The sequence below is a fragment of the Deltaproteobacteria bacterium genome, from assembly GCA_019308995.1.
Taxonomy (GTDB): domain Bacteria; phylum Desulfobacterota; class Desulfarculia; order Adiutricales; family JAFDHD01; genus JAFDHD01.
In genome coordinates, this window is the sequence record JAFDHD010000001.1 from 57,004 (window position 1) to 114,674 (window position 57,671).

General features: G+C 52.4%; 55 protein-coding genes and 2 tRNA genes (2 of these 57 only partly in view). 42 read left to right on the forward strand and 15 right to left on the reverse strand.

What is annotated here, in order from left to right; all coding sequences use genetic code 11:
* From JRI95_00280 to JRI95_00310, 7 genes are all read right to left on the reverse strand, one after another.
* On the reverse strand, positions 1–205 hold the 5' portion of the coding sequence (locus tag JRI95_00280) for a tetratricopeptide repeat protein (protein ID MBW2059978.1). Its footprint begins 707 nt before the window's first position; 205 of the gene's 912 nt are visible here — the first part of the coding sequence; its start codon is at positions 203–205; its stop codon lies beyond the left edge, outside the window.
* Between the two features lie 53 nt (positions 206–258).
* Positions 259–876 carry a peptidoglycan-associated lipoprotein Pal gene (pal, locus tag JRI95_00285; GenBank protein ID MBW2059979.1) on the reverse strand — a complete coding sequence of 206 codons (618 nt, stop codon included), beginning with the start codon at positions 874–876 and terminating at the stop codon, positions 259–261.
* 155 nt (positions 877–1,031) lie between these two features.
* Positions 1,032–2,357 (reverse strand): PD40 domain-containing protein, encoded by a 1,326-nt coding sequence (locus tag JRI95_00290; GenBank protein MBW2059980.1) that lies wholly within the window; start codon positions 2,355–2,357, stop codon positions 1,032–1,034.
* 28 nt (positions 2,358–2,385) lie between these two features.
* On the reverse strand, positions 2,386–3,240 hold the full coding sequence (locus JRI95_00295) for a TonB C-terminal domain-containing protein (protein MBW2059981.1): 855 nt from the start codon (positions 3,238–3,240) through the stop codon (positions 2,386–2,388).
* A gap of 121 nt (positions 3,241–3,361) precedes the next feature.
* Positions 3,362–3,793: a protein TolR gene (gene tolR, locus JRI95_00300; GenBank protein MBW2059982.1), complete on the reverse strand. Its 432-nt coding sequence runs from the start codon at positions 3,791–3,793 to the stop codon at positions 3,362–3,364.
* A gap of 9 nt (positions 3,794–3,802) precedes the next feature.
* Positions 3,803–4,570, reverse strand: coding sequence for a protein TolQ (gene tolQ / locus JRI95_00305; protein MBW2059983.1), 768 nt, complete (start codon positions 4,568–4,570; stop codon positions 3,803–3,805).
* 310 nt (positions 4,571–4,880) lie between these two features.
* Positions 4,881–5,306: a hypothetical protein gene (locus JRI95_00310; GenBank protein ID MBW2059984.1), complete on the reverse strand. Its 426-nt coding sequence runs from the start codon at positions 5,304–5,306 to the stop codon at positions 4,881–4,883.
* Between the two features lie 330 nt (positions 5,307–5,636).
* Here JRI95_00310 and JRI95_00315 point away from each other — a divergent pair, with 330 nt between their 5' ends.
* Together JRI95_00315 and JRI95_00320 are read left to right on the forward strand one after the other, a co-directional pair.
* Entirely contained in the window at positions 5,637–6,494 is an 858-nt protein-coding gene (locus tag JRI95_00315) for a GGDEF domain-containing protein (protein ID MBW2059985.1), read from the forward strand.
* Between the two features lie 3 nt (positions 6,495–6,497).
* Positions 6,498–7,307 (forward strand): MinD/ParA family protein, encoded by an 810-nt coding sequence (locus JRI95_00320; protein MBW2059986.1) that lies wholly within the window; start codon positions 6,498–6,500, stop codon positions 7,305–7,307.
* Between the two features lie 182 nt (positions 7,308–7,489).
* Here the strand turns inward: JRI95_00320 and JRI95_00325 are convergent.
* Positions 7,490–7,566: transfer RNA gene (locus JRI95_00325), tRNA-Pro, on the reverse strand.
* Positions 7,567–7,785: 219 nt separating this feature from the next.
* On the opposite strand from JRI95_00325, the gene JRI95_00330 reads away from it, so the two are divergent.
* Together JRI95_00330 and fusA are read left to right on the forward strand one after the other, a co-directional pair.
* Positions 7,786–8,322 (forward strand): GerMN domain-containing protein, encoded by a 537-nt coding sequence (locus tag JRI95_00330; protein ID MBW2059987.1) that lies wholly within the window; start codon positions 7,786–7,788, stop codon positions 8,320–8,322.
* A complete protein-coding gene (fusA, locus tag JRI95_00335) occupies positions 8,309–10,357 on the forward strand; it encodes an elongation factor G (GenBank protein ID MBW2059988.1) in 2,049 nt (682 codons plus the stop codon). The genes JRI95_00330 and fusA overlap by 14 nt, the downstream gene beginning before the upstream one ends.
* A gap of 84 nt (positions 10,358–10,441) precedes the next feature.
* On the opposite strand, the gene JRI95_00340 is transcribed toward fusA, so the two are convergent.
* On the reverse strand, positions 10,442–12,334 hold the full coding sequence (locus tag JRI95_00340) for a SurA N-terminal domain-containing protein (GenBank protein ID MBW2059989.1): 1,893 nt from the start codon (positions 12,332–12,334) through the stop codon (positions 10,442–10,444).
* A 476-nt stretch (positions 12,335–12,810) separates the two neighbouring features.
* On the opposite strand from JRI95_00340, the gene ndhC reads away from it, so the two are divergent.
* The 19 genes from ndhC (at position 12,811) to murA (ending at position 33,172) form a co-directional block, all read left to right on the forward strand.
* Entirely contained in the window at positions 12,811–13,182 is a 372-nt protein-coding gene (gene ndhC, locus JRI95_00345) for an NADH-quinone oxidoreductase subunit A (GenBank protein ID MBW2059990.1), read from the forward strand.
* 64 nt (positions 13,183–13,246) lie between these two features.
* Positions 13,247–13,813, forward strand: a complete 567-nt coding sequence (locus JRI95_00350) for an NADH-quinone oxidoreductase subunit B (protein MBW2059991.1) — start codon at positions 13,247–13,249, stop codon at positions 13,811–13,813.
* Positions 13,794–14,258, forward strand: a complete 465-nt coding sequence (locus JRI95_00355; GenBank protein MBW2059992.1) for an NADH-quinone oxidoreductase subunit C — start codon at positions 13,794–13,796, stop codon at positions 14,256–14,258. The genes JRI95_00350 and JRI95_00355 overlap by 20 nt, the downstream gene beginning before the upstream one ends.
* A complete protein-coding gene (locus JRI95_00360) occupies positions 14,251–15,402 on the forward strand; it encodes an NADH-quinone oxidoreductase subunit D (GenBank protein ID MBW2059993.1) in 1,152 nt (383 codons plus the stop codon). Before JRI95_00355 ends, JRI95_00360 begins: the two co-directional genes overlap by 8 nt.
* Entirely contained in the window at positions 15,399–16,448 is a 1,050-nt protein-coding gene (gene nuoH, locus JRI95_00365) for an NADH-quinone oxidoreductase subunit NuoH (protein MBW2059994.1), read from the forward strand. The genes JRI95_00360 and nuoH overlap by 4 nt, the downstream gene beginning before the upstream one ends.
* A gap of 24 nt (positions 16,449–16,472) precedes the next feature.
* Positions 16,473–16,925 (forward strand): NADH-quinone oxidoreductase subunit I, encoded by a 453-nt coding sequence (locus tag JRI95_00370; GenBank protein ID MBW2059995.1) that lies wholly within the window; start codon positions 16,473–16,475, stop codon positions 16,923–16,925.
* Between the two features lie 3 nt (positions 16,926–16,928).
* Positions 16,929–17,492, forward strand: a complete 564-nt coding sequence (locus tag JRI95_00375; GenBank protein ID MBW2059996.1) for an NADH-quinone oxidoreductase subunit J — start codon at positions 16,929–16,931, stop codon at positions 17,490–17,492.
* Complete coding sequence (gene nuoK / locus JRI95_00380) at positions 17,489–17,797, forward strand: NADH-quinone oxidoreductase subunit NuoK (GenBank protein ID MBW2059997.1); 309 nt, start codon at positions 17,489–17,491, stop codon at positions 17,795–17,797. The genes JRI95_00375 and nuoK overlap by 4 nt, the downstream gene beginning before the upstream one ends.
* Before the next feature lie 3 nt (positions 17,798–17,800).
* The gene (locus JRI95_00385; protein ID MBW2059998.1) at positions 17,801–19,708 is read left to right on the forward strand and encodes an NADH-quinone oxidoreductase subunit L; all 1,908 of its coding nucleotides are present in this window, start codon (positions 17,801–17,803) and stop codon (positions 19,706–19,708) included.
* A 3-nt stretch (positions 19,709–19,711) separates the two neighbouring features.
* Positions 19,712–21,199: an NADH-quinone oxidoreductase subunit M gene (locus tag JRI95_00390; protein MBW2059999.1), complete on the forward strand. Its 1,488-nt coding sequence runs from the start codon at positions 19,712–19,714 to the stop codon at positions 21,197–21,199.
* 41 nt (positions 21,200–21,240) lie between these two features.
* Positions 21,241–22,677: an NADH-quinone oxidoreductase subunit N gene (locus JRI95_00395; GenBank protein MBW2060000.1), complete on the forward strand. Its 1,437-nt coding sequence runs from the start codon at positions 21,241–21,243 to the stop codon at positions 22,675–22,677.
* Positions 22,678–22,688: 11 nt separating this feature from the next.
* Positions 22,689–23,462, forward strand: a complete 774-nt coding sequence (locus tag JRI95_00400; protein ID MBW2060001.1) for a hypothetical protein — start codon at positions 22,689–22,691, stop codon at positions 23,460–23,462.
* Between the two features lie 230 nt (positions 23,463–23,692).
* Positions 23,693–26,386, forward strand: a complete 2,694-nt coding sequence (locus JRI95_00405) for a pyruvate, phosphate dikinase (GenBank protein MBW2060002.1) — start codon at positions 23,693–23,695, stop codon at positions 26,384–26,386.
* Between the two features lie 785 nt (positions 26,387–27,171).
* A complete protein-coding gene (gene rho / locus JRI95_00410; GenBank protein ID MBW2060003.1) occupies positions 27,172–28,419 on the forward strand; it encodes a transcription termination factor Rho in 1,248 nt (415 codons plus the stop codon).
* Between the two features lie 247 nt (positions 28,420–28,666).
* Positions 28,667–28,936, forward strand: a complete 270-nt coding sequence (gene rpmE, locus JRI95_00415) for a 50S ribosomal protein L31 (protein ID MBW2060004.1) — start codon at positions 28,667–28,669, stop codon at positions 28,934–28,936.
* A gap of 15 nt (positions 28,937–28,951) precedes the next feature.
* Entirely contained in the window at positions 28,952–29,911 is a 960-nt protein-coding gene (locus JRI95_00420; protein MBW2060005.1) for a DUF1385 domain-containing protein, read from the forward strand.
* Positions 29,912–29,917: 6 nt separating this feature from the next.
* On the forward strand, positions 29,918–30,979 hold the full coding sequence (gene prfA / locus JRI95_00425; GenBank protein MBW2060006.1) for a peptide chain release factor 1: 1,062 nt from the start codon (positions 29,918–29,920) through the stop codon (positions 30,977–30,979).
* Positions 30,976–31,917, forward strand: coding sequence for a peptide chain release factor N(5)-glutamine methyltransferase (gene prmC / locus JRI95_00430; protein MBW2060007.1), 942 nt, complete (start codon positions 30,976–30,978; stop codon positions 31,915–31,917). Before prfA ends, prmC begins: the two co-directional genes overlap by 4 nt.
* Positions 31,910–33,172: a UDP-N-acetylglucosamine 1-carboxyvinyltransferase gene (murA, locus tag JRI95_00435; protein MBW2060008.1), complete on the forward strand. Its 1,263-nt coding sequence runs from the start codon at positions 31,910–31,912 to the stop codon at positions 33,170–33,172. Before prmC ends, murA begins: the two co-directional genes overlap by 8 nt.
* A gap of 768 nt (positions 33,173–33,940) precedes the next feature.
* Here murA and JRI95_00440 read toward each other — a convergent pair.
* Entirely contained in the window at positions 33,941–35,623 is a 1,683-nt protein-coding gene (locus JRI95_00440; GenBank protein ID MBW2060009.1) for a Na/Pi cotransporter family protein, read from the reverse strand.
* 534 nt (positions 35,624–36,157) lie between these two features.
* Between JRI95_00440 and JRI95_00445 the strand changes: the two genes are divergently transcribed.
* Positions 36,158–37,189 carry a ThiF family adenylyltransferase gene (locus JRI95_00445; protein ID MBW2060010.1) on the forward strand — a complete coding sequence of 344 codons (1,032 nt, stop codon included), beginning with the start codon at positions 36,158–36,160 and terminating at the stop codon, positions 37,187–37,189.
* 21 nt (positions 37,190–37,210) lie between these two features.
* On the opposite strand, the gene JRI95_00450 is transcribed toward JRI95_00445, so the two are convergent.
* Genes JRI95_00450 through JRI95_00465 form a run of 4 tightly spaced genes read right to left on the reverse strand, consistent with a single transcriptional unit; the run spans position 37,211 to position 43,084 of the window.
* Positions 37,211–37,936 carry a glycosyltransferase family 2 protein gene (locus tag JRI95_00450; protein ID MBW2060011.1) on the reverse strand — a complete coding sequence of 242 codons (726 nt, stop codon included), beginning with the start codon at positions 37,934–37,936 and terminating at the stop codon, positions 37,211–37,213.
* The gene (locus JRI95_00455; protein ID MBW2060012.1) at positions 37,933–39,264 is read right to left on the reverse strand and encodes a radical SAM protein; all 1,332 of its coding nucleotides are present in this window, start codon (positions 39,262–39,264) and stop codon (positions 37,933–37,935) included. The genes JRI95_00450 and JRI95_00455 overlap by 4 nt, the downstream gene beginning before the upstream one ends.
* Positions 39,261–42,275, reverse strand: coding sequence for a tetratricopeptide repeat protein (locus tag JRI95_00460; protein ID MBW2060013.1), 3,015 nt, complete (start codon positions 42,273–42,275; stop codon positions 39,261–39,263). Before JRI95_00460 ends, JRI95_00455 begins: the two co-directional genes overlap by 4 nt.
* A gap of 5 nt (positions 42,276–42,280) precedes the next feature.
* Positions 42,281–43,084: a hypothetical protein gene (locus JRI95_00465; protein ID MBW2060014.1), complete on the reverse strand. Its 804-nt coding sequence runs from the start codon at positions 43,082–43,084 to the stop codon at positions 42,281–42,283.
* A 339-nt stretch (positions 43,085–43,423) separates the two neighbouring features.
* Between JRI95_00465 and JRI95_00470 the strand changes: the two genes are divergently transcribed.
* From JRI95_00470 to JRI95_00545, 16 genes are all read left to right on the forward strand, one after another.
* The gene (locus JRI95_00470) at positions 43,424–45,085 is read left to right on the forward strand and encodes a CTP synthase (protein ID MBW2060015.1); all 1,662 of its coding nucleotides are present in this window, start codon (positions 43,424–43,426) and stop codon (positions 45,083–45,085) included.
* A gap of 40 nt (positions 45,086–45,125) precedes the next feature.
* Positions 45,126–45,974 (forward strand): 3-deoxy-8-phosphooctulonate synthase, encoded by an 849-nt coding sequence (gene kdsA, locus JRI95_00475; GenBank protein MBW2060016.1) that lies wholly within the window; start codon positions 45,126–45,128, stop codon positions 45,972–45,974.
* A complete protein-coding gene (locus tag JRI95_00480; GenBank protein MBW2060017.1) occupies positions 45,964–46,485 on the forward strand; it encodes an HAD hydrolase family protein in 522 nt (173 codons plus the stop codon). The genes kdsA and JRI95_00480 overlap by 11 nt, the downstream gene beginning before the upstream one ends.
* Before the next feature lie 143 nt (positions 46,486–46,628).
* Positions 46,629–47,192: an LPS export ABC transporter periplasmic protein LptC gene (lptC, locus tag JRI95_00485; GenBank protein ID MBW2060018.1), complete on the forward strand. Its 564-nt coding sequence runs from the start codon at positions 46,629–46,631 to the stop codon at positions 47,190–47,192.
* Between the two features lie 16 nt (positions 47,193–47,208).
* Positions 47,209–47,931 (forward strand): hypothetical protein, encoded by a 723-nt coding sequence (locus tag JRI95_00490; protein ID MBW2060019.1) that lies wholly within the window; start codon positions 47,209–47,211, stop codon positions 47,929–47,931.
* Positions 47,931–48,710, forward strand: coding sequence for an LPS export ABC transporter ATP-binding protein (lptB, locus tag JRI95_00495; protein ID MBW2060020.1), 780 nt, complete (start codon positions 47,931–47,933; stop codon positions 48,708–48,710). The genes JRI95_00490 and lptB overlap by 1 nt, the downstream gene beginning before the upstream one ends.
* 25 nt (positions 48,711–48,735) lie before the next feature.
* A complete protein-coding gene (rpoN, locus tag JRI95_00500; GenBank protein ID MBW2060021.1) occupies positions 48,736–50,178 on the forward strand; it encodes an RNA polymerase factor sigma-54 in 1,443 nt (480 codons plus the stop codon).
* 48 nt (positions 50,179–50,226) lie between these two features.
* On the forward strand, positions 50,227–50,775 hold the full coding sequence (gene raiA / locus JRI95_00505) for a ribosome-associated translation inhibitor RaiA (protein ID MBW2060022.1): 549 nt from the start codon (positions 50,227–50,229) through the stop codon (positions 50,773–50,775).
* Between the two features lie 25 nt (positions 50,776–50,800).
* Positions 50,801–51,259, forward strand: coding sequence for a PTS sugar transporter subunit IIA (locus JRI95_00510; protein MBW2060023.1), 459 nt, complete (start codon positions 50,801–50,803; stop codon positions 51,257–51,259).
* A gap of 75 nt (positions 51,260–51,334) precedes the next feature.
* Positions 51,335–52,210: an RNase adapter RapZ gene (gene rapZ / locus JRI95_00515; protein ID MBW2060024.1), complete on the forward strand. Its 876-nt coding sequence runs from the start codon at positions 51,335–51,337 to the stop codon at positions 52,208–52,210.
* On the forward strand, positions 52,207–52,617 hold the full coding sequence (locus JRI95_00520) for a PTS sugar transporter (protein MBW2060025.1): 411 nt from the start codon (positions 52,207–52,209) through the stop codon (positions 52,615–52,617). The genes rapZ and JRI95_00520 overlap by 4 nt, the downstream gene beginning before the upstream one ends.
* A 311-nt stretch (positions 52,618–52,928) precedes the next feature.
* Positions 52,929–53,402 (forward strand): ribosomal protein S18-alanine N-acetyltransferase, encoded by a 474-nt coding sequence (rimI, locus tag JRI95_00525; protein ID MBW2060026.1) that lies wholly within the window; start codon positions 52,929–52,931, stop codon positions 53,400–53,402.
* A gap of 159 nt (positions 53,403–53,561) precedes the next feature.
* On the forward strand, positions 53,562–54,806 hold the full coding sequence (locus JRI95_00530; protein ID MBW2060027.1) for a phosphoglycerate kinase: 1,245 nt from the start codon (positions 53,562–53,564) through the stop codon (positions 54,804–54,806).
* The gene (locus JRI95_00535) at positions 54,807–55,583 is read left to right on the forward strand and encodes a triose-phosphate isomerase (GenBank protein MBW2060028.1); all 777 of its coding nucleotides are present in this window, start codon (positions 54,807–54,809) and stop codon (positions 55,581–55,583) included. It abuts the gene before it with no gap.
* A 26-nt stretch (positions 55,584–55,609) separates the two neighbouring features.
* Complete coding sequence (gene secG, locus JRI95_00540) at positions 55,610–55,945, forward strand: preprotein translocase subunit SecG (protein ID MBW2060029.1); 336 nt, start codon at positions 55,610–55,612, stop codon at positions 55,943–55,945.
* 32 nt (positions 55,946–55,977) lie between these two features.
* Positions 55,978–56,064, forward strand: a tRNA-Leu gene (locus tag JRI95_00545).
* Here JRI95_00545 and JRI95_00550 read toward each other — a convergent pair.
* Entirely contained in the window at positions 56,043–56,204 is a 162-nt protein-coding gene (locus JRI95_00550) for a hypothetical protein (GenBank protein ID MBW2060030.1), read from the reverse strand. The two genes, JRI95_00545 and JRI95_00550, sit on opposite strands and share 22 nt — an antisense overlap.
* Positions 56,205–56,502: 298 nt before the next feature.
* On the opposite strand from JRI95_00550, the gene hisH reads away from it, so the two are divergent.
* Entirely contained in the window at positions 56,503–57,138 is a 636-nt protein-coding gene (hisH, locus tag JRI95_00555) for an imidazole glycerol phosphate synthase subunit HisH (protein MBW2060031.1), read from the forward strand.
* Positions 57,131–57,671, forward strand: partial view of an imidazole glycerol phosphate synthase subunit HisF gene (hisF, locus tag JRI95_00560; protein ID MBW2060032.1) — the 5' portion only. It continues 239 nt past the right edge of the window; 541 of the gene's 780 nt are visible here — the first part of the coding sequence; the start codon lies at positions 57,131–57,133; its stop codon lies beyond the right edge, outside the window. Before hisH ends, hisF begins: the two co-directional genes overlap by 8 nt.

Below are 57,671 nucleotides of genomic sequence, written 5' to 3' on the forward strand. Positions count from 1 at the left end.
GATCCAGCCGGCGTTCAAGTTCGGAGTCCCTGAGCTTGGCCTGGGCGCGCAGGTCGTTCACCTCGGCCCTGAGGGCGCTCATATCCCGATTGTTGGCAGCGACCTGCGTTGAGAGCCGATTAAAGTCTTGCTCGGTTATCACGCATCCTGACAGGCAGAGTGCGCACCCGATCAAGGCTCCAAATAAAAGATGCCTTTTTTTCATAGAGAAGTACTGCCCAGGGGGACTGACCCTCCCCCTGGGCAGGCAGTGCTGTTCTATTCTCCGCTGATAATGACGAATTGAGCGCGCCGATTTTCAGCCCAGGCCTCTTCGTTGTGACCAGGGTTCAGCGGCCGCTCTTCACCGTAAGATATGGTTTCGATACGGGTCGAACTAATACCTCGTGATATGAGATACCTGGCAGCGGCGTAAGCGCGGCGGTCTCCTAAGGCCAGGTTGTAGTCAAGAGTGCCTCGTTCGTCGCAATGCCCCTGAATCTCCACGATGATTTTGGAATGCTTAGTCATGTACTCAGCCTTGGCTTTCAGAACGATTTCCGCATTCGGCTTGATATTGTACTTGTCAAAATCAAAGTGGACATGCTGATTCAGAAACAGGGCCCTTTGGGCGTATGCAGCCGCCTTCTCGCGCGCCTCTCTCTGCGCCCTGGCCTTTTCTTCAGCCGCTATCTTTTTTCGTGCTTCCACGCCCGCCTTCTCGCGTTCTGCCCTTTGGCGTTTTAGACGATCGGCCTCAATCTTGGCTTTTTCCTCAGCTGAAATTACAGGTTTTTCAGCTTTTACCGCTTTTTTTGCACATGAGGTGAAGTTCAATGCCATGAGAGGCAAGATCAAGAGGGCCACCAAGAACAAAATTAATCCATGCCGTTTCATTCTCTCATCTCCTTTGCCTTTTCTCCCGCTTTTGTTTTTGAACCGGGAAAGAGTGGATGAAATTTGGTTGCCACTACCATTTTCTTACTTGCGCCCTTAGTATATCTCGGATCACTTTTAAGGTCAAATATTAATCTGAGAATCTTTTGCTTTAATTAATCTACTGCAGCCGGGGACCAGGTTGGCGCGGTCTGCTCCCCGGGGAAATCCAAAACCAGGGGGCGCTGTCTTTCTCCATTGGCGGTCATGGTGAATATCACAAAGCGGCCCAGGCGGTTCGAGGCGAAGACGATCATACGGCCGTTCGGGGACCAGCAGGGCTTGGTGTCATCCGCCTCATTGGATGTCAATTGCTGGCGATCAGTACCGTCGGGTTTGATGGTGTAAATATTGAACCGCTTTTCGTGCGAGCCGACATAGATCAAGCGGTCTCCTCGCGGTGACCATTGAGGATCGGTATTATATTTGCCTTCAAAAGTGACCCGGCGAATCTCGCCGCCCGTTATGGAGGAGATATAAATCTGGGGGGTGCCCGCCCGGTCGGAAACAAAGGCAAACTGCTTCCCATCCGGGGAGATGGTCGGCGAGATGTTGATCCCCCACAGTCGGGTAAGCTGGCGTTTAATGTGGCCGAGTCTGTCCACTAGATAAATATTTGAGTGGTTCGCCCGGCTGATTGCGACTAAAATATCTCCAAGAGGTGTAAAGTTCGGCGATATATAGAGTCCCTTTACAACCGAGATCTTCCTTTCTCGGCCGTCAGACAGGCGACGAACATACAGCTCGGGCTTCCTTGACCTGTATGAGATATAGGCAAGTTCGTCCCCCTTGCGCGAAAAAGCCGGGCTCAGGTTGAGGGAACGGTTGTTCGTAACCTTAACGAGGTCTTTTTCGCCAAATCTCGTGATGAATATCTCTTTATTTAAACCCTCCTTGCCAACAAAGGCGATCACGGACCCGAAAACGCCCCGCTCTCCGGTCAAGATCAGCATGACCTCGTTGCTGAAGCGGCTGATCATGGCCTGGCTGTCTTTCATGACGCTCTTGTAGCGTTTGCCTAGAAGCATTCGGTTCTCGAATACATCGAAGAGCTTAAGTTCAAGGGTCAGTTCTTCTCCATGGACCTTGAAAGCGCCCTTGATTAGAAGCTCGCTTCCGATCATGAGCCAATCTTTGAAATTGATATCCTTCTCGGCTAGGCCCGCCCTTTTATCGGCTTCAAAGAAGGTTCGCTTATCCAGGACGATAAAAAGACCGGTTAGGTCCAGGTTCTGGCTGAGCAACCGCGGCAAACTTTGACTGATCTCCACCGGCGCGGACGCGGCTAAATCAAGAGGCACGAAGTCAGGCACGGCCAGCGGAATCTTTCGGGCAAACGGCTGATTAATGTCAATGTAAACCCGTCCCATGGCCGGACAGCTCACGAGAATCAGTCCGACCAGCAGGCAGACCAAAAGGCCGACTTTTCGTGAAAATTTCATGGACGTTCCTTCTTGATCCCCGGTCAATCTATTCTCTTCCCAGCCCTGTAGGAGTGAAGCGGAGCCCGACCTCAAAATAACTGCCTTTGAAGGCATCGGGTAGAGGCGGCAAAGGGCTCGAGCGAACGACAGCCTTTTCTGCTGACTGGTCAAAATATTTGTCCCCGGACTTCCTCTCAAACCAGCCCCTGGTAATAGCGCCCGAGGGGGCGATCTGGATGATATAAACCGCCTCCAGAGGCCCTTTTTTGCGGATAAGCCCGGCAGGCGGCATGTTCCAGTTGGCATTGATGACGTTATGAATGACAACCAGATACTCCCCTATCTTGGTATTGAGCTCACTTCTGGACTCGGTTCCTGGCAGACCAAAGGCGCTGGCAGCATCACCAGGCCCCGTCTTCCTTGTCAGCCTGGTGATGGCCGAATCAATCCGATTATCGGCCTGCTGCTTTTGTTGGACTTTGGTCTTTACACGGGCCAGGGCTTTATCAAGGTCCGGGCTGGTGTCCACCCGGCGCGCTGGCCTGGACGGCGGCGGGGCTTTTTTTATCTTTTTAATCTCCGGTTTTTTCTCAAGCTTCTCTTCCACCGGCCCCAGGGGGATCAATTTGGCTTTCTCCTTTGGCGGCACAAAGGCGGGGGCCGGGGCTGGCTTGCTCACGACCTTTTTGGAGGCTGCGAGCGCGGCGGCCTGCGGCGGCAAGGTCACCAGATTAACCGTGTATATCAGCGGCAAAGCACCCCGTCTGGAGGTCATTCCTGGCAAGACGATCAAACCAAAAATAAGCACTGCGAAATGCAAAGCAATCGAAATGAGGATCGTCCATTTAAATTGCGGACTAAGGCCTTCATCAAGAACGGTGTCGGCATAGGCAACACTCATGTTCATGCCTCATCGGTCGGGCCGCCAGACAGATTACACTGCCTCGACAGTTAAACAATCTCTAACCCTCCCAAGTATATCATATTAATTCGCGCCGGGGTTGATTTTGAATATAAATAATTTACTGCTTTTTCGGCGGCTTGATCCGCTCCGATTCGGTGACCAGTCCCAGATTGGTCACGCCGGCCTCGCGAATCTCCGCCATGATCCGAGCCACCTTTCCGTAAGGAATGGCCCTGTCCGCCCGGAGGAAAACCTCCCTGGTCCCCCGAACTTCCATGATCCGCTGGACCTTTATGCCAAGGTCCTGGAGAGTGACTTTATACTCGTCAAGATAGATGTCACCTTCTGCGGTAAGCGAGATAGTAACCCGCTCGCTTTCAGTGCGAATGGCGGTCGTGTCCACCTGAGGCAGGTTGATGTCAATGCCTTGCATCATCATCGGAACCGTAACCATGAAAATAATCAGCAGCACCAGCATCACGTCCACCATGGGCGTGACGTTGATGTCGGACATCAATCTTCGGCTGCCGCCGTTTATATCAAAAGCCATATCCTGTGCTTAACGCTGCGCGCCTGCCTTTTTCAAGGTATCGCGTTCGAGAATATTCAGGAAATCAGAGGAGAAGTTGGTCATCTCCGTTTCAAGGACTCCGACCTGGCTGTTAAAGTGATTAAATGCCACCACGGCCGGGATGGCGGCGGCCAGGCCCGCGGCTGTGGCCACCAGGGCCTCTGAGATTCCCGGCGCCACCACGGCCAGATTGGCCGCACCCACCATGCCGATCTCATGAAAGGAGCCCATGATTCCCCAGACTGTCCCGAACAGGCCGATGAAAGGTGTTGTATTGCCTGTTGTGGCCAGAAAGGAAAGGCTCCGGGTCAGCCGAGTTGATTCAACGCTCATGGCCCGGCGCAACGCTCGCTGGATGTTATCCAGGCCCTGAAACTGTATCGTGACGGTCTCGCCGCCCTCGTCCTCAGGCGTCCCCTCGCGGGCGCTCTTTCGCAGTCGTGTCAGTTCCTGGTATCCCACCCGGAAGATCTCGGCCACAGGACTGGCCTCAAACCTCCGTGATTCATTATAGATAGAGACCAGACTGCGGCTCTTCCAGAACAGTTCCAGAAAATAATAGGATTCCCGGCGCGCTTTGCGAATCTGGTATGCTTTGTAAAGGATAATCGTCCAGGAAATCACAGAAAAGGCCAGCAGAAGGAGCAAGACAAATTTGACCATGAGACCGGCATGGGTAATCATGGCCCAGATATTACTGGTATAAGAAATTGGCCCCGCTCCGGTTAATATTGAAATGAACAGCTCTGAAGTCATAATCTACCTTAGTCTGAAGATACAGCACCTTCCGCAGGGCTTCGCCCTCGGTTATGTCTTGCTGTTTTCACCGATCCATACGCCGGGTTAACATTATAAAAAAAATCCCGCCATGTTCTATTCGTGAGACAATGTCTTAGGTTACCTGTAGTACAATAGTAAGAGCGGTCAAGCAAGTCAAGACCCTTCCTTGAAGAATTTATGGCCTGGCTTTTTCTTGCACCCATAAAATCAAGGGCCATCCTTTTGTTTGCAAGTTGTAAAAAAGAAGAAGTAGTCCAGACCTGCCATGCGGTTAAAGGCAAGGTTGTCAGGCCGGTGTGGGAGCGGTGCGGCTGTAGGAGATGGTCAGGTTATGGCCTCGCGCCAGGGTTATGTCGGTCTGGCCCCTGATCCAGGCGTAGCGCCAGGCGCCGGTAGCCTTTGGCTCCCCGTACTTATCCATAAGCCACCTTTGCAGCTTGATAAAGTCTTCATCCGAAGGCACGCCGTGAAAGGCCAGGGTGACGCTTTTCAGACGCCGATCGGTGTCGAAGGCAAAATTAATGTCATAGTTGGCCGACAGGTCGGTGCCCAGAATCTTGAGAGAACCAAATCGGGCCGGCTGCGCTTCCGGGTAGATAGTCTGGACGCGTGATCTGGTCATGCCCCAGCTCACTCGTCCCCAGCCCTGAAAGGCAAAATCCTGAGGCTGTGAAACAAAGGAAGCATACCCGAAAATCGGGCTGAAACTCATTTTTTAACCCCCCCTGATTTGAGCCGGCGTACTTAGAACCCACCGTCTCGATTACTTTATCGGTTAATAAAAAAAATACTTTAATACTTTTTTGAAGCTCCCGGCTGCAAGCAGCAGGGAATCTTCCAAATGTAAGGTAAGTTGGGCTATTTTACTTTCGCTCGCTAACTCCGCAGCAAGCCGCGAGGAATGCGCTCGCAGGCATTTTCAAGTTCAGGTTTCGGCTTGACAGCACTTTTTGAAAAGCTTATCTAGACATGAGAAAATCTTTAAGGTCAGTTTAGCTTGCATCGCGATTAAGCTAATAGAAGGGAGTCTTGCTTATCCTTGATGGAAAAACGCAAGACAGCTAACGCGAATCTTCCTCTGACTTCTCTGGAACCGGACCTTGAGTCTTTGAGGAAGTTGAGTCATGATCTCGTTGACGCCGGGGCCTTAAGCGGTATTATCAAGACTATGGATGGCCAGAAAACTCCTGGTCTGGCCTTTGTCTTGAAAAACCTGTCCGCAGCAAGCCTCAAAAAGATCCTCAGTCAGGTTGATCTGGTCCTGCCTTTACCTACCGACAGCCTAAAAACCCTCAAGGACCTCGAGGACCTGGTGACGCAGAGTCGGACCATGGCCGAACTCAGCGTCAAGGACCCCCTGACCGCGTTGTTTAATGTGCGGCATTTCATGGGGCAGCTAAGGGTTGAAATAGAACGGGTCAAGCGCACCGAACGGCCCTGCTGTTTGATGATGGTTGACCTGGACAATTTTAAACCGGTCAACGACAAGTATGGGCACCAGACGGGCAGCCAGGTTTTGAAAGACGTGGCCGAGATCATTTTAAAAGAGGTGCGCACGGTGGACCTCGTGGCGCGTTACGGCGGGGATGAATTCGCGATCATCCTGCCTGATACAACGGCCATCAGCGCCTCTAAGATTGCGGAGCGCATCCGTCAGGCCTTTCTGGACGACCGGCGGACCAATCAATACAACATCACCGGTTCGTTCGGCCTGGCGGCGTGTCATTATTTAGACGAGATGAATTTCGAGACTTTTATCGAGCATGCTGACCAGTCCATGTACCAGGCCAAGCGCGAGGGCGGGAATCGTGTCTGCATCTGGGAATCGGACAGGCTCAAGGAAGAATCCACCGAGGTGACTACGGCAGAGAAACAAGCCCTGTTCAGGAATGGAACTTAAACGGTGAAAAGAAAGAGAGCAAGCAGCGGATGGCCCTTGCTATCTTCGTTTTCAAGCGGTAAAGGGGGCGTGGGCAAGACGATCGTGGTGATCAACCTGGCCGCCCTGCTGGCCGGAAAAGGCAGGCAGGTCCTGGTGGTGGACTGCGACCTCGGATTGGCCAACGTGGACATCCTTTTAGGCCTGAGACCCAGGCAAAACCTCTACCATGTCCTCAAGGACGAAGCGGACATCCGTGAGGTGGTCATTGACTCCGGGGCTGGATTCGATCTGATGCCCGCCAGTTCCGGAGTCTCGGACATGGTTGATATCTCCCCGGAAGACCAGGGCCGTTTGATTTCCCAGCTTGGGACCCTGTTCCACCAGTATGACCTGGTGCTCCTGGATACCGGGGCCGGTATTTCTTCACCCATTATACGGTTCAATCATGTGGCTCATGAAAACATCATTCTCCTGACCCCTGAACCCACCTCCATTACCGACGCTTACGCCTTGATCAAGGTCCTCAAGACCCGCCTGGGCCGGGACGGCTTCCATCTGGTGACCAACGTCGTCAAGGACAAGAACGAAGGCCTTGGGGTTGGAAAAAATCTAGCCAGGGTAGCGCAGCGCTTCCTCAAGGCCAACACCTTTTATTTAGGTCATATCGTTGAGGATGAATCAGTCGTTCAGTCTGTGAGGAAGCAAAAGGTTTTGGTGCAGGCCTTCCCCAAGGCGGCCGCCACAGCCTGTTTCAAGGACCTGGCCGGGAAAATCATGACCTGGACTCCCAGAGATGAACGGGATTATTCCCGCCTGTTTGCCAAGGCCTAGCGCCTGCTAAGACCAATCTCCCCGCCTTTCTAAATGTCATCAGTTACCATGTAGGTCAGGGTGCGAAGCTCCCTGACAGAGCTAGCTCAATATTTTATAAAATAAGGGATAAGCTTCGCCTTGAATTGATGTGTATTTACATCATAGAGAAATCTAGTCATATTCCTTTCTAAACTAAAATATGGTCGGGACGACTGGATTTGAACCAGCGACCCCTGCGTCCCGAACGCAGTGCTCTACCAGACTGAGCCACGTCCCGACCAGGAGACAACTATAGCGAACCCGGTAAATGATGGCAAGGGTAATATGGATGAACGATTATTCTGACTTAAGTCAGCTTAAAGTGAAAAAAACGGGCTTAGTCATTTCGCCATAACTGTTAACATTCTAATTTTACGTGTAAATTAATTGACTTGACAGGAACGGTCAAATAGCCTACAGTCCCTTTTCATGTTATTTAAGCATGTCAGGTTAACGGGTGGGCAAGCTAAGTGGCGAAAAAGACAGCGAAAAACCGATAGGCCCATGGCCTATCTGGCTGGCCCTCCTTTTCACCCTTTTGTTCGCTTCCCCTGCTTACTCACTGCAAATAACTTTATACTTCCCTCACAAGAATGAGCCTTCCTTAGGTGTTGAGAAACGGGAGATCAACTTTGGCTCATCCCTGACCGAGCAAGCCCGGAACGTGGTCCTAGCCCTCATGGCCGGCCCGCAAACCAACCTCACGCCGGTCTTTAATCCCGGTGAGCATCTGAGGCAGGTCTTTGTGGACCAGGCCGGGATCGCCTACGTGGATCTCATGGCGACTGCCATTCGAGGGCTGCACGCCGGCGTGCTGCGGGAACGTTTGTGCCTGTGGTCTCTGATCAACTCCCTCTGCCTGAACCTGGAAGGCGTCAAGGCGGTCGAGGTCCTGATCGAGGGCCAGAAGGTCCGGACCCTTTTCGGGCATGTGGATTTATCCCATGCCCTTTACCCTGACTTGAGCTTGATAAAAAAACATGGCCGAAAGTAACCGACTGCGCAGAACCCGGAACATCGGGATCATCGCTCACATTGACGCGGGTAAGACCACTCTGACCGAGCGAATTTTATACTATACCGGCCGGACGCACAAGATGGGCGAGGTCCACAACGGCGAGGCCACCATGGACTGGATGCCCGAGGAGCAGGAACGAGGCATCACCATCACTTCGGCCGTGACGACCTGCCAGTGGCGGGAGGCGGTCATTAACATCATTGACACTCCCGGTCACGTGGACTTCACCATCGAGGTCGAACGAAGCCTTCGCATTTTAGATGGCGCCATCGGGGTCTTCTGCGCCGTGGGCGGGGTGGAGCCTCAATCCGAAACCGTGTGGCGTCAGGCCGATCATTACCACGTGCCCAAGATTGCGTTTATCAATAAGATGGACCGAATCGGGGCGGATTTTAATAACGTCGTTTCCATGCTCAGAGAGCGGTTGGAGGCGAATGTTCTTGAGCTTCAGCTTCCCTGGGGCAAGGAGGAAAACTTTCAGGGGGTCATTGACCTGCTCCGCATGAAGTGTCTGACCTGGGATGCGGAAACCCTGGGGGAGGTGATGGAGGAGACGGAGATACCGCCGGAGATGATCCCAGAGGCTGAAAAGGCCAGGCTGAGGCTCCTGGAGACGGTGGCTGAGACCGACGACCAGATCATGGAAAAGTACCTGAGCGACGAGGAGATTACTACGGCCGAGCTCCTGTCCGCTATTGGGCGGGCGACCGTCAATCTTGAACTGGTGCCTGTTTTTTGCGGCGCGGCCTTGAGAAATCAGGGCGTGCAGCCGCTCCTGGATGGCATCGTGAATTTCCTGCCTTCCCCGCTGGACATCGAGGTTGTCAGGGGTATGGTCCCAGAGAGCAATAAACTGGAAACGCGGCCGGCTGCGGCAAATGTCCCGCTGGCCGCTCTGGTTTTTAAGGTTATGATGGATCAGGGCCGAAAGCTATCCTACCTCAGGGTTTACTCTGGAAGGATGAAGAGAGGGGGCGAGGTCCTGAATGTTCGGCCGAATCAGCGCGAGCGGCTGGCGCGTATCCTGAGGATGCACTCGAACAAGCGGGAGCGGATTGATGAGGCCTCTGCCGGGGACATCGTCGCCGTAATGGGGCTCAAGTCCGCCATCACCGGTGACACCATCTCCGACCCGGACCATCCTATTCAGCTTGAATCCATCGAGGTTTATGAGCCGGTCATCAATGTGGCCGTGGAACCGAAGACCTCTTCGGATCAGGAGAAGGTCACGACCGTCCTGGCCAAGCTGGCTGAGGAGGACCCGACCTTTCGTTTCTGGATGGACGAGGACACCGGCCAGACCATCATCTCTGGCATGGGGGAACTGCATCTTGACGTGCTGGTCCATCGGCTCGAACGGGAGTTTTCCGTGGACCTGAACGTGGGCCGGCCTCAGGTGGTCTTTCGGGAGACGGTGAGCCAAGAGGTCGAAGTCAAAGGCTGTTTTGACCGGGCGTTGGGCGGCACGCCTCATTTCGCCTCAGTCTGGCTGAGGGTATGGCCTTTGAAAAGAGGGTCCGGCTTTCGATATTACAGCGGCCTGGATGCCGGGGTCCTGCCAGAACCCTTCGAGCAGGCCGTGGAAGAGGCGGTGATGAATGCGGCCGGAAGCGGAGTCATCCTGGGCTATCCGGTCATTGACGTCGCAGTGACCTTATTTAAGGCTGAATACAAGGAGGGGGTTTCAACCGAGCCCGACTTTCGTGTGGCGGCCGGTCAGGCTTTTCAGGAGGCCTGCCAGCAGGCCGCGCCGGTCCTTCTGGAACCGATCATGAAGGTCGAGGTCATCGTGCCTGAGGAGTTCGTGGGCGATGTGATTACTGACTTAAACACCCGCCTGGGCAGGATCGAAAACATTGCCTCCCGCAAGACATTCAGAGTCATTACCACGGTGGTGCCGCTTTCTGAATTATTCGGATACGCCACGGCCCTGCGCTCGGCCAGTCAGGGTCGAGGCACCTTTACCATGCAGTTCTTCAGCTTCGACCTGGTGGCGCGAAAGAATCAGTGATACCGGGCACTCCCAGCAAGGCCTGTAATATAGTCTGTATAAGGTGCTGGATAGAAAAGCATCCGCTCCGGGCCTTACTTGGCCTTACATCAACTCTTCATTGATCTTGATTATGGACCGGGCGCGTAAATCCTCAAGCCACTGACGCAGGTAATTCTGGCTCTTTATGATCTGGAGGCGCCGGGTCAGGGCTGTCTGTTCTTTTTCAAATGATTCCTCGGAAGCAGGGATGATCTTTTTAAGGCGAATGATGTAGAAGCCTTTATCATCCTCATAGGGCTCTGGTGCGGTTTGTCCGGGCTGGGTCAGGGCGAAGGCGGCCGCGGTGAGGGTTTCATTGATTCCAATCTTGGGGATGCCGCCAATACGTGTGAAAGGGCCGGTGGATTCAGGACTGAGGTTAAAATCCTGGGTCAGTTGATCCCAGCGGCCATCTTTACCAAGCGCGGCCAGAAAACGAACAGCCTCTTTCCGGGCCAGCTCACCGGCCTTTTCATCCACCAGGTTACTCCTGACCGATTCCTTGATCTTATCCAGGGCCGGGATATATGAGTCTCTTTTTTCCAGCGCCTTGATGAGGTAATGACCATCCGGGAGGTCAACCAGGGGGCCGATCTCTCCTTCTTTAAGCGAGTGGGCCAATTCTGTGAATGTCCTCTGAAGGCCCAGATCATCCACCGGCTCGTTGATGGAGAAAAAATCTGTGAAGACCGGAGTGAGCTTGTATTCCTTGATCACCGCTTTGAAATCCTGGTTCAGACTGGCTTTTTCATAAACCTCAACCGCCAGGTCCGCAGCCAGTTCCCGGGCATTGTCCGAGATGATCTTCTTCTCGATTTCAGCCTTCACTTCTTCCAGGGGGCGTATTCCAGCTTCACGGTGATCTTCGACCTTGATGATATGAAACCCGTATTGAGTCCGGACCAGGTCGCTGACCTCACCCTTTTTAAGCTTAAACGCAGCTTCAGAAAAAGGTTTGACCAACTGGTCCCGGGCCATCCAGCCCAACTCTCCACCTTCCTTGGCGGTGGAGTCCTGGGAATGCTTTCTGGCCAGAGTGGCAAAGTCTTCTCCTGCCTTGGCCTGCTTGAGCACGAGTTCGGCCTGAGTCTTGATCCGGGCGACCTCATCAGGAGAAGCGGCCTCGTCCACCTTGAACAGGATATGCCGGGCCTTGACCTTTTCCGGCTCTCGATATTTATCTAGGTTGAACTCATAGAACTCCTCGACCTCAGACGGTTCAATCGTAATCTGGTCTTCCAGGTCTTTGGGCCGGATAGCCAGGTAGGCGACTTTGACCTTGGCCGGAACCTGGTACCTGAGCTTGTTCTTTTCAAAGTAGTCCTTCAGTTCTTCTGGAGTAGTCTTGACCTTGTTTCTGAAATCCCCGGCTTTAAAGAGAATGAACTCCACGTCAACCCTGTCCCTGGTGAAATGGTAATTTTCACGGACCTCCGCTGGAACGACCTTGACGAAACTTATGATGAGGCGGTTCATTTGCTGGATGGTCAGATCTCTGCGCTTGAGAATTTCGTAACTCTCCGGCGTGAAACCGATCCGGGCCAGAATGCTGCGGTATTTCCCTGCATTGAAGAGGCCGTCAACCTGGAAAGCGGGTGAGTTTAAAATGCCTTCTTGGAGTTCATTCTGGGTGACTTCGAGATTCAAAGAGCGCGCCATCTGCGAAAGCAGCCGCTGGTTGATCAGGGTTTCGAGGGCCTGGTTTTTCAGGTCCAGGGTCTTGACCAGGTCGTCACTCCAGATCTGCCGGTACTGGTTCCGGGCCTGTTCGTACAGGTTGCGGTAAGCTTCCTGATACTCGGTAAACCCAATGGCTTCGTCATTGACTATTGCGACGTACTGGGGACTGCGTTCGCGAAAGCTTCCTGCTCCCCAGAAAACGAAGACCACGACAATGGCTCCAATCATGACATTAATGATCCAACTCTTGGCATGTCTTCGCATTAAATCAAGCATCGGTGTATTCCTCAGAATGAATTTTTATTTATATATCTTGCCAATTGACAAGCTCTTCTTAAAGTCCAGACCGGAGATGTTATTATTTCATAATATAACCGTAGCTGAAAAGCAAGCCAGGGCCGAACCCGGAAGGTTTTTTTTATATTTACTCGCTGATAAATTGGAAAAGGGGAAAAGGCGGTCAAGTAAACCAGGATTAGAACTAAAGACTGAAGGAAAGGCATGAAGAGCGGGCCGTCAGTAGTCTTCATTTCCGTATTTGGTATGGATTGAAGGGATTTTTTGACCGAAAGAGGGAGGCTAGCCTTCCTATTGCGGCGGAGTGAAGACCGGCGATTTTGATAAGTATTTGATATTACAGCGTGAATTGTTTCACTAAAGAAACAAGTTGACAAATCCCTGTCATCTTGGATATACATCACCACGACCTTTGTAATCAACGCGCATCGGGATGCAAAGTGGATAAGGGGACCATGGCTGCTTTCTTGTTGAAAGACTACTTCTTTGTATTGATTTTTTTCCTGGTCGGGATTGCTTTTGCTGCGGTTCCTTTAATTTTAGCCGCTCTGATTACTCCCAAAACCATAGGACAAGACACGCTCAAGACTTATGAAAGCGGGATGCTTCCTTTTGGGAGCGCCTGGGTTCAATTTGGCGTGGCTTACTACCTTTTTGCCTTGATCTTTCTGGCCTTTGACGTAGATGTCCTCTTTCTCTTCCCCGTACTTATGGCTTACGGGGAGCAGTTTGTCATTCGGGACTTCATTGAATTAATTATTTTTATAGGCATTCTTAGTCTGGCCATTATTTACGCCTGGCGTGAGGGTGTTTTTGATTGGAAGTAAATTTTAAGCTATCCTGGCATGGATCTCGCCAGGGGCCGTCTGAACTTTGAAAGGCAGTTTGAGCGTGACTTCTGAAAGTGAGGGAAAACTGATTCGTTCGGCCGAGCCGATCATTCACCTTACTACCCTGGAAAATATTCTCGGCGTACCGCGGGCCAGTTCGCTCATGGTCTTGACCTTCGGGCTTGCCTGCTGCGCCATTGAGATGATGGCTGCCGGCGCGGCAAAGTTTGACTGGGGGCGTTTCGGTGTCATTCCCAGAGGTACGCCCCGGCAGGCGGACTTGATGATCATCGCCGGGACCATCTCGCGTAAGATGGCGCCGACCATTGTAACCTTATGGGAACAGATGGCCGCCCCGAAATGGGTTCTCGCCATGGGCAACTGCGCTATCTCCGGGGGGCCATTCGCTCATGAAACCCAGTATGCCATTGTCAACGGTGCGGATGAGATTGTGCCGGTTGACGTTTATGTTCCTGGCTGCCCTCCCCGGCCGGAGGGATTGATCCAAGGCATTTTAACCCTCCAGGATAAGATCACCGGCGGTCAGAAAAACAACGTCCTTCGGAGATTTGACAGACAGCGAGGCGACAGGCGTGACTTCATCAAACGTGTCAAAAGAATTGATTGAAGAGTTGGCGCCGGTGGAGGTCCACGATGTGGACTACACCAAAGCCGGGTCTCACGTGGACGTGACCGTAGAGCCGGACCAGGTGCACAGGGTTGCCGAATGGCTGAACGGCCGGGGGTACTTCCTGGAGGACCTTACTGCGGTGGACAGAGGAAGCCTTCGGGAGATGGTATACCGCTTTAATCAGCATATCGAGGCTCACCGCATTACTATCAGGGTCAATCTTGGTCCTGAGGACGAGGTGGATACGATCAGCGATATTTACGCTGCCGCGAACTGGCAGGAGCGGGAGTGTCACGAGTTTTTAGGGGTCAAGTTCAAGGGTCATCCAGACCTGAGGCGCCTCCTTTTACCGGAAGACGCCGACTTCTTTCCTTTGCGCAAGGATTTCAAGGTTCCGCCTGAGGCGCTGGCGCCTGAATATTATCAGGAAGAAAATGACTGAAGGCAATATCACATCCCTTGACACGGAAAAAAAAGTCGCCTCCGGCCTGACCGAACAAACGTTCTGGCTGAACATGGGCCCCCAGCATCCGGCCACGCATGGGGTGCTCCGGATTGTACTTCACCTGGACGGCGAAAGGGTGGTTGAGGCTGAGCCGGTCATTGGTTATGTCCATCGCGGTCATGAAAGGATGGGCGAAACCCGCGGCTACGCGCAGTTCTTGCCCAATAACTCCCGCATGGACTACCTCGGCGCCATGACATACAACCACGCCTACTGCGCGGCCGTGGAAAAGCTGGCGGGTATCGAGGTTCCTCCCCGGGCGGAATATATTCGTGTCATCACCTCGGAATTCAACAGACTATCTTCCCACCTCCTGTTTCTCGGCGCCTATCTCATGGACCTGGGCGCCTTCACGCCGTTTCTGTATATCTGGGAGGAACGAGAAGAGATCAATGATATTTTGAATCATGTTACCGGGTCCCGGCTGACTTACTGTTACAATCGGTTTGGCGGTGTGCACAAGGATATTGACGATCAGTTCACGGCCGGGGCCCGGGCCTATATCAAACGCCAGCGCAAGCGGTTTAAGATGTATGATAAGCTGGTCACAGGCAACGTCATTTTTCAGAACCGGACCCAGGGTGTGGGCGCGATCACTCCTGAACAGGCCTTTAATTACGGTGTGACCGGACCATGCCTCAGGGCCTGCGGCGTGGAGTACGACATTCGCAAGAAGGAGCCTTACTCGGTCTACTCCGAGGTTGAGTTTATGATCCCCACGGGCCGTAACGGCGACGCCTTTGATCGTTATGCGGTCAGGCTTGCTGAAATGGAGCAGAGCCTGCGCATCATCGAACAATGTCTCGACCGTCTGCCTCAGGGCGCATACATTAACGATAATGTTCCTCAGTATCTGGCCCCGGACCCTGGCGAGGTGTTCTTCGCCTTTGAGAGTCCGAGGGGAGAGACGAATATTTTCATAGTCAGCGACGGGAGCCGCATCCCCTACCGCATGCACTGGAAAACGCCTTCTTACACTAACCTTTCGATTTTAGCCGAACTGGTCCGCGGTCAGTTCATTGCTGATGTTATCTCAATCATGGGCAGCCTGGATCTGGTCATCCCGGAGATTGACAAATGAGCCCTGTCTCTGATCCTGGTTTCTTATTGTACTTCTTAACGCAGGCGACCGAGCGTGAGCCAGGTTTTTGGAACTGGGCTTTTTACTGGTTCAGTCAGGAGGTGGTCGTGGTGGTGGTGGGGCTGCTTCTAATCATCGGCTTTGTGACCATCAATGCCATAGGCCTGATATACGCAGAACTTAAAATTGCGGGTCATATTCAGCGTCGTCCGGCCATGATGGAGGTGGGGTGGCATGGATTCCTGCAGCCGGTCATGGACGCGGTCAAACTCCTGGTCAAGGAGCTGACCACGCCGACGGCCGTCAACAGACCGCTTTTTGTGGTGGCGCCGGTGATCGTTTTCCTGCCGGTTTTAATCGCCTTTATCGTCATCCCCTTCAGCGAGCGACTCATTGTCCGGGACTTGAATTTGGGGCTGCTTTTAATCTTTGCCTTTTCCGCTCTCAACGTTATCGGAATCCTGATCGGCGGTTGGGCTTCAAACAATAAATACTCCCTCCTGGGCGCCCTGCGGTCGGTGTCTCAGAATGTGGCCTATGAGATCCCCATTCTCCTTTCGGTGATGTCCGTGGTGATCATGACCAACACCTTGAGGATGACGGAACTGGTTGCGGCTCAGGAAAAGGTCTGGTTTGTACTTGTGCAGCCGGTGGCGGCGATACTTTATTTTATTGCCGCTACGGCTGAAACGAACCGGCTGCCTTTTGATATCCCGGAGGCGGAGGGAGAACTCGTGGCTGGATTTCACTCGGAGTATTCTGGCATGCGTTTCGCCCTGTTCTTCCTGGCTGAATACAGCAACATGTTTATCGTGGCCGCAGTCTTTGCCACCCTTTTTCTCGGGGGCTGGCACGGCCCTATCTTACCGGGACCGATCTGGTTCTTGCTAAAGGTTTATGTCCTTGTCTTCCTGGTTATTGTGGCGCGGTGGACTTTTCCCCGGCTGCGTTTCGACCAGCTAATGACACTGGCCTGGAAGGTTTTAATCCCGTTCGCCCTGGCCAATCTGCTGGTCACCGCTCTGGTCATCAAGTTGATCAGGTGAGAAAGACGCTCAATGAATAGTGTCATAAAATATTTTCGTAATATCATCGTAGGCGGATGGTCTCTTGTCCTGGGCTACTCTGTGACCATCCCCGAGATCTTCAAGCCGATAATCACGGTCCAGTATCCGCGCCAGAAGCTCGAAATGGATGTGGGTTACCGGGGTCATATCGAGCTGGTCAGGCTGCCCGGGGAGGATGGTCATTTTTGCTTGGCCTGCGGCACCTGCGAACGGGCCTGTCCTTCAAAAGTGATAAAAATCCAGGGGGTCAAACCAAAAGCCGGCGCAAATAAGGCGGGGGTGATGTATTTGATTGATTTTTCACGGTGCAGTCTGTGCGGTATTTGCGTGGATGTCTGTCCGGTGGACGCTCTTCGTCACTCCATGGCCTATGATCTTGCTTTTTACTCCAGGTGGGACAACGTCATTGATCTAGTGGCTCGTTTTAAGGAACAGCAGGAGCAGGAGAGAAGTTAAGCCATGGAATCTCTACTGGAGCTGATTAAACCCTTACCTGAGATTATAAAACCCGAATGGGTCGCTCAAGCCGCCTTTTATTTCATCGTCGGCGTTACTTTAGCCGGGGCGATCTTCGCTGTATTCCTGAGGCAGATCGTCCACAACATTCTAGGATTGATTGTGGCTCTTTTTGGAGTGGCTGGCCTGTTCGTCTATTTGAATTCAGAATTCCTGGCCTTGATGCAGATTCTTATTTACATTGGAGCGGTTTGTATTGCCATCGTTTTTGCCATCATGCTGTCCGATCCGATGTACAAGAAGCCGCCCCAGCGCCGTCTGCCCCAGGTGCTCTTATCCGTGCTGCTCAGCCTGCTGATCCTGGGGGTTTTTCTATCCGTAATTACCAGGACGCCATTGAAAGCGGCGGCTGAAAGGTCAAACGATTGGTCTGTGAGCACCATTGGCAGTTTGCTTTTGACTCGCTACGCCCTCGTCTTTGAACTGATCTCTCTGGTTCTGGTGGTGGCCATTATAGGGGCGATCGTCATCGCCGGCGAAGGCCGGAAACAGAGGTCGGCCAAGTGAACCAGCTTGAAGTTTACCTTTTTGTGGCACTGGTCATGTTCTGTCTGGGCCTGCTGGGCGTCCTGCAGCACCGCTCTCTGATCGCCATGCTCATCTCCGTGGAGTTGATGCTCAACGCCGCCAGCATTAATTTCATGGCTTTCAACCGGTTTTTGACGCCAGAGCCGGCGGTGGGACAGATCGTGACCCTGTTTATCATCGGCACCGCCGCGGCCGAGGCCGCCGTTGGGCTATCCATCATTCTGGCTGTATTCAGGCGTTACCAGAGCATTGATGTCGAAAAGGCCCGGGAACTCAAGGGATAAATTATGCTGGATGGATTAAGTTTTGAACTCTTCATGGCCATCCTGGTCTCCGTAACGCCGGTGGTATGCTTCGGCCTGATCATGATCTTCACCCTTCGTTCCATTTCTGCTTCGGTCACGATAGGCATTATTGGTTCATTCCTGGTCTGGTTCGCCTCCCTCTATTTATTTATTCATCATTGGCCGGCTACGGAAGTTGTGATTCATCAAGCCAACTGGGTTGTCTCTGAAAGCATAAAAATTCCTTTCGGCTTTTATTTCGATCCCCATTCTCTTCTGATGCTAATGATCGTGGCGACCATCAGCCTGGTTATCCAGATTTATTCCATGGGCTACATGGCTGGTGATCCCGGGAAGTCCCGGTATTACGCTTTTCTCTGTCTTTTCGCCTGGTCCATGATCAACCTCGTCATTGCCCCCGGTCTGCTTCAGCTTTATGTCTTCTGGGAACTTGTGGGCCTGTCTTCCTATCTGCTGATCGGGTTCTACTTTGAAAAATGGTCGGCCTCCGAAGCAGGCAAGAAGGCCTTTGTCATGACCAGGGCCGGTGACATCGGCTTCTTCATCGGTCTGGTGATGCTGATGCTGACCACCGGCCACCTTTCTGTGGCCGTATTCAGCGATGCGGCGGAGTTGAGCAAGGCTGGTCTGAGCCAAACTTTTTTGACCGTCTCGGCCATCCTGATTTTTTGCGGCGCAGTCGGGAAGTCTGCGCAGTTCCCGCTTTTGACCTGGCTTCCCGATGCCATGGAAGGTCCGACTCCGGTTTCAGCCCTGCTCCACTCTGCGACCATGGTTGCCGCCGGTGTCTATCTGACGGCCCGGGTCTTTCCTTTTTACGAGGCCAGCGCCGCCGCCATGCTGGTGGTGCTGGTCATCGGGACCATCACCATGCTCCTCAGCTCGACCATGGCCATGACGGCCAGGGATATAAAACAGGTCTGGGCGTTTTCCACGGTCAGCCAGCTTGGGTTCATGTTCATGGGACTGGGCGCCGGCGCATATTTTGCCGGTGTTTTTCACCTGACGACTCATGCCTTTTTCAAAGCGCTTCTCTTCCTGTGCGCCGGCGTTTTCATTCATCATTTCGATACCAATGACTTCTTTGAGATGTCCAAGCTCGGAGCGCGCAAAATGCTCATCCCCATGATCACCGTGACCATCGGTGTGTGCGCCCTGAGCGGTATCCCGCCCTTTTCCGGCTTTTTCTCCAAGGAGGCCATCATGGGCGCCCTGGCTGACAAGCACAACAAGATCTGGCTCGTGGCCGGACTGTTAGGCGCGGCCATGACCGCTTACTATAGTTTCCGGGTCATCTTTACCATGTGGTTCCCCAAGGGCGAGTCAGTCGAGCATGGCCATGGACACGAAAGCGGCCATGGGGAAGGGCATGATGAAGGTCGCTGGGCCTGGGCCGTGGAATGGTCCATGCTCATCGTTCTACTGATATTAGCCGCCATTACGGTTGTCCTGGGCTTTTTTCATACCAGGATCGAGGTCTTTTTGACCGGACATCACGCAGAGCATGCTGGTAGTTATGTCGTTCTTGCCTTGGCCCTCCTCTGCGCCTTGGCCGGTGTGGTTCTGGCCTGGTTCGAGTTTGGAGCCAAAAAAGCCAAGCAGGTCGGCTTTCTGAGTTACATCAAGCCGGTGGAGGCGCTGTTCTCCAACCGCTGGTACATGGACCATTTCTATCGTTGGCTTTTGGATTATGTCGCCTACGGCGTCTTTACCAATCTGTTTACACGAAATGACCGCGTGGTCATTGACGGCGGGATTGATGGTTTAACCAGATTTACCATTTCCATGGGAAGAGTCATCTCTCGCGTCCAATCCGGACTCTTGCAGTATAACCTTTACCTCACCTTTTTTATTTTAGCCTTGATGGGACTCTACTTCCTCCTGGTTTAAGCTATGACTGACTTTTACGAAATAATCCGGCAATGGCCTCTGCTGAGCGGCATTCAGGTGGTGACCGCCCTTGGTCTGCTGACCGTCATGCTCGTCCCGGAGAACCGGCCCGGGTTGATCAAGAAGTTGGCCGCCGTATTTTCCGGCGTGGACCTGTTGATCTGCATCCTCATTTTTCTGGCTTACGATCAGGAGGCAGGGGGGTTTCAGTTCGTTGAAAAGCATTTATGGGTCAAGGCCCTGGGCATTCATTACTTCAATGCCGTGGACGGGATCAACCTGCCCATGATCCTCCTGACCGGTATTGTGCTTTTCACCGGCTGCCTGACCATGTGGGAGTTGGAGAACCGGGTCAAGGAGTTCTTCGCTTTTTCCTTTCTCCTGGTTCTTGGCGTCTTCGGCGTCTTCATGTCCATGGACCTCTTCTTCCTTTTCGTCTATTACGACATCGCCCTCTTTCCGATGTACCCCCTGATTGCTATCTGGGGCAGCACGCGGAAGGAATACGGGGCCATGAAGCTGACGCTTTACCTTCTGGCCGGGAGCGCGCTCATCCTGCCGGGTATCATCCTGCTTTACGTCAAGTCCGGCCTCTGGACCTTTGATATCATAGCCCTCAGCGGCGCTGAGTTCACCCCATATATCCAGAGTATCGGTTTTCTGCTCTTTTTTTTCGGTTTTGGGATCCTGGCTGGCGTCTGGCCGTTCCACACCTGGTCGCCCGTCGGCCATGTGGCCGCTCCGACTTCCGTGTCAATGATTCACGCCGGCGTGCTCATGAAACTGGGGGCCTATGGCGTCTTGCGGGTCGGAGCCTTTCTCTGCCCGGAAGGGTGGGTGCAGTGGGCCGATCTGATGGCGGTTCTGGCTGTCATAGGTATCTTGTATGGGGCCTTTGTCGGCCTGGCCCAGACAGACCTCAAGTACGTCATCGGCTACTCCTCGGTTTCTCACATGGGAATTGTGGGGTTGGGTTTATCTACGGTCACGGTGAGCGGTATGAATGGCGCCGTCTTTCAGATGTTTGCCCACGGCATCATGACCGCCCTCCTCTTCTCCTCCGTCGGTTACATCTATGACAAGACCCATACGAAAACGACTTTCGAGTTGGGAGGCATGTCCCGAAACATGCCTGTCATTTCGGGCTTTTTTATCCTGGCCGCCCTGGCCGGCGTCGGCGTCCCATGTCTGGCCAGTTTCTGGGCCGAACTACTCGTTTTTATCTCGGCGGTTAAGGTCTATCCGGTCAGGGGGATACTGGCTATCAGCGGTTTGCTTATTTCCGCTCTGTTTATGCTGCGTGTGGTCATGAAGACTTATTACGGACCAGCCAACGAGAAATATGCCGGATTGTCCGACGTGACCGCCTGGCTGGCCACTCCCAGGGTTATCCTGGCTGGAGTCATCGTGTTTTTTGGTTTGTTCCCGTGGTTGATGTTGAATCTGATCCAGACCGCGACCGTGTCATTCCCCAAAGTCATGGGTTTTTAACTGGTTGAGGTGCTGATTTAGCCTGAAATACTGAGTTTGTGATGCAAGACCAAATTATTTTATTTCTTCCGGAACTGTTCTTTCTGTTGATGGCCCTGGTCCTGTTCGGGTTGACCCTTGGGTCCGGCCGGCCGAAGCCGCGGCGGGATTACTATGTAGCCCTGGTTCTCGGCGCGGTGGGATTGGTCCTCACCCTGGGTTCGATCAAGGCAGAGGGACACCTCTTTTTCCAGGCTTACCGGCTTGACCTTTTCTCTCAGCTTTTTAAATGTTTCTTGAGCTTCGGCCTGTTTCTGGTCATCTGCATCTCCTCGCGGCTGGATGACATCGAGGAGCGGCGGCATCCTGAATTCTACCTCTTCCTGACTACTTCTACCCTGGGGATGATGCTGCTGGTCTCAGCCGTGGAACTTATCACTCTCTTCGTCGCTCTGGAACTGTCTTCCTACTCCCTGTATATCCTGATTCCGCTCCGCAAGGGGTCTAGCCATAGCACCGAGGCTGGAATCAAATTCTTTTTCATCGGCGCCATGGCTTCCGCCACCATGCTTTTTGGTATGAGCTACCTGTACGGTGTCTGCCATACCACCTATCTGACCGGAATTCTGAGCAGCCTGCCAGCGCAGATCCATGCGCCCGGCGCTGTAATTGGAATGGTCTTGACCCTCTGCGGCCTCTTTTTCAAACTGGCTGTCTTTCCCTTTCACAATTGGGCCCCGGACGTCTATGAAGGGGGAACTAACCAGGTTATCACCTTTATCGCCACCGCTTCCAAGCTGGCTGGTATGGCCATCCTGATTCGACTGACAGCCCTGACAAATGGAAGCAGCGCCTACCTGATCAACCTGCTGATCGTGTTATCAATGATTGGCATGACCTTCGGCAATCTGGTCGCCATCAAACAGAAAGACTTCAAACGTCTGCTGGCTTACTCCTCTATCGCTCACGCCGGGTACATTCTTATAGGTATCCTGACCATGTCTAAACTGGGTTACAGCAGTGTGATTTATTATGCCTTAGCCTACCTGATTTTGAATTTCGCCTGTTTCATGGTTTTGATAACCACCTCTGAAAAAGGTAAAAACGTTGCGATCGAGGACTTCAACGGGTTATACAGCCGAGCGCCGCTGCTGGCCATGACCTTGCTTCTGGGTGTGTTTGGGCTTGCCGGTCTGCCTCCGACCGGCGGGTTCACTAGCAAGTTTCTTGTTTTTATCGCGGCCATAGAAAAAGGCTACTTTTGGCTCGTCGTCTTTGCCATGGTCAACGTAACCATCTCCCTTTACTACTATATCAACGTTGTTAAAGCCGCTTATCTCAATCCTCCGGCTGAAGGCAGTGAAAAAATAAAGATCTCAGTCCCCTTGCGCCTCCTCAATTATGTGGTCATCATCATTATCCTCTGGCTGGGGCTCTATCCCGCCACGCTTCTTGATCGGGCCAGAACAGCGGCCGAGGCTGTGTTAGCCGTGCTCTAAGAGAGAAAATCATGCTCACTTTGATGAAACGACAAGATCCTTTTACTATTAAACGCACCTGGCGTGATGATGAAATGAGAGACGCCAGGGCGCGGGGCGAGAAGTTGAATAACTCTCCAGTAACGGCCTTGACCTTCTGTCATCACCCTGAATGTGCGCGGGATATTGCAGAGCTCAAGACGACCTTCAAGAGGGAGATCGCCAGGGTCGGTTATGAGGATGTGTCGCTTTTGGACACCAAGACTATCTGTTCTGGCAGCTGCAGTCGCGGCCCATACATTGGAATGATGGGCCTGGGTCTTTTTTACCGGGGTATCAGGAAAATAGAGGTCTCGGAACTGCTTTACGAGACCTTGTTCAAGAACAAGTTTTTATTTCACCGCATTGCCCTCGATCCCTTGAAGTGCACCGATCCGCGAGTAATCTTCCATTACAAGGAAGGGGTATTGGTCACTCTGGACCCGAAAACCTGCATGGTTGGCCTGGCTAAGTATTTATATGAGTTTAACGCCCTCGAATCATGCGGTAAGTGCACCCCTTGCCGTGCCGGATGCTTTCATGTGACTGAAATTATGAAGGCCCTAGTGGAAGGCAGTGCCACGGCCGGCGACCTGACGCAGCTTGAGGCTTTGATCTGGTTAATGGATCAAGGGGCTTACTGCGAATTTGCTCCCAAGGTGGCTTCCTCCATTACCCTGACTCTTAAAGAGTTTCGGGAGGAATACGAGGCTCATCTTAATGGCGGCACCTGTGCCATCGCAGGATGCGGCGATTGGGGTCTGTAAAAATTATTTACAGGCTTATTCCTGTTAAAAATATCTATTAGCGCGTCTTTGAATCAGACTTATATTTTTCATTTGGGGGGACGTTTTAATAGAAAGTCCCCCTCTTTTTTTATAAGCTTTTTAGCTGACGTTTCTTTGCTTGAAAAAAAAACAGCGATATGTCAACATTTAAGTATTCAGATTTGAAAACTGATTTCCAAGAAAAATAAATTAATAAGAGGTTGCGGACAGTGGCTAAGAAGTTTGTTTACACCTTTGGGGGAGGCCGGGCCGATGGGTCGGCTGAGATGAAAAATTTACTGGGGGGCAAGGGCGCTAACCTGGCCGAAATGGCCAGGATCGGTATTCCTGTTCCGGCTGGATTCACCATTACGACCGAAGTTTGCACGGCTTATTACGAGAACAAGGGGAAGTACCCGCCTGAACTGCCGAAACAGGTCAACAAAGCTATTAAGTTTATCGAGGAACAGATGGAAACCCGCTTCGGTAATCCGGATGATCCTCTCCTGCTTTCAGTCCGCTCCGGGTCCAGGGTTTCCATGCCCGGCATGATGGATACCGTCCTGAACATCGGCCTTAATGACCGCACGGTTGAAGGTCTGATTAACAAGACCGGGAATCCCCGTTTCGTTTACGACGCCTATCGTCGCTTCGTTTCCATGTATGGGGACGTGGTCATGGGTGTCAAAGCTGAAGCCATGGAGGAGGACCCTTTTGAGGTCGTCATGCAGAAACGGAAAAACCAGAAGGGGATTACACAGGACCTTGAACTGGATGTGGAAGACCTGAAGTGGCTGGTTAAGGAATTCAAGGCCATGATCAAACAAAGACTCAAGGTGGACTTCCCTGAGGAGCCGGAAGATCAGCTCTGGGGCGGTATCGGCGCGGTATTCAGCTCCTGGATGGTGCCGCGGGCCGTTTCTTACCGCGAGCTGCACCACATCCCTGGCGACTGGGGAACGGCTGTCAGTATCCAGGCCATGGTTTTTGGAAACATGGGCCATGATTCCGCCACAGGCGTGGCCTTTACTCGCGATCCAGCCACGGGTGAAAACTACTTTTATGGTGAGTACCTGACGAACGCTCAGGGCGAGGACGTCGTTGCGGGCATCCGAACCCCTCAACCCATTAACCGTTCAAAACCGGTAGTTGCGGATGCGGTCTCTCTCGATGAAATCATGCCTGAAATCTATAAAGAGTTGGATGATATCCGCAGTAAACTGGAAAAGCATTACCGGGAGATGGAGGATGTCGAGTTCACCATTCAGCAAGGCAAGCTGTGGATGCTTCAGACCAGGACTGGCAAACGGACAGCCCGCGCAGCCATTAAAATTGCTCACGATATGGTCAAAGAGAACCTGATTTCCAGAGAGGAAGCCGTTGCCAGGATTGACCCGGATCAGCTCGATCAGCTCCTCCACCCCATGTTCGATCCTCAGGCTGAAAAAAAGGTGCTGGCCAAGGGTTTGCCAGCTTCCCCCGGCGCGGCCGTGGGGCAGGTTGTTTTTTCGGCGGAAGACGCAGAAGAATTACACGATAATGGTCATGAGGTCATTTTAGTTCGTATCGAAACCTCACCGGACGACATCCGGGGAATGCATGCGGCCGAAGGCATTCTGACAGCCCGCGGCGGCATGACTTCTCACGCCGCCGTGGTGGCTCGCGGTATGGGTAAGTGTTGCGTTGCCGGCGTCTCCGAGATCAATGTGGATTACGCTAAAGAAGTTTTTCATGTGGGCGACCAGACGATCAGGAAGATGGACTGGATATCGCTTGATGGTACCTTGGGCGAGGTTGTCGAGGGGAAACTCCCCACTGTTGCTCCTCAGGTGGCCGGTGATTTTGAAACGATCATGAAATGGGTGGATGAAATCCGCCGTCTGGGGGTTCGAACCAATGCTGACACGCCTCACGACGCCAAGACCGCCCTGGATTTTGGCGCAAAAGGCATCGGACTTTGTCGAACTGAGCATATGTTCTTCGAAGGCGAACGTATTGACGCCGTGCGGCAGATGATCCTGGCCTCAGACCAGGAAGGCCGCCAGGAGGCCCTGGCTAAGATTGAGCCGATGCAGCGCCAGGATTTTGAAGGCATCTTTCGGGTCATGGATGGTCTGCCAGTGACCATTCGCACCCTTGATCCCCCTCTGCATGAGTTTCTGCCTCATACAGAGGAGGAAATGAAGGACCTGGCCGAACAGATGAAGGTCAAGGTTGAGGTTATCAAGGAGAAGGTTGACAGCCTCTATGAAGCCAATCCCATGCTCGGGCATCGCGGCTGCCGTCTGGGGATCATTTATCCTGAGATCACGGAGATGCAGGCCAGGGCCATTTTCAAGGCTGCCTGCCAGGTCATCAAGGAAGGGAAAAAGGTTTATCCTGAAATCATGATTCCGCTGGTGGGCCATGTCAACGAACTGAAACTCCAGAAAGAGATCGTGGACAAGGCGGCCGTTGAGGTTATGGAAGAGATGAACTGCAAGATCGAATACCTGGTTGGCACCATGATCGAACTGCCTCGGGCGGCCGTAACCGCCGATCAGATTGCTCAGGTAGCTGAATTCTTTTCATTTGGGACCAATGACCTGACCCAAACCACCTTTGGCCTCTCCCGGGACGATGCCGGTAAATTCCTTCCGGACTATGTCAAACAGGGCATCCTGGAAAGGGACCCCTTTATAATTCTCGATCAGGAAGGTGTGGGCTTTCTGGTCCGCATGGGCCTGGAGAAAGGACGCCAGACAAAACCCAAGCTGAAGGTGGGCATCTGCGGCGAACACGGCGGCGAACCCAGCTCTGTGGAATTCTGCCATGAAATCGGCATGGATTATGTATCGTGTTCCCCATACCGCGTGCCTATTGCCCGCCTGGCTGCGGCCCAGGCAGTGATCAAGGAAAAACGAGAAATTGAGCGGGATGTATAGATTCCAGCATCAGGCCAGCGAGCGTATCATTTAAGCCCTGACCACCTTATCGCAAGGGCGGTCAATTAATGTGCTATGAACACCGGCAATTTTATCTGCTATTGACAACCAGCCCGAAATAACTTGACAATCCTGGGGGGATACACTATAGTTTAATAGAGTTATCTTATAGTCGCGTAATCTTCATGCGCAGGGAGCAAATTCCACCCCAATTCAATGAATAGCATGGACTTCCCGTTAGACTGCTTGGTTATTATTCTTAAGTCCTAAAAAATCCTACAGTGGAAATAGCTGGATCTGGCTTTATTCGTTGAGAATAGAGTAAGTTGACACCAAGATAAAAATTGAATTATCCCTACCCGGATGGCTCTCAGCGCGAATGAGGCTAAATCTTCTAACCTTTATTCAATGCCTGGTGATGGACCGTGGGTGGAATTATCTAATAGAGAGAATGTTAAAAAGATGTTCTGATTGAAAAGTCCAGGATTGCTTCATCGCTCACGCTTCTCGCAATGACATTTTATAATAATATCAATCGTATGTTATTGCGAGCCCTTGGCTCACGCTCTGGACAGGCTCCGTAAAGTAATCTCTTCTTTAGTTTCCCCCTGAAAAGGTTTATCGGAATATTATTTTTTTGATCGCAATAAATAAGGCATATCGAATTTTTTTCCCGGCTCCAGATCGTCAGGACCGTTTCGGGATCAAAAACAAATAAGGAAGTTACATTAAAAAAGGGATGATAATAGACACCATTCATCCCAGGGAAAGGAATGACAACCAAAATGAATTTGGCTGAATTGAAAACCAAAAAGATATCTGAGCTGACCTCCATGGCCAAGGAACACAACATTGAAGGGGCGACCGGTCTCAGAAAGCAAGAATTGATCTTCACCATTCTCCAGGCAGAAACGGAAAAAAACGGTTTGATTTATGGAGGCGGCGTCCTGGAAACCCTGCCGGACGGGTTTGGGTTTCTTCGAGCCCCGGAGTCCAATTATCTTCCCGGCCCGGATGATATTTATATCTCTCCCAGTCAGATCAAGCGCTTCAATCTCCGTACCGGTGATACCGTGACCGGCCAGATAAGGCCCCCTAAGGAGAACGAGCGCTACTATGCCTTGCTGAAGGTGGATGGCGTTAATTACGAGGATCCGGAACTAGCCAGAGATAAAATCCTTTTTGACAACCTGACGCCTCTCTATCCTGATTTAAGAATCCATCTTGAAACAAAATCGGAAAATTACTGCATGCGGATCATGGACATTTTAACGCCCGTTGGAATGGGTCAGCGCGGTTTGATCGTGGCCGCGCCCCGAACAGGCAAGACCATGCTTCTGAAGGACCTGGCCAACAGCGTCACGGCGAATCACAAAAATATGATCCTGATTGTGCTGCTTATTGACGAGCGACCTGAAGAGGTGACTGACATGCAGCGGTCTGTCCAAGGGGAGGTCATTAGCTCCACCTTTGATGAACCGGCACAGCGCCATGTCCAGGTCGCCGAAATGGTTCTGGAAAAGGCGAAGCGCCTGATCGAACACAAAAAGGATGTTGTTATTCTCCTGGACAGCATCACCCGCCTGGCTCGGGCGTATAATGCCGTTGTCCCGCCTTCAGGGAAGATACTTTCCGGCGGTGTTGATTCCAACGCCTTGCATCGGCCGAAGCGCTTTTTCGGTGCAGCGCGCAACATAGAGGAAGGCGGGTCCCTGACCATCGTCGCCACCGCCCTGGTCGAAACGGGCAGCCGCATGGATGAGGTCATTTTCGAGGAGTTTAAAGGCACAGGCAATATGGAACTGCACCTGGACCGCAAGCTTGCGGACCGGAGAATCTTTCCGGCCATTGATATCAACCGCTCCGGAACGCGGAAAGAAGAACTCCTTCTTAATGAGGAGGAGCTTAATCGGGTCTGGATTCTGCGCAAGGTTCTCGCCCCGCTGACTCCCATAGACAGCATGGAATTTCTGCTGGATAAGATGCGTGGCACTAAGGATAATAAAGATTTTTTTAATTCCATGAACACCTAGCCCCCTCGTATCCCCTAAAGCCTAAGCCAGCCTGTCTTACTTAAACACAGGCAGCTCCCTCTGTAAATCTTCAGGCAGGTGAACCGTTTCGGCTAGAAAAAGCCAGAACCTGGCCGGCCAGCCTCATTAGCCTTTACATGAAAAACCGCGGGTCTTCATCAGGGCTTTCAAGGAAAGGGATTGAAACTACTTATGAAATATGTATAATTAACTACTTACTAATGATTATGGAGGATGAAAGATAAACATGAAAAAGGACATTCACCCGGAATTTAATATCATAAAAGCCAGTTGTGCATGTGGCAATGAATTCGAGACCGGATCCACGGCCAAAAAGATTCGGGTCGAAATTTGCGCCGCCTGCCATCCCTTTTTTACGGGCAAGCAGAAACTGATAGATACTGCCGGACGGGTCGAGCGATTCCAGAGGAAATACGCCGGCCTGGCTGGCAAGTATGACACAGGTAAGAAAAAGACTGCTTCAGCGAAAGACTCCCAAACCTCAAACAGCACCTGAGCCTTTTTTTACCTCATGATTTTACCCGGGATTTCCTTAATGAATGAGGGACTTAACGTCGGCGGACAGGCCGTTCTGGAAGGGGTGATGATGCGTTCCCCTTCAGCCTTGGCCGTGGCCGTGCGCAAGGCCAACGGGGAGGTGGCTATCAAGAAAAATCCATGGAGATCAATATCCACCAGATTTCCCTGGCTGTCTTTGCCATTTATCCGTGGGAGCGTCGTTCTTTTCGAGGCCCTGGTCAACGGGTTGGACGCCTTGACCTTTTCTGCGAACCAGGCGCTGGATGATGAGGATGAAGGTGAGATGAATCTTTGGGTCATGGGCCTGACCATTGCCGCCGCCATTGGTCTGGGCCTATTTTTATTCGTGGTCCTGCCTCACTACCTGAGTCTGCTGCTCGGCCGCGTCGGCCCGGTACGTTTTGGTGTCGCCTCAGCGGCCTTTCACACCCTAGACGGATTCTTTAAACTCGCCTTTTTCATCGGCTATATCTGGCTTATCTCCAGAGTGAAGGAAATCGGCCGCCTTTTCGAGTATCATGGAGCGGAGCACAAGTCTATCTATGCTTATGAAGCGGGACAGGAACTGACGGTCGAAAACGCCCGCAGGCACACGACCCTGCACCCGCGCTGCGGCACCGCCTTTATCCTGATTGTCCTGATAATCAGCATCCTGTTTTTTTCCGTCATCTTTCCCTTGATCAGCTCAACCGGCCGGGAAGGAGGCTGGGCCTTGAACCTGATCTACGTCGCCATCAAGATCGTTCTTATGCTGCCCATTGCGGGTATCGCTTACGAGATAAATCGTTACGCCAGCAAGCACATGGATCAAATCCTTTTCAAGGCCGCCATTATGCCGGGTCTGTGGGTTCAGAAGTTAACGACCCGTGAACCATCCGATGATCAGATTGAGATTGCCCTTATCGCCCTCAAAACAACGCTTTCCCTTGAGGCCGCCCAGAGCGCCTCGTGAGCCAGCATGCTTGAAGATTTGACCAAAGTGGAGCAGAGGTTTAACCGGCTCGAAAATGAGCTGTCGCAGCCCGAGATTCTCAAAGACAGGGACCTCTATCAGAAAACCCTGCGCCAGCATGCCGAGCTTTCCAAGGTTGTGAACGCTTACCGCCGCCTTAAGAAATTACGAACTGAAAAGGAGGAGACCCAGGAACTCCTGCAGGACCCGGATGAGGAAATGCGGCAGATGGCTGAAACCGAGCTTGCCCGGTACCAGGACCTCATTAAGGCCGCGGAGAAAAATCTTGAGCTGCTTCTGCAACCTAAAGATCCCAATGACAGCAAGAATGCCCTCCTCGAGATTCGGGCCGGGACCGGAGGCGAGGAGGCAGCCCTTTTTACGGCTGACCTCTTTCGGATGTACAGCCGGTATGCTGAAAAATTGAAGTGGCGCATCGAAGTCCTGAGCAGCCATCCGACTGGCACGGGCGGGTTTAAGGAGATTATCGCCCTGATTGAGGGAGACCGGGTATACGGCCAGCTCAAATATGAGAGCGGGGTTCATCGGGTCCAGCGTGTTCCCACGACCGAGTCTCAGGGCCGCATTCATACCTCAGCCGTAACCGTAGCCGTCCTGCCCGAAGCTGAAGATGTGGATGTGGATATTAAGCCCGAGGACCTGAAGGTTGATGTCTATCGCTCATCAGGTCCGGGCGGTCAGAGCGTCAATACCACAGACTCAGCGGTCCGGATCACTTACCTGCCCAGCGGTCTAGTGGTAACCTGCCAGGACGAAAAGTCTCAACACAAGAATAAGGCCAAGGCCCTTAAAGTGCTTAAGGCTCGCCTTCTTGATATAAAGGTTCAGGAACAGCAGGATAAAATCTCTGAGGATCGGCGCGGCCAAGTGGGCTCCGGCGACCGCAGCGAACGCATTCGAACTTATAATTTTCCGCAGGGCCGCATGACCGATCACCGGATTAACCTGACCATTTACCGCCTTGATTCGATTCTTGAGGGGGACATCCAGGAGATTATTGACACCCTGGCGACCCACTTTCAAGCCCGGACTTTAAAGACGTTTTGAGCAAGCAAGTCCCATCCGGCGGTCATTCAGAACCCTGGACCGTCCTGCGCCTCATCCAGTGGACAACGAGTTACCTGACTGGCAAGGGTGTGAAGAGAGCCCGGTTTGATGCTGAGGTCCTGTTGGCTGATTTACTGGAATTGAGTCGGGTTAAACTGTACCTCAACTATGATCGCCCTTTAAACCAGCCGGAGCTGAAGGCCTTTCGGGAACGAGTGCGGCGCCGGGCTGATTTTGAGCCTGTGGCTTATATCACCGGTCATAAGGAATTCTATTCACTCGAACTTAAGGTTGACCGCGGAGTGCTCATACCCAGGCCCGAGACTGAACTTCTGGTTGACGAGACTCTCAAAGCGGCTCAAAACCAGCTTTCAGATCATGAAGCAGAAATCGGGTCCCTTCATATCGTTGACCTTGGGACAGGCTGCGGCGCGATTGCCTTGGCTCTTGCCAGCAGGTTGTCACAGGCCAGGATCTGGGCAATAGATCTCTCGGAAAAGGCCGTAGAGATCGCCAGGGCCAACGCTAAGCGGCATGGACTGGAATCACGAATCACCTTCCTGCAGGGTGACCTGCTTGAACCGCTGAGAGATCGAACCGATTACTTCCACCTCATCGCCGCCAACCTGCCTTACGTTCCCCGGATCGCCTTTGACGACATGGCTCCGGATGTCAAGGACTTTGAGCCCAGGCTGGCGCTGAATGGCGGGGAAGACGGATTGGACCTGATCACGAAGGCTGTCGCCCAGGCCAGAGCGCTTCTGCGGCTTCAAGGCGCGCTGCTCTTAGAGATCTGGCATACCCACGCCCCGGCGGTCAGAGAGATGGGAAGGACGTGCGGCTACAATCAGGTCAGGATATGCAAGGACCTGGCCGGGCGTGACCGTGTGGCAGTGCTGATAAAGAACAATCCCGGAGGTTCAGTCAGTCATGGATAAGATGATCATTGACGGTGGCGAGAGGCTCGAGGGCGAGGTGACCATTAGCGGGGCGAAGAATGCGGCCCTGCCCATCATGGCCGCAACCCTGCTGGCCGATGGAACCTCGGTCCTGGAAAATATCCCGGATTTACGAGACATCAGGACCATAGCCGAATTACTGCGCCGGTTGGGCGCTCAGGTTGATCTCGACTCGGGTCGGGCTGAAATCAATACCAGCCCAGTCAATAACCTGATCGCTCCTTATGATCTGGTCAGAACCATGCGGGCCTCAGTCCTGGTGCTGGGGCCGTTGCTGGCCCGTCATGGCAGAGCCCAGGTCTCATTGCCCGGCGGCTGTGCCATTGGCACCCGACCGATCAACCTGCACCTCAAGGGCCTGGCAGCCATGGGGGCCGAGATCACGCTGGAACATGGCTACGTCAAAGCAAAGGCCCCTTCCCAGGGACTACAGGGGGCGGAGATCTTCCTCGATCTGCCCACAGTGACCGGTACTGAGAATCTCCTTATGGCCGCCGTCCTGGCTGAGGGTACGACGGTCCTTAGAAATGCAGCCCGGGAACCGGAGATTTCCGACCTGGCAGGCGCCTTGTCCGCCATGGGGGCTCAAATCGAGGGAAGTGGCACAGATGTCATCACTGTTCAAGGAGTCAAATCCCTGGAGGCGATGTCTTACAATGTCATGCCTGACAGGATTGAAGCCGGGACGTTCATGGTTGCCGCCGGAGTAACCCACGGCCGGATCACCATGAGGCAGGTCCCCCTGGCCACTCTGACAACCGTGGAAAACAGGCTCAGACAGGCCGGCCTGACATTCGACCGTCAAGGCGAGGATGCGGTCGTGGTAACCGGCCCTGCGGTAATCAATTCCGTTGACGTCAAGACCGAACCCTACCCCGGTTTCCCCACAGATATGCAGGCCCAGTTTATGGCCCTGATGTGCCTGGCCAGCGGCCTCTCGGTAATAACGGAAACTGTCTTTGACAACCGGTTCATCCATGTGGATGAGCTCAAGCGCATGGGCGCTGACATCAGGTTGAGCGGGAATACAGCCATTGTCGAGGGGCTTCCCTCTCTATTGGGCGCGCCGGTCATGGCCACCGATCTTCGCGCCAGCGCCTCCCTCGTTCTGGCCGGCCTGGCTGCCAAAGGGCAGACCGAACTTTCGCGGGTTTATCACCTTGATCGAGGCTACGAACGGATTGAAGAAAAGCTTTCTGCTCTCGGCGCCCGCATCCGCCGGATTAAGGCCTAGGTGTGGAATAAGGCATTAGTTAAAAGAAATAGACAAGCTCAAGTGAAAACTATTGCGATTGGCACAAGGACTTTTAGAAGAAATTAAAGGAGAGATTACTTCGCGGCGCTCTCAATTATATGCCATTGATATTATTATAAAATGTCATTGCGAGCCCCCGGCCCTTCGGCAGAAGCCATAGGGTTATTTGACAAAGAAATTGTTTTCAAGTTTTGGAGGGCGGGGATAAACCCCGCCTCTACTCAAAAATTTGCTTCGTCTAGAAAATCTGTGGGTGAACGATTAAGCCCATTTGAGATAACAAATTGTTTTTTCATAAAAATTTATACGTCAGGAGCAAATATTTTTCAGTCTCAGATGGCAAACGTTGGCCGGTTCGACGGTGCGATGAGAATGGGCCTCTAAAAAGCTCGTCGGAATTGCGCCGCCGCAAACCGGCCGGCGCTCCGGAGATAAAAATATGGTTTGACAACCCACAGATTTTTTCAAAGAACCTAAAATTTTAAATCGGTATTGTAGGGGCGGGGTTTATCCCCGCCCGTATTTTTCTGGTCTTTCATATGTCACTAAAGGCCAAGACTAGTATAAACAACGGGTCATATATAATATAAAAAAACGTGCAAATTCAATGGGTTTCATACTATTAAATCCTGAAACAGGAAAAAATAGTTTCTTAGAAGAAACGAAGTGGCGAAGCTCAAACCTTTTCAATCGGAACGTATTTTTAGAATTCTCTTTAAAAGAATCGGAACTGGTGCTTCTTAATCTCTATTTAATCCCGGCTACGGCTTCGGCGATATTGAAGCAGTAATCACCGATCTTTTCTAAATTATTCACCATATCCGTGAAAATCATGCCCGGATCAATGGTGCAGACTCCAGTCCGGAGGCGGGCGAGGTGTTTGTGCCTCAATGTTTCCTGCAAGAGATCAATTTCACTCTCCATGGCTCGAGCCTTATCCATCACGGTGTCCTTGCTGCGGTGTTCCAGGCTCTCCAGGATAAAATGATAAAAATCCACAACCTTTGTGGTCATCTCATCGAAATCCTCCAGGCTTTCATCCGAGAAATACACATTATTTTCAATCATTTCTTCAATCAGTTCGGCAATGTTCTCCACTGAGTCCCCGATTCGTTCAATATTGTTGGTCATCCTCATCAAGGAAGAGATTTGCCTGGATTCGTCAAGCGTGCAGTCACGCTGTGAAATTCGGACCAGGTAATCGGTGACCTCACGCTGGAGAATATCCAGGGCGTCTTCCCGCTGCCGCCAACTACTGAGCTCCTTTAATTTTCTTTCGGGTAAAGACTTTATGACCGTTGCCATCATCATGTCTGCAATACTTCCCATGCGTCTGACTTCTTGCCGGGCCTGTTCGAGGCCCACTGTAGGCAGCTCGATGAAGCTCGAATCCAGGTATTGGGGTTTATACAGGTCCAGTTCCTCTTCTATTTCGTGGGCAGGGGTCAGCCATTTGGCGGCCCTGATGAGCAAACTAAAAAAGATTAAAAAGAAAATGCCATTGACCACGTTAAACATGGTGTGAGCGCAGGCGATGTAGCGTGCGACATTAGGCAGTTCGCCGCCGACGATCATTTCCGCCGGGCCCAGATACAGCACGTGAGAGGTTACCCAGCGGACTATGGTCAGGAAAAAGGGAAAGAGGATAACTATGTAACTTACACCAATGACGTTGAACAGGGTGTGCGCCCGCGCCGTCCAGTGAGCGGCGCCGCTGGAGCCAATGCTGGCCAGTTCAGCTGTAATGGTTGTACCGATGTTTTCACCCAGGATCAGGGCCACCGCCCCAGGGAAACCTATCAACCCTTCGGCGGCCAGGGTCATGGTGAGACCAACCGTGGCGCTTGAACTCTGGAGGGCCATGGTTATAATGGCGCCGACCAGGACACACAAAAGGATGCCTCCAATATTGTCAGCCTGGAACCTGGTAAAAAAATCAATAAATGCAGGGGACTCCCTTAAAGGAATCACCCCCATCTTCATGGTTGCCATGCCGAAAAAAACCAGGCCAAACCCCAAGATAACTCCGCCAATTTCCGCGTAGTGCCGTTGTCTGGCAAAGATTTTAATGGCAACGCCAATAGCAATGGCTGGCAAGGCATACTCGGTTATCCTGAAGGCGATAAGCTGAGCCGTGACAGTGGTCCCGATATTGGCCCCCAGTATTACCCCCACGGCCTGGGAAACATTCAAAAGCCTGGCATTGACAAAACCGACCAGCATGACCACGGTGGCACTTGAGCTTTGAATAGCCCCGGTGACTAAGGCCCCGGTCAGACAGGCTATAACCCGGTTGGCTGAAACAGCAGCCAGTATATTGCGCAGTCTGGGTCCGGCCACGTGCTGAAGACTTTCAGACATGGTCTTCATGCCGAAAAGGAAGAGACCTAACCCGCCAATGGTAGTGAACAGAATTCCGGTATAACTCATGAGCGCCTCTGCTCAGCAATCGCTTCCCGGTTGTCTCCAAAGGCAAAGAGGCCGGGTTCGGTCAAGAATTTGAAGGTGTAATTTTGCAAATCAGGCACGGTTTCTACTGTTCCTTTCTGTCCCAACAAGCCGATCAAACAGCTGCCTCTGGTAAAAGGCACAACACCAGGCTAGATGGTCTGACAAGGTAAAAATGACTGCTTTTTTCATATATGATTCAAAGACAGTGGGAGCCTGGGATCTTGTTTTTTTAGCAATAGATGTTTTAAAAGGACTTCATTTCGAGCAGTTACCCTGGACAGGCTGAGGCAGGTCTAAAATGAATGAACTGCTTCGCTTCACTCGCAATGACAGCCCATGACTTGATCATATTTTCATTACGATTTATTATACATCTAAGAGGGACCTTTGCGTCAATTTTTTTCTAATGTAGATTTATTTTTGTCTTTGATCAAGCCTTGAATTTTTTCAGGTCCAAAATTGACAGGCCAGGACGCAAAAAGCAACTTAATTTAGGATTCGTGGAGGGGAGAAATGAGCCAGGACAACCGCCGGTATCAGAAACAGGAACTTTTCAGGGGGTTGGGCCCTGAAGGACAGGCCAGGTTGAGAGAGGCCGGTGTTCTGGTTGCCGGTTGTGGTGCCCTCGGCGGGACTATCGCCACGCTGCTTGTGCGGGCGGGAATCGGTCGGCTGCGGGTCGTGGACAGGGATTTCCTGGAATTGAGCAACCTGGGCCGGCAATTGCTTTATGACGAGGCCGACCTGAATTCCGGATTGCCCAAGGCTATCTTGGCTGCGCGAAAGTTAAAGCAAATGAATAGTCAGGTCGAGGTCCAAGGGGTGGTGGCCGACCTGAACCCGGATAATGTCTGCGAGTTGATATCCGGGGTGGATCTGATCCTGGATGGCCTGGACAATCAGGAGACCCGCTACCTGATCAACGATGCTGCGGTCAGCCTCGATCTTCCATGGATTTACGCCGGTGTGATCGGCGCTACAGGCAACGTCATGGTTATCATTCCAGAGAAGACTCCCTGCCTGCGGTGTTTGTTTCCGGATCCGGCCCCGCCGGGCGTCCTTCCCACTTGTGACACAGCCGGGATAATTGGCTCGACACCGAATCTGGCTGCCTCAATCGCTGTGACTGAGGCTATTAAGCTTCTCTCCGGTGCTCAGGAGTATTTGAGTCCGGGTCTTTTTACTTTTGATCTCTGGAACAATTCTTATCAATTAATACCATTTGAAACAGGCCCGCGTCAGACCTGCCCCTGCTGCCAAGAAAAACAGTTCGAGTTCCTAAGGGGCCGGGGCCGGTCCACCACTGAAACCATGTGCGGTATTGACGCCGTTCAGATCAATCCCCCCCAAGAGTTTTCTTTTAACCTGGATCAGTTGGTTCAACACCTGGAACCCGAGGATATCATTTCCTCCAATAAATACCTGGTCCGCTTTGAGGCCGAAGGGTTCCAATTCTCAGTCTTCCCTGACGGCCGGGTCATTATCCATGGCACCAGTGACCATGGCCAGGCCAGGGCTCTTTATGACCGATACATAGGCTTCTGATTCGACGAATTTTTAATTCAATCAGTGATATGTCTGAGATCTGGAGGCCAGGGACCGCAGGTGGTAATCCCACCAAAGACGGAAGATGTTATAGAACCGATAGAGGGCTTCATTTAACAAATTAAATTTGCTGGCACGAAAGTCCTCACAGAACACCGGGATCTCTATGGCCCGCCCCCCGTCGGACAAGGCATGGTAGATGATATCCAGGACATAGGAGGTCCCATGGTTGATGCGGTCGAGATACTTGACGATTATCTCCCGGCGGTAGGCCTTGGCCGCGATGGAGTAATCTTCAAACGGGAGGCCGACCAGGGCGCGGACGGTAAGAATAAAGGCCGTGCTTCCGGCTTTACGCCACAGGGCGCGCCTTTGGGTGCCCATTTTCTTGGAGCCGATCACGATATGATAGTCCTGCATGAGATCCAGCGCCTGGCTGATGAAACTCAGATCAACGGAGAGATCCATGTCCACCGAGATGATCTGGTCATAGCGCGCTTGATTTACTCCCAAAGAAAAAGCGCGCCCGACCCCCTTTTCAGGAATTTCGAGGAAGTGAACCTGATTATGCGCCTGGGCCAGGTTCCGGCCAAGCCGAGTGGTCTGATCGGTCGAGCCGTTACTGACGAGGATAATCTCAAAGGGCCGCTCTAAATCTTCACAGAAGCCCAGGAGACGACCTGTATTGGCCTCAATAATATCTCCCTCATTTAAGACCGGGATCAGCACTGTCAGGCCGGACTTCACTGCACGAACTCCCAGAACAACCGCATCCGCCTGAGCTTCTCCTTAAAAGTTCCTTCCCTGAAGCGGGCCAGGACGTAAGCCGGACGGAGATAAAAAGAAAGAAAGGCTCGTCGAGCCTGTCGGGATAAAAGATCAAGATCGTGCTCGCGGCTCAGGCAGGCAGGAAAAGGATCATCCTCACCGGCCAGCCTGTTCAGTTCGGTCCCGGGATAGGGTGAGGCAATATGGAAAGAGGCAAAGGTGGGATTCAGCTCACGGGCAAGTCTCATCGTAGCCCTGCGGTCCGCCTCTGTTTCGCCTGGCAGACCAAAAAGAAAGAAGCAGGCCGTAGCCATGCCCAGCCGGTGACAGTGGTCCAGGCTGGTTCTGATCTGATTTAAAGAGATCTTCTTGTTCGTTTCGTCAAGCAGGCGGGGTGAACCCGTTTCCACCCCGAAATGAATCAGGGCGCAACCTGCTTCCTTCATCAGGGCCAGTAGTTCAGGGTCCACCGCATCGGCCCTGGTCTGGCAGCACCAGCGAAAGTCCAGATTCATCCTGATTAATTCCTGGCAAAGATTGATCGTATCCTCTTGTTTCAGACCGAACTCCAGGTCAATAAAATAGACAGATTCGGCCCTGTACCGGCCCACGACCTCTTCCACTTCGGCCAGAACCCGCGGCCAGGCCTTTGTCCTTAACCCGGAACCATACATGGCCTTCAGGCAGAAAATGCAGGAAAAGGGACAGCCCCTGGAAGTTTCGAGCAGAGCGAGGCGGCGGCCCAGCAGCTCATAGCCGTAATACTTAAAATCAATTAGATCATAGGCAGGCCGGGGAAGCAGGTCAAGACTAATCTGGCCCTGATCCGGCTCCTGAATGATCCTTCCGGAGTCCTGGTAGGACAGCCTGGCAATGCCTCGCGGATTTCCGCCGGCCTCGGCCAGTTCAACTATCGCAGCTTCGGGTTCTCCCCGAATCAGGGCCGCGGCCCGGGTCTCTCTGAGCATTAGTTCCGGCCGCACCGTACCATGAGCCCCGGCCAGGACCAGTTTTTCCCGCGGCAGCCGCCGCGCCAGGTTTACCAGCCCCTCCCAGTTAAGGTCCGGGCACTGCCAGCGGTCTAATGGACTGGACTCAAGCACCACCAGATCAGCGCTCCGCGCGGCGCGCCTTATTTCTTCGAACCCGGTTCCAGTGGCCCGGGCGTCTATCAAGGCAACCTCGTGCCCGGCCTGCCGGAGCATGGAGGCGGCGATGAGTAAATCGAGCGGAGGCCAGGCCCGGTTGTAGCGCCGGGCCCTGGAACGAGCCGCCTTGAAATCAGGGTTGATCAGGAGTACTTTCATGGCCGGGCTTTCTGATTAAGACTTTCCATAACCTGCCGCGAATACCTGCCCCACCGGGTTTCCGAATAGTCGTCTATGACCTTCTGGAGCGCCTTCCGGCCCTCCTCTATGGCGCCGAGATGGAGGTTGACCAGTCCGAGGTGATAATACGCTTCAGCAGTATATTCACCCGGCGCATAAGCTGCCAGTAAATCTTGAAACGCAATCAGGGCCTCAGGCCATTCTTCCGCCTTGAATAAAGAGATGGCGCTGAAATAGGCGGCACGCTCCTTTAAGTCTTGGCGGTCTGCTTTTTCCCGCGTCCGATCAAAAAGGATTCGCGCTTCCCTGTAGCGTCCTTGATCAAATAGATGCATGGCCTTCTGAAAAAGCTCGTTCGGTCTGTATATTTCGGATAAGCGGCGGCCGGATTCCACGGCCCACACCGAATCCGGGAATTTATGCAGCACCTCTCTGAAGACGCGAACGGCTTGCTCAGACCGACCCAGGCGCAGGTGGCAGAGTCCGATGTGGTAGAAGGCCTCAGGTAAAACCCGGCTCTCCGGGTATTCAGCCGGGAAGCGGGTCCAGGCAGCCAGGGCCTCTTCATAATGCTTCTCGTTAAAATAAGAAAGGGCCAGATGGTGCAGGGTCTGTCCCACGATAGGCGAAAGTGGAAACCGCTCGAGCGCTTCGTTGAAAACGGTTCGAGCCTTTTTATAATTCTGAGCCTTAAAAAATTTGAGGCCGCGGTTGTGATAGATGGTCGGATCCCGGTAATGTACGGCCAGGATAAAGAGCATGAGGCCCGTCAAAGCCAGGCCGATCACGATTCCCAGGATAAGGCCGGCCCGGGGCCGTATCATGGCCGCCAGCCCGGCCAGGGGCCGGTCAAGGGGCGTTGAGAAATCCGGCTCCAATGCCCGGCCGCGCTTGGAAAAAAGACGGCTCAAGGCATAGAAGACGCCCAGGATGCTCAGCCCCAAACCCAGGTATTCAGGCCAGGTGCGGTGAAAATAAAGCCGAACCCGGGACTCTGTCGGAAAGACAAGCATAAAGGCCGGGCTGGCCCGCCAGACCCGGTCTGCGCCTTCAACACGCCAGTTGGGGTGGTAAGAAACTTTAATCCAGAGCGGGCGGCCGGGCACTGCGCCTTGGATGATGATTTCATTATTTTTAATGGTCTCCCTGAGTTCGTCCGAAGAGGCAAGAGGGCGCCGGGGAAGGTTGCGTACCTGGTCCTTGAACTCGCCCGGGCCGATAACAGCGTCAAAATACTTTTCCTCCGCCGCGCTGACCTTTGCCGCAAATACCAGAGGCACTTCAAGGTCGCTCCACCTGAACCAGGTGAAGGCGTCGGCTTTGGGATCTTCTGATCGCGCCAGGACCGGTCTGAATCGGGGCTGAATGACATACCGGTTCTGGTTCTGAGCCAACCCGAAAATGGCAAAAGGAGGATATTCTTTGTCTAGCTCAAGACCAGGGGCCCGCAGGGCCTCGGCCCTGGCTTTTTCGGTCACGGTTATATACTGACTCACATTAAAGAGCTCCAAATGCCTTTGCCCTCTGGCCAGATCGAAGCGGCTGTAATTATAATTTGGGAGCGGCGAGGAGTAGATTTTAGAGACCTCGGACTGGATGTAGAACACAAAGGGAGACGAGAGGCTGGACTGCATATACAGCCCCTCCAGGGTTGCCCGGCCAGCAAAAAGAGGCAGGGATTCAAAAGCCCGGAGCGTGCCGACCGCTCTGGTTTCAGCGGCATGTTCATAGACTACCCGCGGATCGGCAAAGGTGCCTTGCAGGTAGTCATTCAACTCTTTGAAGGGCGCCCAGAGCCGCTTGTTTTCGTAACCGGTATAATTCCAATCCATCCACTGACCGATAAAATGCACCTGATGGGCGATCCAGACCATGGCGCCAATGGTTAAGGCCAGGGCGGCCAGGGATTTCAGACGAAAACGGCCCAGCAGGCGTCCCGCGCCCACTGCTCCAAGAAGAACGAGCAAGACCTGCCCAAAAGGCACAAAGCGGATGTCTACCATCCCGATCTTGGGGGCGATGAGATAAAAAATGCAGACGATGAAGATTAGATAGACAAAAAAAAGGACCCGGCTTTTTTCGGCCGGTGATTGGCGAACAAGCGGCAGGCCGAGAGCCGCTCCAACCAAGGCCAGCCCAATAAACGGCCACAGGATGCGCGGGAAAACCTGCAAAACACCGTCTATGATCCAGATAAAATTATAAGGCACGGTGTAAGGTAAAAAGAGGAGTAAAGGCACGATCCAGAAACCCATGAAGCAGAAGGCCAGCAGATTAACCTTGAGGATATAGACCAGCCGGAAAAGCCAGTTGCGGGTCGTAATCAGGAAAAAACTCACCCCGGCTACACAAAAAAGCAGAGGGTAACCGTGGGCCAGACCGATCAAAGCCAGGAGGAGGGCGTTGGAAACAACGTGCCGGCCGGATTCGATGCCGCGATAGAAGCGGCCGAGATAGATCAGGGCCAGGGTCAGCCCCATACCGTAAGCAAATTCGCCGGCCAGCGTTGAAGGAATGTTGCCTCCCCACATGGAATTGGCCTCCATGAAAAGAAAAGACAGCACAAAAACCATGCCCAGTTCAGGTTCAGGAGTCTTAAAACCCATCTGTTTAAGACCAAGGTAAGCCCCGACCGGAAGAGTGAAAACGCCAGCAAGGCTGATGATCCTGAAGGCTATGGTCATGGGCATGACCAGGCTCAGCAGGCTCATCACTAGAAACGGCAGGGGGAAATAAAACTGGAACAAGGGAAAACCGGCATAGTTGCCCGGCAGCCAGCCCATGATACGCCACTGAGGCAGAAGATGCTCCTTGAGAAAAACCGCGCTCAAATAGTGGCTGGCCGTGTCGCCCCCGGTGACAAGGGCGTCTTTCAGGATGAGTTCGAGTTTAAGGTGGCTGAAAAGAAAGAGATAGGCAAGTATGAACAGACTGACTTTTGCCAGCCGGTTCAAGTTTTTTTCCCTGGGGTAAAGAGAGATCAAGCCCAAGTCTTTTACGCCTTCTTGTCAGGACGAAGCAATTGAAACAAGACCACCACAAGACCCAGGGCCAATCCGAAGATAATCAGGGCCACGGAGTGCTTTTTAAAAAAATTTTGATCCTGAGCCACCCGGACCTTGCTTTCGGCCACATTGCTGTAATGCCGTCCGTCGGCCTCGTATTCAAGGAAGGATATGACAGGGTATACTGAGCCTTCAAGGGCTGAGAAGTTTTTCAGTTTAAAGCTCACCTTCCCCTTCCCCTGGGCTTTGATGCGCAGACCTTGCTCCGCCGGGTTCACCTTTAACTCTTGCGGTACGATCAAGCGGATTCGTACTTCCCGCTCGACCCGGTCCATATTGAGCACCTCGAGGCGCAGCCTGGTCTTGCCAGTCATAACGACTTCAGTCGGCCGCACAAAGACCTGCATATTGACGCCTTCTTGATAAACAAAGGACGCATGAGACAAACTGGAGAAAAGATAGCCGTTGAGGTCGTGAAAATCCACCCGAACCTCAACCGGATAGGAGCCAGGTAGGGACAGCTGCGGATGCAGGGTCAAAAAAGCGGTAAAAGACTCGCCCGGCTTGAGCGCGGGTTTTATCCCGGATGAACGGACCGTATTCTGAAAAATGGCATGGATCTGGACGTTCGCCGCGGCTTCATCTCCCATATTGGTCGTGGTGACATTTATTCTGACTCCGTCCTGCATTACCGTACAGGTAGCGTAAGTCTGTATGGAAATGAAACCGGCTTCAGCGGAGAAGGCCCATGAAATAACAGCGAGATAAAGAATGGAAAATAGTAATCTTTTCATGAAAGCACGCTCTTTATAGAGATGGCCTAATCTTTACCACATGACCCCCCAACATCAAAGAGCCTTTTTTAAATTCTACGGGGAACTTTCAAAAAGGCTCCACCCTAAATAACCCCTTCAAAAAGCATTTCACAGAAGCGACTGTTTACCTGATGCCGGCTCAGCCTTGTAGGTCAGGGTGATCCGCAAAGCGGGCCTCCCTGACAATATTGACTCACAGCTGCCTTGTGAATCCCAAGCATGAACCTTGACATTCCACAGGCTTTTGCGGTAGTCTGAGATGACCTGATGGAGGCCCGTTTGAAGCCTTGCTGGTCACACTCCAAGATGGGCCATTCTATGAACTGTAAGTTTATTATCGTTACGGGCGGGGTCCTTTCTTCGCTGGGGAAAGGTTTAGCCGCAGCCTCCATTGGGGCCTTGATGGAAAGCCGCGGCCTGACCGTCACCCTTCAAAAACTCGATCCCTACATCAACGTTGATCCAGGAACCATGAATCCTTTTCAGCACGGGGAGGTCTACGTCACTGACGACGGCGCCGAAACCGACCTGGACCTGGGACATTACGAACGTTACACCCATGCCAAATTGAGCCGAAAAAATAATTTCACATCGGGCAGCATCTACCATTCCGTGATCACCAAGGAAAGGCGGGGGGATTACCTGGGCGGCACCGTTCAGGTCATTCCCCATATTACGGATGAGATAAAGCGATGTATCAAGGCTGTGGCCGATGACGTGGACGTAACCATCGTTGAGATCGGCGGAACAGTGGGTGACATCGAGAGTCTGCCTTTCCTCGAGGCCATTCGTCAGCTCCGGCTGGATTTGGGCCGGGGAAACGTCATCTATATTCATGTCACGCTGGTGCCTTTCATCAAGGCTTCGGGCGAGGTAAAAACCAAGCCGACTCAGCACTCCGTGGCCACGCTTCGAGGCATCGGTATCCAGCCTGATATCCTTCTTTGCCGGACCGAAAAAGTTCTCGATACCCCTCTGAAAGAAAAGATATCCCTGTTCTGTAATGTGGAGTCCGACGCCGTTATCACGGCTATTGACGTGGATAACATCTATGAATGTCCACTCCGCTTTCATAAGGAGGGCCTGGATGCAAAGATCGTGGAGCTTCTCAACATCTGGACCCGGGCCCCTCACCTTGAGGCATGGGAAGACCTGATCAAGCGGATAAAGAACCCCCAGAACGAGGTCACTATTGCCATCGTCGGGAAGTACGTGGATCTGAGAGAATCATACAAGAGCCTCAACGAGGCCTTGTTCCATGGCGGTGTGGCCAATGAGAGCAGGGTGAATCTGGAATTTGTGGATGCGGAGGACATCGAGGCTGGAGGCGCGGACAAGTTCCTGGCTGAAGCGGATGGCATTCTGGTTCCCGGCGGCTTTGGTTCGCGGGGGATCGAAGGCAAAATTTCGGCCGCGGGCTATGCCCGGGAAGGCAAGATGCCTTTTTTTGGTATCTGCCTGGGCATGCATGAGGCGGTCGTTGAATTTGCCCGGAACGTCGCCGGTCTAAAAGGTGCGCACAGCACAGAGGTTGATCCTCAGACCGCTCACCCGGTCATCTACCTCATGAGTGAATGGTATGATTATCGCAGCGAAAAGATTGAGCGCCGGGATATGGATTCGGACCTTGGCGGAACGATGCGCCTGGGGGCCTACCCCTGTCACCTCATCCCGGGCACCAGGGCCCACCGGGCATACGGCCTCACTGAAATCTCGGAGCGCCACCGGCACCGGTTTGAATTCAACAATGCCTATCGGCAGCGCCTTTCCGAGGCAGGCATGGTTCTGTCCGGCCTGTCTCCTGACAGCCAGTTGGTCGAGATCATGGAACTGAAAGATCACCCCTGGTTTTTGGGATGCCAGTTTCACCCTGAATTCAAGTCCCGCCCCATGAACCCTCACCCCCTTTTTCGAAACTTCATCAAGGCCTCTCTGGAGTACAAGGAGCAGAGGAAGAATTCCCCGCTGCTTAAAGTCTGAGCCAGGCTCCCTGGTTGAGAGGAATTATAAGGAATAGTCTATGACGAAGATTATACATATCGGCGACCTTGCGGTCGGGGGTGATCAGCCGCTGCTGGTGGTGGCCGGACCCTGCGTTCTCGAGGAACCGGAGATGGTGTTGAACCTGGCCCGCTTCCTGAAGACCGAAACTGAAAAGCTGGGTCTGCCTTATGTCTTTAAGGCCTCATATGACAAGGCCAACCGAACCGATATCCATTCCTTTCGCGGCCCCGGATTGAAAGAAGGCCTGGCTCTGCTTAAAAAAATTCGGGAAGAGGTCGGGGTCCCGGTCCTGAGCGACGTTCACTCGGTGGCTGAGGCTGAGGCCGCGGCCGAGGTCCTTGACGTCATTCAGGTCCCGGCCTTCCTGAGTCGTCAGACGGATATCGTTCAGGCAGCGGCCCGGACGGGAAAGGTCGTCAATGTCAAAAAAGGCCAGTTCCTGGCTCCAATGGATATTCGTTACGTCATTAAGAAGATTACCGCGGCAGACAATGAGAATATCATGATCACCGAACGAGGCACCTCCTTTGGTTACAACAATCTGGTCGTGGATATGCGTTCGCTGCCCATTATGCGCTCGTTCGGCTATCCGGTTATCTTTGACGCCACTCACAGTGTTCAGCTGCCCGGGGGCGGCCAGGGTGCTTCCGGGGGTGAAAGACAGTTCGTGGGACCGCTGGCCCGGGCCGCGGTGGCGGCCGGAGTGGACGGGGTCTTTATGGAGGTGCATCCTGATCCTGATTGCGCCCTGTGTGACGGCCCCAATTTACTACCTCAAGATCATTACCCGAACCTGCTTCGGCTCCTGAAGGAGATAGATTCGGTAGTCAAACGCGAATTAAAGGAGACCAGGCGTGAATCCTGACCGGACCCGAATTGAGCCGATCAAGCTGGTTATCTTTGACGTGGATGGGGTCCTGACCGATGGGCGCATTGTTATTGACAATAACGGCATCGAGAGCAAGTTCTTTGATGTTCGAGATGGCACCGGCATTAAATGGCTCGTACGGGCCGGGCTTCGAGCGGCCTTTCTGACCGGCCGTGAGAGTCGGGTGGTGGAGTTTCGGGCGGCAGAACTGGGAGTGACCATCATCCGCCAGGGGGCAAAGGACAAGGTCAAGGCCTATGAGGAGATACTGGCAGAGTTAGGCTTGAGCGACCGGGAGGTAGCTTTTGCCGGGGACGATTTGATTGATTTGCCGGTCCTGCGCCGGGTCGGCCTGGCCATAGCCCCGGCCGACGCCAGGCCTGAAGTCAAGGCCGTAGCGCATTATGTCTGCCAGAATGCCGGCGGCCGGGGTGCAGTCCGGGAGATGGCTGAAATGATCCTGAAGGGTCGAGGACTCTGGGAGGAGGTTGCGGCCAGGTATTTTTAATTTGCTTCGGTACGCTTATTGTTTCTTTTCCTGCCTCTGATTGTTGAATATCGGCATAATTTTTGCTTTACAGGTTTCGACTTCCCTGATATTATTTGATTGAACAGAAAGGATCTCGGTGAATTGACCGCTGGAGAAAGGGTGTGCTGCATTTACGGAAAGTCAAAATCCTGCTCCTAACCTCCTTGGTAGCCCTAGCCGTGGCGAGTGTGGGCTTGTTCTTCTGGGGGAAACACCTGCACCCTGCTCCCACACGGGCGCTCAGCCTGCTGCCGATAAATGTGGACATGCACCTCAAAGGTGTGAATTATACGGAAATGAAAGAAGGGCGTAAGGAGTGGACTCTCAAGGCCGACACGCTGCGATACTCCAAAGCCGCGCAGCTTCTTCATTTTGATCAGGTTGAGATAGCCCTTCTTCGCGCTTCCCAGGGAGTGATCATTGTGACCGGAGAAAAGGCCGATTATGATCGAAAGATCAACCTGGTTCGCCTCAGCGGCCGCGTTCTGGTCCATAACCTCGAAGGTTATCGCGTCACAGCAAGGGAGCTGATTTATAAAGTGGACACAAACCAGGTGCTCATTCCAGGCCGCTTCAGAATCGTCGGTCCCAAACTTACCCTGGAGGGACGCGGTTTGTCCTTGGATATAGGTAACCGTCTTTTGCAGATAGGTCAGAAAACCAGGATTTTTTTCAAGACAACCTAGGAGCTTCATTAAAGAAATGAAGATTTCCATCGTCTTTCTTTTTCTACTCTTGTCCCCTTTTTTACTCCTGTCAACTAGCCCGGGCAGGGTCCTGTCTGCAGAGGCGCAAACCCGGAAGGCGAGTGCGGCTTCCATTGAGCAGGATGTTTCAAAAGTCAAACCTCCTTCAACTTTGCAGAAAAAAAAGGCGCCCCACGGTTCAATACAAATCGTCACAGACCGCCTTGAAGCCGATGATAAGAAGAAGGTGGTCCTTTTAACCGGAAACATCACCATTCGCTGGGAGGATTTCGTCCTGACCTGCGATCAGGCACGGGCATACTATAAAGAAGTGAGGGTTAAACCAAAGGCAAAGGACAAAGGCTCGATTCATAAGGCGTCTTCTGCCAAATCAGATCCCTCCCCTGAAAGTCCATCAGGTAAAGAAACAGAAATCCATCATGAGATCATACGGTTAGAGGCTGAAGGGCATGTCAAGGTCACCCTGAAAAACAGGGTCGCCCTTTCTGGAAAAGCGGTTTATGAAGCTAAATCGCGTTTGATTATCCTGACCGACTCTCCCCGCGTCTGGCGCGGCAAGGATTTCCTATGCGGCGACCGAATCACGGTTTATCTTGATGAGGACCGGAGCGTCATTGAGAGCGGACCAAAGAAAAAGGTCAGCGCCACCTTTTATCAGCCGCCAGAAACAAAGGGACAGGCTCCAGTGAAAAAAAACAGCGGCAAGGTGAACCCGTAATGTCTTCCCTAGCCGTCAAGACGCCTGTTTTACGAGACCTCTCGTCCAAGGCTCCGGAGGTCAGGCTCAGGGCTGAGGAACTGGTCAAGAGCTATGGGCGGAAAAGAGTAGTGGACCGGATTTCTTTCAAACTCGACCATGGTGAGATTGTGGGACTTTTAGGCCCTAACGGTGCAGGAAAAACAACCACTTTTTACATGACCGTTGGTTTGATTCAGCCGGATGGAGGCCGCGTTTTTCTTAATGAAACCGACCTGACCCAGGTTCCGATGTACAAACGCGCCCGGCAAGGCATTTCCTATCTCCCCCAGGAACCGAGCGTCTTTCGAAAATTAACGGTTCAGGATAACATTCTGGCCATCCTGGAGACCTTACGCCTCTCACGGGCCGAACGGCAGCGCCGACTGGAAGAGCTGCTCGAGGAACTGGGCATTGCGCACCTGGCCAGGACCAAGTCTTACGCCTTATCCGGCGGTGAGCGGCGACGTGTGGAAATAAGCCGAGCCCTGGCCACCGTACCGTGCTTTATCCTTTTAGATGAGCCTTTCGCCGGTATTGACCCCCTGGCCGTGATTGATATTCAGAACATCATCTTACATCTCAGGAAGCAGGGCATTGGGATTCTAATCTCGGATCACAATGTCCGGGAAACCTTGGGCGTCTGTGACCGGGCTTATATTCTCAATGATGGGGTCGTCATTGAGGAAGGTTCGCCAGAGAAGATCGCGGACAGTGAACTGGCCCGTAAGGTTTATCTGGGTGATAATTTCAAGCTTTAATCTTCAGGTTAATATATAGATATCCATGGGCCTGCAATTACGACAAACCCTCAAACTTACCCAGCAGCTGGTGATGACTCCCCAGTTGCAGCAGGCCATTAAGATGCTTCAGCTATCACGGTTGGAGCTGCTGCAGACCATTCGTCAGGAGCTTGAGGAGAACGCTGTCCTGGAAACAGACCAGGATGAGGATATAATTACTGATGAAGGGGATGGGCCTGACGGCGAGCAGCCAAAAACTGTCTCTGAGAATGATTTTACCGAGGTTCGGGTGGAAGAAAAGGCCCGGGAAGATATTGACTGGGCAAGTTATCTGGATGAATACAGTTCATCTTCAGCCCCGAGCATGCGTGAAGTCCCGGAAGAGAGTAATTACGAAACCTTTATTTCAGCAAAAACCTCCCTGGTTGACCACCTGACCTGGCAATGGCGCATGGGCGACCTCACCCCCCGGGAAGACCTCATAGCCGCCCAGATTATCGGCAACCTCGGCGAGGACGGGTACCTGCAGATAAGCCTGGAAGAGATCACGGTCATGGAAAACATGCCGCTGGAGGAGGTGCAGCAGGTCTTGGCCAAGGTTCAGGAACTGGACCCGGTCGGAGTCGCTGCCCGTGATTTACGCGAGTGCCTTCTCATTCAGTTAAAATACCTGGGGCAGACAGGGAGCCTTGCTGAAAGGATAGTGTCCGAGCACCTGTCTGAACTGGAAAAGAAGAATTATCAAAAGATCGCTAGAAAGCTTAAGACCAGCAAGGAGAAAGTCTTCGAAGCCGTTGAGATCATCCTCAATTTGGAACCCAAACCCGGGCGGTCATTTATCACCGAGGAGCCACAGTATATTACGCCTGATGTTTATATTTACAAGATCGGTGGTGAGTATGTCATCGTACTAAATGAAGACGGGCTGCCTCGACTCAAGGTTAACCGGTACTACCGGGATATTCTTACCAATCGGAAGGCCGTCTCAGACCAGACCAAGGAGTACATCCAAGGCAAGCTTCGGTCCGCCGTCTGGCTGATTAGAAGCATTCATCAGCGGCAGCGAACTATTTACCGCGTCACAGAATCAATTATCAAATTTCAGCGTGAATTTCTGGATAAAGGCATCCCCTACCTCAAACCACTGGTGCTGCGGGATGTGGCTGAAGATGTTGAGATGCACGAATCCACCATCAGCCGGGTAACCAGTAACAAGTATGTCCATACACCCCAAGGAATCTTTGAGCTGAAGTTCTTTTTCAACAGCTCCATAAGTAAATTTGACGGTGAGTCCTTGGCTTCGGAAAGCGTTAAGGAACGCATCCGGAAAATCATAGCCGCCGAGGACCCCCATAAGCCCCTATCTGATCAGCGCATTGTTGAAATTTTAAGGGCGTCCAATATTAACATCGCTCGACGGACAGTAGCTAAGTACAGGGACATGCTGGGTATTCTGTCATCGAGCAAAAGGAAAAAGCACTTCTAGCCGCATCGCAAACGCACGGCAAGAATTAGTTATTAAAGGAGATTATTCATGCAACTTTCTGTTACATTTCGACATATGGAACCTTCAGACGCATTAAAAGATTATGCTTATGAGAAAATTTCCCGTATTGAAAAATATTTCGATTCTGTGATGGAGGTTCATGTCGTTCTATCCGTGGAAAAATTCAGGCATACTGCGGATGTCAGCATTATTTCCGACGGTCTCAAGATAAAGGGCCAAGGGCAGACAGGGGACATGTATTCCGCTATTGACACGGTTATTAATAAGATGGATAAACAGGCGAAACGGTACCGGGAGAAGATAAAAAGGCGTAAGTCTGGCAAGCGGGTCAAGGCTCGAAGCGTTCGCATGGACGTCATTGCCTCTGACGTTGAAGACGAATCAGATAAAGGACCGGAAATCATTCGTTCCATGCAGGTTTTTGCCAAGCCCATGGATACGGACGAGGCAGTTATGCAGCTTAATCTTTCGCAGGAACAATTTTTAGTCTTTACTGACGCGGAAACAGGGGCTATTAACATCCTGTATCGTCGTGAGGATGGAAACTATGGACTAATCGAGCCAATTTCAGAATAATTAGCCATAACTATGGGAAGTAATAATGAAACTTACAGATATTTTAAAAGAAAAGGCTACAATTTCTGAGTTGGCTGGCAGGAATAAGAAAGAGGTGTTGGGAGAGCTGTGCTCTGTTTTGGCCTCCCAGGAGCAGTTGGACCCAGAACCGCTGCTCAAGGTTCTCCTTGAGCGGGAGAAGTTGGGAAGTACTGGTATCGGAGATGGTATTGCCATCCCCCATGGCAAGTACGAAGATATCAACAAAACACTGGTCGCCTTTGGCCGAAGCCTGGCCGGGGTGGATTTTGAATCCCTGGATAGCCAGCCGGTGCATCTTTTTTTCCTTATCCTTGCCCCGGGAAAGTCAAGCGGGATTCATCTCAAGGTCCTGGCCAAGATTTCCAGGCTGCTTAAAGATGCTTCCTTCAGGCAGGAGCTTTACGCCGCCAAAGGAAGCTCAGAAATTTATAAACTAATCGCTTCCCAGGATGATGAGTTCTAAGCTGGCCGTTAAAGACGAGCTTCTGCTGTCTGCAGTCCAGTCTTGGAATCTTCTTTGGAAGTTCCGGAAAAACACATGGATCAACGGCGCGGCAGTATCGTTATCATAACCGGCCTATCCGGCTCTGGAAAAACCACGGCTCTTGCAGCCCTGGAAGACCAGGGCTTTTTCTGTATTGACAACCTGCCGGTCCTGTTGCTGCCCAAATTTCTCTCGCTGTATAATCAAACCAGTTCGGAGTTCCTCAAACTGGCGGCGGTTATGGATATGCGGGAAAGGAACTTTGTTCAGAACTTCCAGGAGGTTTTTACTCAGATTCAATCCGATAACTATGATCTGCAAATGGTTTTCCTTGAGGCCTCCAACGAAACACTGGCGCGGAACTTTTCTTATACCCGCCGTCCCCATCCCTTGGCACAGGAAGGGAAATTGCTTGAGGCTATTGAGAAGGAACGTCAGATGATGAGCCCGGTCAAAGAGGCGACTCACCAGGTAGTGGACACATCTGAGTTTAATGTTCATCAATTAAGGGACCTGATCGTTCAAAAGTTTGCCAAGGCCAAGGATGGGATGTCCATCGAGCTGCTTTCATTCGGATACAGACATGGTATTCCACATGAGGCTGATATCATAATGGATGTGCGTTTTCTGTCTAATCCCTATTATCAGGATGACTTACGGGAACTTAACGGCCTGGACCCCGAGGTTATTGAATATGTGATGTCGCGCCATGAGAGTCTTCAGTTTATCACCGACTTTTCAAATCTCCTCGAACAGCTGTTCCCTCTTTACCAGAATGAAGGCAAATCTTACCTGACCATCGCTATTGGCTGTTCAGGAGGACGACATCGCTCGGTGACCATATCCCATGAACTGGCGCAGCGGTTTGAAGGAAAGCCATATCGTATCTCGGTTCGGCACCGGGATATAAATCAAGGAAAAAATTTATGATTGGTGTTGTCATCGTAACTCACTGTCGGCTTGGCGCTGAATTGATTAGCACGGCTGAGTTTATTCTTGGTAGGATCGAAGGGATAATATCCGTTTCAATCGATCTGCAGGTCTCCACAGAGGTTATGCGGACCGAAATTGAAAAAAGTATTAACCAGGTTGATCAAGGAGACGGGATCATCATCCTGACAGATATGTTTGGGGGAACTCCCTCGAATTTGAGCCTTTCCTTTTTATCCGCCGCCAAGGTTGAGGTACTGACCGGTGTAAATCTGCCCATGCTCATTAAACTGATTCAATCGCGGGAAAAAACTGAATTGGCCGAATTGGCTGAAATGGTTGGGGCTTACGGCCGCAACAGTATAAATGTCGCCGGGGAAGTCTTGAGCCGTCGTTCGGAAGATTAAAAAAATATCAGCAAAGGACAACTTCAGAACTGGTCTGAATCAACAGCCGGTTTATTTATGCCCAGATACTTATAGCCTGGATTCTTATCTCCTGGACTGATGACGCGGTTAAGGGAAACCACGAGGCGGCGCATGATGATATCCAATGGCCGCCGGGATCATAGGTATATTATCCTTAATCGTAATAATTTATCCAGACTAACCATGGGAAGGGCGGCCATGCAATCTGACATTCTTCCAGCAGGGGGGGCTGAAGGAGTCATCATTCTCCACTTCTTGTTGGCCGCTTCCTGCTTCTTCCTCAGCCTGTCATGACCTCTTTAAGGGACAAGAATCCTTTGCTGGATCGAATCGTAATCGAACCGATGCGGGAGTGTGACCTTGATCAGGTTCTGGCTGTTGAAAAGGCCTCTTTCCGGCATCCCTGGTCACGGGCCGGTTTTAAGGCGGAGCTGCATAGAGCCTGCGCGGTCTCGCTGGTCGTGCGCGAGAAGGAAGAGGTCTTGGGTTACCTGGTCTTTTGGGCTATCAGAGAGGAAATTCATATTCTCAACCTGGTCTTGAGGTCGGATCGAAGGCGCATGGGCTTGGGCCGATTCCTCCTGGAATACATGTTCGACTGGGGGCGGAAACGAAAACTGCGGCGTATTTTTTTAGAGGTTCGCGTCTTTAACCTGCCCGCCCGTAAGCTTTATGAACAGGCCGGATTCATTATGACCGGCCGCCGTAAAAACTACTATGCTGAAGACCAGGAGGACGCCATCCTGATGGCCCGAAGCCTTTGAACAAACCCCATGAACCTTCGTCTCAGGGCCCGGCCTGTTTTAAAGGGGCTTCTTTGAAAAAGTATTTGACGTCAGGTGAAACAAAAACTAATATAATCATGATTAATTTTTAAAACAGCAACCAGGAGATTCGTCCAAATGGCTGACAGTTTTGGCATTATGTCTCTTACTTCTTCCCCGGAGGAACGCTTTAAGTTCATCAATGAAGTGGACATCCAGGGTAAAATAATTCTGGTTCGCGTTGACCTGAACGTTCCTCTGGACGAAAACCTGAACATCACCGACGACATGCGGATTCGCACCATCCTGCCCACGGTTAATTATGCCTTGGACGAGGGTGCGCGGGTCATTCTGTGTTCGCATATGGGCCGACCGAAAGGCAAGGTGGTGCCAGAACTCAGCTTGAGCCCGGTGGCTCGGCGTTTGAGGCGGCTCCTGAAGAAGGAGATCCTCCTCGCTCCCGACTGTGTCGGAGAAGAGATTCAAAAGTTGATTTCAGAAATGAAATCCGGGGATATTCTGCTCTTGGAAAACCTGCGTTTTCATATTGGAGAAGAGAAAAATGACGATGAATTCGCCCGGCAGCTGGCAAATCTCAGCGATGTTTATATAAACGACGCCTTTGCGGTCGCCCATCGGCCTCACGCCAGCATGGTCGGCATCACCAAACATGCTTCCGTGTGCGGGGCAGGCTTTCTGATGAAAAATGAGTTGACCTACTTTTACCGCGCCATGGAAGATCCGGCTCGACCTTTCGTGGCCGTCATCGGCGGCGCCAAGGTATCCTCCAAGCTCTCGGCCATTGAAAACCTGGTGGATAGAGTTGATAAACTCATTATTGGCGGCGCCATGGCCAACACGTTTCTCAAGGCGATTTATCCTGCCATTGGTCATAAATCTCTGGTCGAGGAAGACCTTGTTGAAACGGCGCGGGAGATAATGCGTAAAGCCCGCCGTCAAGGCATCAAGTTCTATATTCCGGTGGATTGTGTCGTGGCTGACCGTTTTGATTCCAAGGCTGAAACCAAGATGACCACGGTCCAGGAAGTACCGGAAAACTGGATGATCGTTGATATTGGTCCGGCGACCTCCTCTCTATTTGCAGAGGCCCTGCAGGATGCCAAGACCATTATCTGGAACGGCCCCATGGGCGCCTTTGAGATAGACGCCTTTTCTCGCGGGACATACCAGATGGTTCATACCATAGCCAACTCGTATTCCCTGACCATCGTCGGCGGCGGGGACACCGATGTGGCGGTGAATAGACTAGGGGAGTCTTCCCGCATGACCTACATCTCCACTGGCGGCGGTGCTTTCCTGAAATTACTGGAAGGAGATCAGCTCCCTGGGATTACGGCCCTTGAGGAGCATGCCCGCCGCACAAATCAAAGGGAGGGATCTTGAATGAGCGAGGTGTTTTCAAATCGCCGGCCCCTGATTGCAGGCAATTGGAAGATGTATAAGACCGGAGCCGAGGCAGCGGCTTTCATCGAGCATCTCAAGACCCTGCTGCCTTCTGATCTCGAAGTGGACGTGGCGGTGGCCCCTTCATTTGCGGCCCTGGAATCCGCGCTTCGGGCCGCGGCTGGTTCATCCATCATGATTGCGGCCCAGAACGTTTTCTGGGAAGAGGAAGGCGCTTACACCGGTGAGGTCTCAGTCCCGATGCTTAAGGGCCTTGGGATCAAATTGGTCATCATTGGCCACTCGGAACGACGGCAGTACTTCGGCGAGACCGATGAAACCGTGAACCAACGGGTAAGGACCGCCATGACCCACGGACTGACGCCAATCGTTTGCATCGGTGAAACCTTGGAGCAAAGGGAAGCCAACCAGACCCGCGAGATCCTCAAGAATCAGGTAAATAAAGGGTTAGCCGGGCTGGATATCGAGGCAGCCCAGAGACTGATCATCGCTTATGAGCCGGTCTGGGCCATTGGCAGCGGGCGAACCGCCACACCGGAAATAGCTCAAGAAGCTCACACAGTTATCCGTGGTATGCTTGAGAAAGTCTTTGATAAAGACCTTGCAAATTCCATTCGGATTCTGTATGGTGGTTCTGTCAAACCGGAAAATGCAACGGAGCTCTTAATCCAGCCGGACATTGACGGGGCTTTAGTTGGAGGCGCCAGCTTAAAGCCGGATATTTTCTTTGAGATCATCAATTTCAAGGGAGCGTGAGGACAGTTTTTGTCCCTGATTGCTAAATGGCTTTTTTCATAATTTTACTGCATATTGCGGTCTGCTTGGCTCTCATTATGATCGTGCTGCTCCAAACAGGTAAGGGAGCTGACATCGGAGCTGCCTTTGGCGGTGGAGCAAGTCAGACCATATTCGGGAGCCAGGGCGCTGGAAGTTTTTTAACCAAGCTGACGGCTGTGGCGGCAATCATCTTCATGTTGACCTCACTGGGGCTGAATCTCCTGTCGAGCCATCGCCTCGGTAGTTCAGTGATGGAAAGTGTCAAGGAGCCTGTTGCTCAGGAAGAGCCTGCTGAAACGAGCACCCCGATCGAGCGCGGAGAACCGATCAAAACGCGGTAAGAGGAAAGTAAGTAAAAAAATTAAATATCCGTGCCGAAGTGGTGGAATCTGGTAGACACGCCGTCTTGAGGGGGCGGTGAGCTCCGCTCGTGCGGGTTCAAATCCCGCCTTCGGCACCAATTTTTCCTTTAATATCAACGACTTTGTCTCCGTTATTTGCCTCTGAACCAGGTGCAGAATCGGTGCAGGAGTAAATAGCCCTTTCATCGTCCATATCTATCTGAAAATATCTCTCAAAAGCTTTATTAGTGTGGTGCATGGTAGCCCGTTTAATCTGGTCGGGTGTGAAGTGCTTTCTTAACGCCGACGTATCGGTTTCGGCCCGGGTACCGATGGTGTCTATGAACACTGAAAAATTTTAACTTGCACAAGCCCGCTTTACCCTCTAAAATTTCTATAAAAGCCCTTATTTTTATGCATGGATTCCTTTAGACTTCATCGCCCTGACACGGGTGTTGTGAATCAAGGCAGCGGTATTATCAGTCGCAGTCTGTGAAAAATTTTTGAAAGGGGTTTTGGGGGCAACTTTTTTCAAGAAGTTTCCCCCAAATATAAAAATGATCGCCATCGTTGATTATAAGGCCGGGAATCTGCCTAGCGTGGAGAAGGCGGTGCGGTTCCTTGGCTTTGACTGCCAGATCACCCGCGACCCTGCCCAGATAGAAGCTGCCGAGCGGGTCATCTTCCCTGGCGTGGGCGCTGCCGGTGCGGCCATGGCTGATCTCAAGCGCACGGGGCTCGATCTAGTCCTGAAAACCGTGGTTAATAAAGGCACACCGCTTCTGGGTATTTGTTTGGGAACGCAGATCATCTTTGACTTCAGCGAGGAGGACGGCGGGACCGACTGCCTGGGCCTGGTACCTGGCAAGGTCAATCGTTTTCCTTCGGATATGTCTGAGAACGGCCAGCGGCTCAAGGTCCCTCACATGGGCTGGAACCGGATCAGGTTTGTGCAGGATCACCCGGTCTTCTCGGGCTTAGACCCTGATCATGAGTTTTATTTTGTGCACGTTTACTACCCGGCCCCGGCAGAGGAATCCCTTGTCGTGGGGTTGACCGATTATGGGTTGAACTTTGCCTCGGTCGTCGCCCGGGGGAGCCTGGCGGCGGTGCAGTTTCACCTTGAAAAGAGCGGGCGACCGGGCCTGAAGATCTTGAAAAATTTTTGTAAATGGAATGGAAAAGATGCTTAGCCGCAGGATCATACCCTGCCTGGACGTCCGGAACGGTAAGCTGACCAAAGGCATCAAGTTCAAAGGCAACGTGGATATCGGGAACCCGGTTGAAATGGCGCGTCTTTATTACGAGGCCGGCGCGGACGAGCTTGTCTTTTATGACATTACCGCGTCTTCGGATCGCCGCGACATCCTGATTGACGTGGTTCGCCGGACCGCGGAAGAGATCTTTATCCCATTTTCCGTAGGCGGCGGCATCCGCACCATGGAAGACATGCGCCGCGTTCTGCTTGCTGGAGCGGAAAAGGTCAGCATTAATTCCGCGGCCGTTAAAAACCCTGGGCTGATCAGACAGGGGGCCGAAGCCTTTGGAAGTCAATGTATCGTCCTGGGGATGGACGTGTTAAAGGTTGAAAAGACTGAACAAATCTCTTGCGGCTATGAGATTGTCATTCACGGCGGCCGGAAACGGACTGGCATGGATGCCTTGTGGTGGGCTCATGAAGCAGAGCGGCGCGGCGCAGGCGAGATTTGCCTGAACTCTATTGACG

Excerpts from the sequence above, each read along its gene's own strand:
- JRI95_00465 (MBW2060014.1), bottom strand. The coding sequence starts at position 43,084 with ATGAAAAGATTACTATTTTCCATTCTTTATCTCGCTGTTATTTCATGG.
- JRI95_00400 (MBW2060001.1), top strand. The coding sequence starts at position 22,689 with ATGCTCACTTTGATGAAACGACAAGATCCTTTTACTATTAAACGCACC.
- JRI95_00420 (MBW2060005.1), top strand. The coding sequence starts at position 28,952 with ATGATTTTACCCGGGATTTCCTTAATGAATGAGGGACTTAACGTCGGC.
- secG (MBW2060029.1), top strand. The coding sequence starts at position 55,610 with ATGGCTTTTTTCATAATTTTACTGCATATTGCGGTCTGCTTGGCTCTC.
- pal (MBW2059979.1), bottom strand. The coding sequence starts at position 876 with ATGAAACGGCATGGATTAATTTTGTTCTTGGTGGCCCTCTTGATCTTG.
- JRI95_00340 (MBW2059989.1), bottom strand. The coding sequence starts at position 12,334 with ATGCTTGATTTAATGCGAAGACATGCCAAGAGTTGGATCATTAATGTC.
- ndhC (MBW2059990.1), top strand. The coding sequence starts at position 12,811 with ATGGCTGCTTTCTTGTTGAAAGACTACTTCTTTGTATTGATTTTTTTC.
- JRI95_00445 (MBW2060010.1), top strand. The coding sequence starts at position 36,158 with ATGAGCCAGGACAACCGCCGGTATCAGAAACAGGAACTTTTCAGGGGG.
- JRI95_00530 (MBW2060027.1), top strand. The coding sequence starts at position 53,562 with ATGTCTCTTACTTCTTCCCCGGAGGAACGCTTTAAGTTCATCAATGAA.
- JRI95_00395 (MBW2060000.1), top strand. The coding sequence starts at position 21,241 with ATGCAAGACCAAATTATTTTATTTCTTCCGGAACTGTTCTTTCTGTTG.
- JRI95_00550 (MBW2060030.1), bottom strand. The coding sequence starts at position 56,204 with ATGCACCACACTAATAAAGCTTTTGAGAGATATTTTCAGATAGATATG.
- JRI95_00535 (MBW2060028.1), top strand. The coding sequence starts at position 54,807 with ATGAGCGAGGTGTTTTCAAATCGCCGGCCCCTGATTGCAGGCAATTGG.
- murA (MBW2060008.1), top strand. The coding sequence starts at position 31,910 with ATGGATAAGATGATCATTGACGGTGGCGAGAGGCTCGAGGGCGAGGTG.
- kdsA (MBW2060016.1), top strand. The coding sequence starts at position 45,126 with ATGACGAAGATTATACATATCGGCGACCTTGCGGTCGGGGGTGATCAG.
- JRI95_00390 (MBW2059999.1), top strand. The coding sequence starts at position 19,712 with ATGACTGACTTTTACGAAATAATCCGGCAATGGCCTCTGCTGAGCGGC.
- JRI95_00315 (MBW2059985.1), top strand. The coding sequence starts at position 5,637 with ATGGAAAAACGCAAGACAGCTAACGCGAATCTTCCTCTGACTTCTCTG.
- rimI (MBW2060026.1), top strand. The coding sequence starts at position 52,929 with ATGACCTCTTTAAGGGACAAGAATCCTTTGCTGGATCGAATCGTAATC.
- prfA (MBW2060006.1), top strand. The coding sequence starts at position 29,918 with ATGCTTGAAGATTTGACCAAAGTGGAGCAGAGGTTTAACCGGCTCGAA.
- rapZ (MBW2060024.1), top strand. The coding sequence starts at position 51,335 with ATGGATCAACGGCGCGGCAGTATCGTTATCATAACCGGCCTATCCGGC.
- nuoH (MBW2059994.1), top strand. The coding sequence starts at position 15,399 with ATGAGCCCTGTCTCTGATCCTGGTTTCTTATTGTACTTCTTAACGCAG.
- JRI95_00490 (MBW2060019.1), top strand. The coding sequence starts at position 47,209 with ATGAAGATTTCCATCGTCTTTCTTTTTCTACTCTTGTCCCCTTTTTTA.
- fusA (MBW2059988.1), top strand. The coding sequence starts at position 8,309 with ATGGCCGAAAGTAACCGACTGCGCAGAACCCGGAACATCGGGATCATC.
- JRI95_00470 (MBW2060015.1), top strand. The coding sequence starts at position 43,424 with ATGAACTGTAAGTTTATTATCGTTACGGGCGGGGTCCTTTCTTCGCTG.
- JRI95_00385 (MBW2059998.1), top strand. The coding sequence starts at position 17,801 with ATGCTGGATGGATTAAGTTTTGAACTCTTCATGGCCATCCTGGTCTCC.
- JRI95_00375 (MBW2059996.1), top strand. The coding sequence starts at position 16,929 with ATGGAATCTCTACTGGAGCTGATTAAACCCTTACCTGAGATTATAAAA.
- JRI95_00520 (MBW2060025.1), top strand. The coding sequence starts at position 52,207 with ATGATTGGTGTTGTCATCGTAACTCACTGTCGGCTTGGCGCTGAATTG.
- JRI95_00510 (MBW2060023.1), top strand. The coding sequence starts at position 50,801 with ATGAAACTTACAGATATTTTAAAAGAAAAGGCTACAATTTCTGAGTTG.
- tolR (MBW2059982.1), bottom strand. The coding sequence starts at position 3,793 with ATGGCTTTTGATATAAACGGCGGCAGCCGAAGATTGATGTCCGACATC.
- rpmE (MBW2060004.1), top strand. The coding sequence starts at position 28,667 with ATGAAAAAGGACATTCACCCGGAATTTAATATCATAAAAGCCAGTTGT.
- JRI95_00440 (MBW2060009.1), bottom strand. The coding sequence starts at position 35,623 with ATGAGTTATACCGGAATTCTGTTCACTACCATTGGCGGGTTAGGTCTC.
- rho (MBW2060003.1), top strand. The coding sequence starts at position 27,172 with ATGAATTTGGCTGAATTGAAAACCAAAAAGATATCTGAGCTGACCTCC.
- raiA (MBW2060022.1), top strand. The coding sequence starts at position 50,227 with ATGCAACTTTCTGTTACATTTCGACATATGGAACCTTCAGACGCATTA.
- tolQ (MBW2059983.1), bottom strand. The coding sequence starts at position 4,570 with ATGACTTCAGAGCTGTTCATTTCAATATTAACCGGAGCGGGGCCAATT.
- JRI95_00360 (MBW2059993.1), top strand. The coding sequence starts at position 14,251 with ATGACTGAAGGCAATATCACATCCCTTGACACGGAAAAAAAAGTCGCC.
- JRI95_00290 (MBW2059980.1), bottom strand. The coding sequence starts at position 2,357 with ATGAAATTTTCACGAAAAGTCGGCCTTTTGGTCTGCCTGCTGGTCGGA.
- JRI95_00310 (MBW2059984.1), bottom strand. The coding sequence starts at position 5,306 with ATGAGTTTCAGCCCGATTTTCGGGTATGCTTCCTTTGTTTCACAGCCT.
- lptB (MBW2060020.1), top strand. The coding sequence starts at position 47,931 with ATGTCTTCCCTAGCCGTCAAGACGCCTGTTTTACGAGACCTCTCGTCC.
- JRI95_00295 (MBW2059981.1), bottom strand. The coding sequence starts at position 3,240 with ATGAGTGTTGCCTATGCCGACACCGTTCTTGATGAAGGCCTTAGTCCG.
- rpoN (MBW2060021.1), top strand. The coding sequence starts at position 48,736 with ATGGGCCTGCAATTACGACAAACCCTCAAACTTACCCAGCAGCTGGTG.
- JRI95_00455 (MBW2060012.1), bottom strand. The coding sequence starts at position 39,264 with ATGAAAGTACTCCTGATCAACCCTGATTTCAAGGCGGCTCGTTCCAGG.
- hisH (MBW2060031.1), top strand. The coding sequence starts at position 56,503 with ATGATCGCCATCGTTGATTATAAGGCCGGGAATCTGCCTAGCGTGGAG.